We start from the raw sequence: 53,646 nt of genomic DNA, 5'->3' as shown, positions 1-53,646 counted from the left end.
GCAGCGGGGACGCGAAGAACATGACCGCGGCACCCGACGCGACAATGCCGGCGTTCGCCAGCATATCGTTCGTCGTAAAGATCCAGGACGCTTTGAGATGCACACCTCGATCCCGATGCGACCGCAGCAGTTTTAAGCAAACTACATTCAGCGCGGCATTGGCGAGAGCCGTGACGATCATGGCGAGGCCAATTGGCTCGGCACCCACGAAGAAACGGCGAAGCACCTCCACGAACAATGCAAGTCCAAAGGCGATCAGAAGCAAACCCGAAAGACGCGCCACTCGCACCTTTGCCACGATCGTCCGGCCGACGGCATAAAGGCTGACGGCATAAACGCCGGCATCTCCCAAATTATCCAGGGCGGCACCCAAGAGACCTGTCGAGTCTGCGATAACGCCGACGACACCGGCCACGATCACCTGCAAGAAGTTTATGGCGAGAACCCAGATAAGAGTCCTGCGTTCGGCGGCATTGCTCGCGTCAAGCTCGATTTCACCTTCTTCTTGTTGTTTTTCACTCATACACGTTTCCGATATTTTGCATCTCAAGTGAAATAGCCCAAAGCAACCGCCCAGATGAGTACGATACCGAGAACACCTCGGTAAATAACAAACGGCCAGGCGGAAAAACGCTCGAGAACGCGCATCAGCCCCCAAATCGCACAGAACGCGGAAATAGAAGCCACGACGAGCCCGACAAGAAGTAGTGACCAGCCGTCGGCGGAAAGCTGCACTTTGTGGAGTTCCCAGAGCTCCTTGAAGCCAGCCAGGGCGATTGCCGGCAGGCCAAGAAGGAATGAGAACCGCGCCGCCTCCTCTCGCTTCAGGCCGAGGGCGAGCGCCGCAGTCAAAGTCGAGCCTGAACGCGAAACGCCAGGAATCAGCGCTCCGATTTGAGCAATTCCCACGATCATTGCATCGATGGCCGATGTGTTCTCAAGCGTTCGTCGGTGCCGGGCAAAAATCTCCGCGAGCGCCAGGAGGACAGCCATGACGATGCACGCCCAGCCGATGACTTCGAGAGTACGAAGCGGCGAGCCGCACGCGTTCAACGCTCCAGACAAGGAAAGGCCGGCAATACCGATCGGGATCGTGGCAAGGAGAATTCCGACCGAGAAGCGGAAGTGTCGATCTCGGAAATCCCGATTTGCGACGGCACGCAGCGAATTGGTGGCTAGTTGGCTCACGTCGCTCCAGAAATAACTGACGACTGCAGTAAGCGCTGCAAGCTGCATGGCGGCTGAAAAGGCTGAGCCAGGATCCTGCCAACCGAGCAGCGCAGGCACGATCCGCATATGGGCGGTCGAAGAGATCGGTAGCAACTCGGTGATGCCTTGGACAAGTCCGAGCAGGGCGACCTTGCCATAGCCTAGCGCCACGAATCCGGTGTCGACGCCTTGAGTACACGCTCCCGTCATTCTGGCTCCCGGTTGTTGCGCGGCGCGGGCGCGCCCCGATGAATCACGCGCCAAAGTTCGGCGGGGGTTCTGAAGCCGACTGACGAGTCGCAGCAATTCGCGGCAGCCAGCGAGTCCCTCAACCGATCGCTCCCAGCATCGGAAACGTCATCAGCATCCAAATGGCGATCTCCTGCAACCTCCCGGTCATCATCAAAACGCCGACGCCGATCATGACCGCACCACCGCCGATGTTCAGCGCGGCACCGACGCGGCGCATGCGCTTCAATGCGGCTGCCGCGTTTCCCATGAAGAGGGCCGTGAGGAGAAACGGCACACCGAGGCCGAGGCCGTAAGTTCCGAGAAGAATCGCGCCGTTGCCTGATGACGTCGCGGTTACCGTGAGGATGGAGCCCAATACCGGGCCAATGCAGGGCGTCCAGCCGAAGGCAAAGGCGACACCCAGCAGGAAGGCGCCGACCGGTCCATTGACCTGGCGCGGTCCGTTCCATCGGCGGTCGGTCATGAGTATCGGGAGGCGAAGGAGCCCCGTCATCGCCAAACCGAAGACAATGACCAGAGCTCCGCCGATCAGGTTGGTTTCCATCTGGAAGCGTTGGAGAAGGCCGCCGAGGGCCATCGCGCTGACTCCAAGCAGCACGAATATGGTCGTGAACCCGAGCACGAACAGCAGCGCAGGGCGGAAGATGTGAAGCCGGGATACCGCATCACTGCTGCCGGTCGTGCCGGCGCCACCAGCGACATAGGACAGGTAGCCCGGCACGAGCGGCAGGACGCAGGGTGAAAGGAAGGAGATAGCGCCGGCAGCGGCCGCTGTCGCCAGCCCGAGCAACGATATTTCCAGCGCCGCCATGCTCAGCGCTTCCCGTTGCTAAGCGGCTCCTGCGTGCGAAGCACCGGTTGGGTCGAAAAAAGCGATCCAGCCAGGAGCAGCGCGACGCCAATGCTGATTGCAACATCCGCCATGTTGAAGGTCGGCCAATGCCAGTTGCCTATGTGAAAATCGAGAAAGTCTGTCACCGCGCCTTGATGCACGCGGTCAACGATGTTGCCGGCGGCGCCGCCGGCGATCAAACCGAGAGCCGTTGCTTCAATGGTCCTGCGGGTCCGCATTGCCCAAACGAGAAGACCGACCGTGATCGCCACTTTGATCCCGGCCAACAGCAACGGATGCTCGAGGAAGACATCTTGGAACATCCCGAAGCTGACTCCGGTGTTGAAGCCGAGCGTCAGGTTGAAAAAGGGCACAACCTCGATCACGCGTGGCGGGACCATGACGGCATTTATGATCAACCACTTCGTAGCAACGTCGAAAAGAAGCGCGGCCACAAATGCGCCGCCAACCCATATCGCGATATTTCTAGCGGAGCGTTCGGCCACGATGATTCCTTGTGTTCTTCGGGTTCTGATCGGCATTTCTGTCGTCAGCGGCCGCCCCAATACAGGGCGGCCGCTATTGGCTCAATGCGCAGTTGCAGGGCGAGCCACAGTGGAATGCTGGCGCTCCTGTGCTCGAACCTTTGCGCCGCCGACTGGGCCACCATCTCTCTGGCGCTGTTCCCGATTGAGGAGCCGCAAACCGTTGAGAACGACCAGCAGGGAGGCCCCAACATCGGCGGCGATCGCGCCCCAAAGGGATGCGAGACCGATCACCGTCAGCACTGTGAACAACAGCTTCACGGCGATCGAGAAGGCGATATTCTGCCGAATGACGGCGAGCGTGGCTCGTGAATGGCGCACGAGCCAGGGAAGTCTGGAGAGGTCGTCCGACATCAGGGCGACGTCTGCCGTTTCGATGGCTGCGTCGCTCCCCATTGCGCCCATGGCAATGCCGAGATTGGCGCGGCCCATGGCAGGGGCGTCATTGACCCCGTCACCCACCATGGCGACGACGCCATAGCGCCGAACCAGGTCCTCGACGGCCGTGACCTTGTCGCCGGGCAGAAGTTCCGCGCGAACTTCATCAATGCCGGTCTGCTTGGCAATCGCCTCGGCGGTGGCCCGATTGTCGCCTGTCAGCATCACCACTTTTTCCACGCCCGCCCGATGCAGCGCGGTGACGATATCCTTGGCTTCAGCCCTCACAGCATCGGCAACAGCGATCAGTCCCCAGACTTCCTGGCCGTCGCCAACGGCGACAATGGTCCGGCCAGCGCCGGAAAGTGTGTCGGCGCGTTCCAGGATGGCCGGTGAGCCGACCGCGCGTTCATCGAGGTAGCGGCGTGACCCAAGCCAGACTTCGCGACCGGAGACGCGGCCGGTCATGCCGCGACCCGTGATGGCCTGGACGGCCTCGGCCGGTTGTGCGGCAATGCCGTTTTCTGTTGCCCTCGCCAAAATAGCGCGGGCGATGGGGTGCTCGCTGCGCGCCTCGAGGGCTGCTGCTAACCGAAGAAGGTCATCCTCGTTTCGGCTGCCGAGCGCCAAGATCTCCACGACCTGAGGACGTCCTTCGGTGAGCGTCCCCGTCTTGTCCATGGCGATTGCTTTCAAGCGCGCCGGCGTCTCGAGATGGACGCCGCCTTTCACCAACACGCCCTGCTTCGCAGCTCCCGCAAGGGCAGCCACAATGGTCACGGGCGTCGAGATGACAAGGGCACAGGGGCAGGCGATCACGAGCAATACGAGGGCGCGATAGAACCAAACCTCCCAGCCACCACCGAGCAACAGCGGCGGCACCAAAAAAACGGCTATCGCGAGCGCCATAACGACGGGCGTATAGACGCGTGCAAATTTCTCGACCCACTGCTCGCTGGGAGCCCGCCGGCCCTGCGCGGAGCCGACCATGCGGATGATCTGCGCGAGCGTGGTATCGCTTGACGCCTTGGTGGTCACGACGTCCAGCGCGCCTTCGCCGTTGATGGTGCCTGCAAAAACGTCGTCTCCTTCCGATTTGAAGACCGGGACGCTTTCGCCGGTGATCGGTGCCTGGTTGACCTCACTCTCTCCGGCGGCCACACGGCCGTCGAGCGGTACTTTATCGCCAGGTCGAATAATGATGTGCGAACCGACACGGACTTCGGCTGCCGGCACGTCTCTCTCCGTGCCGTCTTCAAGCATGATGCGCGCGGTCGGCGGCGCGAGCTCCATCAGGGCCGCCACGGCCCGCCGCGCTCGGCCGAGGCTCCAGGCCTCGAGAGCAAGGGCGAGCGCGAAGAAGAACGAAACCGTTGCGGCTTCGAACCAAGCGCCAATTCCGATCGCACCCACGACGGCGATCACCATCAGGAGGTTCATGTCGGGACGCAGGCGCCTGGCCGCGAGCCAAGCCTTCGGGGCCACGTAACGCACAGCACAAAGCGCGGCGAGCGTATAGAGAATGACGCTTAGCAGCGGCGTTGCACCTGCACCATGTTCGCCTGCCTCGAAGGTCGCGATGATTCCACCTCCGACCCAGGCGTGAACCGCAAATCCGATCGCGACGAACAGGCCGCTCGCAGCAGTCAGCCATGATTGAATGCGTCTGCGCCGCTCTTCTGCCCGTGCCCCTTCGCTGGTGGCGCCCTCGGTCCAGGGCTCCGCCTGCAGGCCGGCGCGTACAACGGCCTTCTCGATCTTGGCCTCCAAGGCGGCGTCAGGCGCCATGTCGATCGACATGCGGCCGTTAAGAAGGTCGAAAGCGAGCTTGTCCTCACCAACGAGCGGGCCGACTTCGCGCTTCAGGGCGGCGATCTCGTCGGCACAATCCATGCCATGGATTCGATAGACAACGCCGCCAGGCAGATTGATCGGCGGCGGGCTGAGGGCTTCCTTCACGTTGGTCGCGCAACCGCACGCGGATCCTGCGGCATCGCAGGTTGCCTGCTCAGCAACCGCCGGCGCTGTCCACAGCTCAGCCCGCATCCCGGTTCGCGCGACCGCCTGTTCGATCTCTTGGAGGGTTGTCCCGCTCTGAGGTGCAATGGTCATCGCACCCTGCGAAGTGTCGAAGGCGAGCTTATCCTCGCCAACGAGCGGTCCCAGTTCCCTGGTCAGAGCAGCCACCTCATTCTTGCAGTCGAGGCCGCGCACACGCAGGAGCATGGTTTCGGCCGAACCATCCTGGATGAGAGAGCCTGACATCCCGGTTCTTGAGATGCCGCTCACGAGTTCGTCGATCGAGGCACGGTGCTGAGGCGCGACCGTCATCAACCCCTTTGCTGTGTCGAAGGCGAGCCAGTCCTCACCGCCAACCAGAGGGCCGATTTCGCGCTTGAGCATCGCGACCTCGTTTTTGCAATCGAGGCCCTCGACCTTGAACAGCCACGCCGACGCGGAGGACTTATCCGGCTCAGCCAGCAATTGTGCCCTCATTCCAGTGGTAGCGACCGCCTGCTCAATGGTATCGAGTGCCGGAGCGGTCAGGCCCGCGACCTCCATGACACCGCCCTTGGTGTCGAACGACAACTTGTCCTCGCCACCGACGACGGGACCGACCGCGGCACGAAGCATCCGAACTTCGTTCTGACAATCCAAGCCCTCAACCTTGAAGCGTAACGTGCCTAAGGTGCTTCTAGCCTCGGCTTCAATAGTCATTGCGGTCTCCTAAATTTGCTTATTCTCTCGAGCCCGGCTCGAATCCTTTCACGCACCATACGTTCTGTAGTGGCTACAGGAGCAAGAGGCCTTTCAATCGTTTTTTGCCGTCCAAGCGAGCGACAGACGTCAGCGTCCGGCGGCTATCAGCCCGACCACAATTCCATAGCTCGCGATTATTGAGGCGCCGGTGAGCGCCATGCCAAAAGCCCGGCCTGAGACTCGTTTGGCGTAGCCGAATGCAAAGGCGATGCGGCCAACCAGAAACAGAGCAACCAGCAGCGGTATGAGCACCAGTTCGGTTTCTCGCAGAAGCGCTGCTAGGGTCAGATGTGCGCCAAAAGCCAGTACTGTCTGCTCCAATGAATTCTGCAGCACCGCGGCACGCACGGCGATTGCCGGGCTGGGTTTGCCGAACGCCGAGCCCCGTATATCCGCCGGCGAATAGAACCTGCCTCTGCTCACCGCGCCGACGCAGCCGGCCAGCCAGAGAAACATGAGAATACTCGCCTTCAACGTGAACGCGATCCGCTCACCGAAGTCCATCTCTGGGCTGAGGCCGAACAATTCAGGAGGCAGCCAGGCATAGCCAACCACAAGGACGACCGCCGCGAAGGCGAGCGCGACGGCTGAGGCTCGGACAATGCCCACCTGGTCAGAACTGAGCCTCTTGAACACTGTCCTTGCTCCTTGTCGTCCTCCGCCGCCTGCCTGTGGTGATGAAAGACCGGGGGCGACCACTCATCGCGCGTGGGTTCACACGCCCCGATCATAGGTATATAAATCCTGTAGTAACTACAGAATCAACCCTTGCGAGGGGTCGAGGCCGTGACTGAACCCGGTCGCCGTAACAGCGGTCACGGCCACTTGGTGCCGAGATCGGGCACCGCAAGAACAGGAGATGAGACCGGCGGATGAGCTTCTATTCGATTTATCAGCAGGGTTTCGTTCGCGTGGCTGCCTGTACACCGAAATGCGAAGTCGCCGATCCCAGCTACAATGTCGCTGAGACGCTCGCGCTCGCCCGCGACGGTGCGCGCCAGGGTGTTGCGCTGATGGTGTTCCCGGAATTGGGCCTCTGCGGTTACGCGATTGACGATCTTCTCGGCCAAGCCGCGTTGCTGCAGCGGGTGGAACAAGCGATCGAGGAAGTCGCGGCCGCGAGCCGCGAGCTTTCGCCGGTTCTGCTCATCGGCGCGCCGCTGGTGCGGGAAGGACGACTCTACAATTGCGCTGTCGCCGTCCATCGTGGGCGCATTTTGGGTGTTGTTCCCAAAGGACATCTGCCGAATTATCGGGAATTCTACGAAAAGCGTTGGTTCGCTTCGGGCCGAAACCTGAAAGGCGCTACCATCGAGATCGCTGGTCAGTCCGTCCCCTTCGGAATGGATATGATTTTCGCGGCCGAGGATTTGCCAGGCTTCGTCTTCCACGTCGAGCTGTGCGAGGACGTATGGGGACCGGCTCCGCCCAGCGACTTTGCCGCGCTCGCTGGCGCTCTCATCCTTACCAACCTCTCGGCCAGCAACATCACTGTCGGCAAGGCCGAAACCCGCCGGCTGCTCTGCGCAACCCAATCGGCGCGGTGCTGGGCTGCATACATCTATTCCGCGGCCGGTCCGGGCGAGTCGACGACGGACCTCGCTTGGGACGGTCAAGCCTGCATTTATGAACTCGGGCAGCTGCTGGCAGAGACCGAACGGTTCCCGCAGGACTCGCAAATGGCCATCGCCGATGTCGACGTTGATAGGCTCAGACTGGAGCGCCTGCGCACCGGCACCTTCAACGAGGCGGCCATCGCACAAGCTATGCCTGAAGACAGGTTCCGGCGTATCGGCTTCCGGTTCGAGCCGTCGATGACGGACCTCGGGCTGCGCAGGGCCGTCGCGCGCTTCCCCTATGCTCCAGCCGATCCGGCACGCCTCGACCAGGACTGTTATGAGGCCTACAGCATCCAGGTCCAGGGGTTGATGAAGCGCCTTCAGGCGACGGGCATCCGCCGCGTCTGCATCGGGGTCTCCGGTGGTCTGGACTCCACTCACGCGCTGATCGTGGCGGCGAAAGCGTTCGACCGGCTAGGCTGGCCCCGGTCCGACATTCTCGGCTTCACGATGCCGGGCTTCGCGACGGGGGAGGCCACCAAGGCAAATGCCTGGACGCTGATGCGTAGTCTCGGCGTCACCGCCGAGGAGATCGACATCAAGCCGTTGGCGCAGCAGATGCTGGCGTCACTTCAGCATCCGTTCGCGCAAGGCGAGCCGGTTTACGACGTGACGTTCGAGAACGTGCAGGCGGGCCTGCGCACGGACATCTTGTTCCGTGCAGCCAACCAGCGAGGCGCCATGGTGCTTGGCACTGGCGATCTGTCCGAAATCGCGCTCGGCTGGTCGACCTACGGTGTCGGCGACCATATGAGCCACTACAACGTCAACGCGTCGGTGCCGAAAACACTCATCCAGCATTTGATCCGCTGGGTGGCACAGTCAGCCGCCTTCGATGAGGTAACGAACGGCACGTTGCTCTCCATTCTTGACACTGTGATTTCGCCAGAACTCGTGCCGGCCGGCGAAGGCGGCGCCTTACAAAGTACGGAGGAGAAGATTGGGCCTTATGAACTGCAGGATTTTACCCTGTTTTATTTGACGCGCTATGGCCTGAAGCCGTCGAAGATCGCTTTCCTGGCCTTCCATGCCTGGCGTGACGCCACCGCCGGAGCTTGGCCTCCACAGTATCCGGAAGAGCGCCGTCGCGCATATGATCTGCCCACAATCAGATCGTGGATGGAGGTGTTCCTCTATCGCTTCTTCACGATCAGCCAGTTCAAGCGCTCGGCGTCGCCGAACGGCCCCAAAGTCACTGCTGGCGGCTCGCTGTCGCCGCGCGGCGATTGGCGCGCTCCGTCGGATGGCAACGCCCGCCTCTGGTTGGAGGAGTTGCGCGCTCACACGCCGTCGGAATGAACGTGCCCTGAGGGTTGGCGCTCAGCGGCCAACGGCAATCGGCGCACGGATGCCGATGACGCTTCCGCCCAGTTGTTATCCCTACTCGAACCACCGTTACGGAATGAATTCGCCATGATCACCATCGGAGCCTTGTCACAACGGACAGGCGTCAATATCGAGACAATCCGCTACTACGAGCGGATCAATCTCATCCCGCCGCCGCCCCGCACAGAGAGCAGGCGGCGCCTCTATGAAGCAGAGGATGTTCGGCGACTGACGTTCATACGCCATTCCAGGGATCTCGGCTTCGACATCCCGGCTATTAAGACGATGCTCGCTCTGCAGGAAAGGCCAGAGTCCTCTTGTGAGCAGGTGAGCCGAATTGCCACCGATCAGCTCGAAGCCGTCGAGGTGCGGATCCGACGCCTTCTCGGACTTAAGAGCGAGCTCACTCGGATGATCAAATCGTGCGACAATGGGAAAGTCGCATCGTGCCGGATCATAGAAGTTTTAGCTGACTCACCCAACTCGCATGATGCCCCCTGAATCGCTGAGGAATTCAGGAACATCCACGACTTTGTTGGCTAGGGAGTGCCCGAATACCCCATCTATAATAGTCGTTCTTGTCGGCCAAATCCATCCATTATCGCCGTCCAAGCTGCGTCAAGTGGCGGGTGGCATTTTTCTGATTCGGGTTCGTGCGTCTCTGCCGACCGCGTCCGCTGATGCCGGGCCGGCGGCGGCCCGGCGGCGCCCTCACCGGGCGAAGGGGTCCAACTCGTGGACGATGGTGTCCTCGTCGCCGTCATATTCGGTGGCGGGCATCACGCCCATAGTGCCGTCGCCGGCGCGGAAGATGACGATCGAGACCATCAGGGTCGAGGCGAGGCTGAGGGCGAAGGCGTGGGCATCTACAAGCGACATATCCGGCTCCCGTTCTGGTGGCGGGGACCATCCCCGCTCGACAGGCGCCCGATGGGTTTGGTCGCGGCCGCGATCACCCTGGAGGCCAGAGCCGGAAGGGCCGCACGCACGCGTAGCGGACCCCCTTGCGGGGTTGATCGTGGAAGGCCGGGATTGAAACCAAGGTCAGCCTCCAAGAGCGGGGTGGCGCTGTCATCCAGCCGGAGCTGGATTCCTTGCTGCCGGAGATGCTCACGCCGCTGCGTCATCCTCCCGCATTGATGGGTGATCGGCACTGCCAGCGCCGACCGCGACGTCGCCTTGGCATGACCGCGATTCGACCGAATGGCGATGGTGGCGCCGAGCGGATGTTGGCACGACCGCATGGAGCGCGATGGCAAGGTTCCTCCTGGCGGACCATCCGGTGTGTGCGGAAATATCGGATGCGGCAGCGCGCCTTCTTGTCGAAGCTCGGCCGACCGCCAACATGGGGGAAGGCCCGGCGGCTGGTGCCGCCGGGCCTTCCGTCCTCCGGTCAGAACGGGATATCGTCGTCGAGGACATCGGGGGCCGGATCTTCGTCCTCGCGCTTCGGCCAGGCGAGGAACCTGATACTCTCGGCGACGACCTCGGTGGTGTAGCGGTCCTTCCCGTCGCGGTCCTGCCACTTGTTCGTCCTGTTGCGGCCGATGATGAGGACCATCATGCCCTTCACGCACTTCTCTGCGGACTTGGCCTGGCCGTTGAAGGCGACGACGCGGTGCCATTCGGTTTCCTGTTCGGCGTAGCCGCGTTCGTTGCGAACGATCTTCCCGTCGGAGTAGCGCGGGCGGGAGGTGGCTACGGAAAAGTTCGCGACCTTGCCGCCGCCGTTGGTGTTGCGGATTTCGGGGTCTGCGCCGAGGTTGCCGATGAGGGTGACTTGGTTGAACATCTTCTGTCTCCGTTTTCTCTCGCCGGAGGGACCGTCCCTCCGACGAGACCCGGATGAAGGCCGTCCGGAGGCACCTGCACTGACGCCCTTGGGCGGCAGCTCGACTCGCAAGGTCCGGGGTGGGGCGGGCAGACGCGCTCGCGCGGCAACACGGCCCGGAAAGCTTGCGGGTTGCCGGTGGAAACGGAACGGACTTAGGGGATCGTTCAAGGAGGAGGGATTGGTCTTTCCGCGAGAGCAAACCGGAGACCTATGCGTCAACCTGATCCTCGGCGGCTTCCCGGCGACACCGACACCGCAACGCCGACATGGCGACCGCTCCCTTGTCGCAACGCACGCCACCATCCTGTTCGTCGCCACGACGGAATGACCGCGCCGAACGTCTGCGGCGATGTTGGCAGGAACCGTCACCGCGTTGTCAGCCCGAACGGCTGGCCTCGAGACGCTGCCAAGCATGAGGGGCATGATGGTTCCCGTTATCGGTGCCAGGGCGACCCATGGCTTGCGCCGCAGGGTCAGCGACCGCCACTACGCAGTCGTTTCGCCGAGAGCGTCTGGGGCGTCGCCGCCGACGTCGAACGTCGAAGATCAGGACGGAACTGTCAGCCGACCGATCCTGGTCTGACCGGGGGACCGAAAGCTGGCGGCATCAGCCTCCGGTCCGGTTTTCCCGGCGGAAGCGGCCGGCCGAGCTTCAACCGGGAGGGGAGGATGGGTTTGGGAAGGAGATCGCGGTAGGGACGCTCATTGCTGAGCGCCCCCCGCACAGATCCGTACGTGCAGGATTCCCGCATACGGCTCCTACCTTGGGTGTTTGACGGCGAAGCGGACGCTAGGCCATGGATGCAGGATTACCGGTTTCGGAAGCCATTGTGCTGCGAGCTTCTCCACCCGGGATGTGGACGTCGTGTCCATCTGGCCACGACGCCGCAGAGCCAGCTTCCAGAGGAAGATGACGTGTTCCCGGAAGGCGCGAAGAGACCGCAGGTTGGCGGGCACCGCATGATACTCATAGTATCCGCGAATAACCTGCCGGAGCCATTTCGCCTGTTCGCGAACTGGCCTGTTTCTCAACCATAGCAGCCGCTCCTTGATCTCCCGCAGCTTCGCCCTCATGCGGTCTCGACGGGATTTCCGCAAAAGCTGGAACTCGCCCCGCCGGGATTTTCCGCAAATATGGGTGAAGCCAAGAAAGTCGAAGGTCTCCGGCTTTCCGAGGCCACGTTCCCGACGACGGCTGGCTGCATAGCGGCCAAACATCATCAGGCGCGTTTTCTCGGGATGCAGCGATAGAGAGAACTTCTCCAACCGTTCTCGCATCCTGATCTGGAAACGGTGCGCGTCTGCTTCTCGTTCGAAGCCGACCACGATATCGTCCGCATAGCGCACGATGATCATGTTCCCCGTGGCTGACCGCTGTCGCCAGCGATTGGCCCAAAGGTCGAAGACGTAGTGAAGGTAGAGGTTAGAGAGCAGCGGTGAAGCCACCGATCCCTGTCCCGTTCCCTGTTCACTCGTCGTCACGGTCCCTTCTTCCAGAACGCCCGCCTTCAACCATTTCTGGATGAGGCGGATAATGCGCTGGTCGCCGATCGGGTGATTCAGGAACCTGACCAGCCATTCCTGACTGACCCGGTCGAAGAACTGCTGGATATCGGCGTCCAGTATGAAGTTTACCTTCCGCTTTTCGATCCCGACCGCGAGCGCGTCCAGCGCATCGTGCTGGCCGCGTCCGGGTCGGAAACCGTACGAGAACCCGAGGAAGTCTTCCTCGTAGATCGCGTTCAGCACCGCGACCGTCGCCCGTTGGACGATCTTGTCGTCCAGGGCGGCGATTGCGAGAGGGCGTTGGCGTCCGTCCGGCTTCGGTATGTACTGTCGCCGTGCGGGGCTTGCCCGGTATGCCCCTCCATACAGCCTGCCGTGCAGATTCTCGATCAGGTGATCGAAGTCTGCTTCGTAGGCCCGCCATGTCAATCCATCCACGCTGGGGGCAGCATCACGCCGCAGGGCGTAAAATGCGGTCCTCAACGTTTCGAGACTGAGATGGTGAAAGAGGCTGGTGAACCTTTCCTGCTTCCTACGCCTTGCGGCTTGCCGTATGCGGTCCAGCGCATGTGACACGCTTTCCCGGTCCTGTGCCCGGCGCGTGGTTGGCTGATCCGCATTTCCCTTGGTCGCCGCCCTTGGCTCCACCGACTCCGCAGCCGGTTTCCCGACCTTGTTCGCCAGCTTCACAGCTACTATGGCGGCGTCTGACTTCTCACGATCGTTCATCATCGGCTCATGCTTTCGCTTTCCCGATGCGGGCCGAGGCGGCAGCACCGTCTCGGCCAATCGTGAGATCTCCCGGTTCCCGTGAAAGGAATTTCCGCACATGCCGGTGTCTACGACCACGCCGGGCCGGTCGAGTGCTCGCAATAACGCACTCTTCCGTGTTGCCTTCCGGGCTCCACACACCGTCGGCACCCGAGATCAGGTTCCTTACGCGGCTCAATGGCCGGCCTGTGCTTTCTCCTACCGACGCTTCACCGACGTCCTCACGGACGGCGGCGCACGGCTCGGAGCCAATGTGGATCGCTACTCCTTCATTGAAATGGACTTTCACCATTCTATTCCTTTCCGGTTTCTCCGGCGCTCGTGGAGGGAACCGTCCCTCCTTCCCATGGGTGGGGGTGTTTGAGGGGGCGGGGCAAGCCCTGCCCCTTCATGGGGAGAGTTGTGAGAGGGGGCGGCACGCCCCCTTTCGCATGTGATGGCGGCCGGTCGATCCGGCTGTCATTGCACTGACATCAAAGCAAAAGCGACAGGCGGCCGAAGCCGCCTGTCGCTGGCCTAACCTTATCAGTCCGGGCCGTGCAGCAGTTCGTAGTCGCCTTCCGGGTCGATCCCATCTATCCGGGCAAGCGCGTAGATCACCGCGCGGACCTTCCAGTCGCCGATGCAGGTGCGGCGCTGCGCGATGAGGATACTCACCGCCGTCTCATTGGCTTCGATCGCCGCGATCGCTTCATCCACCCTGTCGAAAGGTGCGAGATTCTCGACGGGTTCGTAGTCGCCGTATTCGTCGTCCCACCTGCCGGCGATATACATCCGCTCGTGCTTCAGGTTTTCGATGGCTTCCTCGGCCTCGCGGATGAGCCGGAAGCCTTCCTTTCGGTCCTGCCAATATTGCGCGCTGCCGCCGTCGATGGTGATGATCTTGCGATAGGTCATGGAGTTCTCCTTTCGTTTCTGACGAAAGGTGGGCCACGCTGTTGGCCAGAGGTGTCAAGGACCGCGCAAGCGGCCGCCTCGCGGGGATCGGAGGAACCGATTTTGTGGAGTCGGCCAAGGGCCGGCGGAGGAAAATTGGAGGTGCCGATCATCCTTTACACCGGATGGCCTGGCGTAAAATAGGACGTCAGGTGCGACCTGGAAAGTCGCATAAGTTTCTGTTTTACAGGAGGAATTCGAGAGATGAACTAACTGATAAAACCGGTTGTTCCATCAACCGTTCCCTACCCGGACATGCGGAGTTGGCAACGACTCGGTGTGAAGCTTCGGGAACAATGTAGCCACCGGGCATCCGGTACACTGAGCCGTGAGGCAACGTGGAATCTGCCAGCACGAGGGCGGTGAGGCGCTAGGGACGAGCGGCAACGATCAACATATGTGAACCTCTGATAAACGTCGTAACCATTGACAAGCCAAACGTGCTGACAGGCTTGACCAAAAGGTATGCAGCAAGGTGTGGTCTCTTCTGACGTGAGCCACCATGGACGATGTGCTGCCGGCGAATAGGAGGGATCCGACCCGCTCAGAGACTTATGTGGAACAGGGTAAGCCCGTAGCGCTGCCGGAAACGGCAGGCGAACCGTAAGGAACGCTGTTGGCGCTGCGGGTAAAGGAAAGCGGAGAAAGCGAAAGCCCGGCTGTAATTGTCGGGATACGGGCTGCAACATCGCCCGACACGAAAGTGGGCAGACTTCCGCTCGGTCATTCATGGCGAGAGAGCATGACAAATCGCTGGACGAGGAAAAGCAGATGACGGCTACCGATGCGAAAACATCGATGGCTGGTGCGTCCTCGCACGAGGCTCAGATGTGGGATCAGGCGAACTGGCTCCACATTGAGGCAACCGTGGAGCGACTTCAAGTACGTATCGCCAAGGCCACTCGCGAAGGCAGATGGGGCAAGGTGAAAGCCCTGCAACGTCTGCTGACCCGCTCGCACAGCGGCAAGATGCTTGCTGTGAAGCGGGTGACGGAAAATCGTGGTAAGAATACGCCGGGGGTGGATGGAGCAATCTGGTCAACCCCGGCGGCCAGATGGAAGGGAATGACGACGCTACAGCACCGTGGTTATCGAACGATGCCACTACGCCGCGTCTATATCCCGAAAAGCAACGGCAAGAAGCGCCCGCTCGGGATTCCCTGCATGCGGTGCAGGGCGATGCAGTCCTTATGGAAGCTCGCTCTGGAACCCGTGGCAGAGAGTCGGGCGGACCCGAACTCCTATGGATTTCGGCCCAGACGCTCGACAGCCGACGCCATCGGCAAGTGCTTCATCTCGTTGGCGAGACACGTTTCGCCAGCGTGGATTCTGGAGGGTGATATCCGTGGCTGTTTTGACGAAATTAGCCACGATTACATCCTCAAGCATATACCGATGGACAAGGGTGTCCTGCGAAAGTGGCTTCAAGCCGGATATATCGAAGAGGAAACCCTGTTCGAGACGACGGCGGGAACTCCCCAAGGCGGGGTAATCTCGCCGACGATCGCGAACATGGTGCTGGATGGGCTCGAAGCAGCGGCACACGCAAGTGCGGGTTCTACGAAACGCGCGCGCGAGAAAGCCTGCCTAAACGTCATCCGCTATGCGGATGATTTTGTCATCACCGGCATTTCCAAAGAAATACTGGAGGACAAGGTCATGCCTGCGGTCAGGAAGTTTCTGGCCGCTCGGGGTCTGGAACTCTCGGAAGAGAAGACCAAAATAACGCATATAGCGGAGGGTTTCGATTTTCTGGGCCAGAACGTACGCAAGTACAACGGCAAGCTCCTGATAAAGCCGTCCAAGAAGAGCGTTAAATCGCTTCTCGACAAGGTCCGGAAGGTCATAAAAGGCAACGCCACCGCTACGCAGGCGTCATTGATACACAAGCTCAACCCCATCATTCGAGGATGGGCCATGTATCATCGTCATGTCGTGGCAAAGGCAACCTTCTCTTTGGTGGATGACCGCATCTGGCGAATGCTTCGGAAATGGGCGTGCCGAAGGCACCCCAATAAGGGAGCACGATGGGTGCAGAGCAAGTACTACCGGATTTATGGAAACCGGAACGGGGAATTTGGCACGGAAGACACCAAATATCGGTTATTCCGCGCAGCGACGGTCTCAATTAGGAGACACATCAAAATCCGCGCTCCGGCCAGCCCATTCGATCCAGTGTGGCACGAGTACTTCGCCCATCGTCGAGCCACGAAATCAGCCGTCGAGTGACCGGGTGCCACGGCATGGTGCTGAAGAATGGCTTGAGCCGGGTACGGGGCGATCCGTACGCCCGGTTCTGAGGGGGCAGCGGGGCAGCAATGCCCCGCTGCTACCCGACAGAGAGAGGAGCAACCACGGCGTCGACCAGACGCCGTGTCCGCATTGGGATGGGGATGGTTTGGAAGGGGGTGATACCCCTTTCCATGGGTGGGGGTCGAAGGGGGCGGGGCTCTGCCCTGCACCCTTGGGGAGAGCTTGAGAGGGGCGGCCCTGCCACCCTTTCATCGCGGGAGCATCGGACCAAAAAGTGGATTCCGGTTTTTGGACCGATCCGATGCTCCGACAGGAATGTGGGATTGCCGCGCGCCCTAGCGCGGCGGTTCCGCCGATAATTCCTTACCGGCAGGGCGCCCGGCCGAAGACCCGCGCCGCCGCCTAGCGGGACAGCGCCGCCTCGCCGAGCGCGTTGAGGTTGACGATCGCCGCGATGGCGATCACGACACCGGCGAAGATCCCGAAGGAATTGAGCATGAGCGCGGAATCGGTGCCGTGCTTGAGGATCCCATAGACCAGGGCATAGCCCGCGATGAAGGCCGGCACGGCGAAGACGGCAAGCGCCACCAGGCGCAGCGCAAGGTTCTTCGCCAGCCCGACGACAGCGATGACCAGCACCACGGAGGCCAGCGCCGCACCGAGAGCGGCAAGGCCCGACCAGACGAAGCCGGCCTCGGCGGCATAGACCCACTGGAAGGCGGTCAGCCCGACCATGAACGGCAGGGCATAGATCGCCAGGTGCCACGCGATCACGCAGAAGGTGATGGTGCCGGAAATCGCAAGCAGGATAAGCGTCATGAAAGCCTCCTCGGATCGATGATGGTCGTATCTCGACAGGCCGTCTCTATGCTGCGCACCGCCTGGATTTGACTATTTCGCCGGGTTTACGGCTCCTATTTGAGCCGGAAGATGGCGCTGCAGTCAAGTCTTTGCAGCCGTTCTGCGCAGGGACGAGGCGGCCGATCATGCCGCCTCGCCGTGGTGAAGGTGGCGCTCACGCGCCACCTTCATACATCCTGGCAGGGATGCCGAGCTTGCGAGCCTTGTCGTAGAGGTTCGCCTGAATCCCGCCGGTGCCGAAGACGAGGACGCCGACCGGAAGGATTTCGAGCATCGCATCGTTGCGCTTGTAGGGCGCTTGCTTCGCCGGATACTTCTTGAAATCCGGCTTGAGCGGGAACTGCTTCACCTTGCGGCTATCTGCCCAGCGGGCGGCGATCCTCTCGGCGCCGCGCTCGGAGCCGCCGTGCAGCAGCACCATGTCCGGTCGCTTCCCAAGGGCCTGGTCGAGCTTCGCCCAGATGAGGGTGTGATCGTTGAAGTCGGTGCCGCCGGAGACTGCGACCACCGGACCGGAGGGCAGCATCAGCTCGGTTTCCGCCCGGCGTCTGGCCGCCAGGAAGTCCCGGCTGTCAATCACCGCCGCCGTCATGTTGTGATGGTTGACCAACGAGCCGGTGCGGGGCCGCCAGGGCGTGCCGGTCTGGCGCTCGAAGTGATCGCCGGCCTGGTCGCGCATCAGCTCGAAAGCGTTCCGCCGCTCGATCAGCGTCTGGCCCTCGGCCGTGAGGCGCTCCAGCTCGGTGGACTTCACCTCGGAGCCGTCCTGTTCCCGCTGGAGGCGGCGCTGGGCCTGCTCGTTGTCGTCAAGCTCGCGTTCGATCCGGCTGGCGGCGCGATGGAACAGATTGACCGTTCCCCAGAGCAACTCGTCGAGGTCGGGTTCGAGGCGGGTATCGCCAAGCGTGGCGACCAAGGCGTCGAAGATGTCGGCGATGGCGCCTGCGACCGCATTACCTTCGGGCAGCGGACGAGGATCGGGTTCATCCTCGAAGGGGCGGTAGCCGTAAAGCTGCAATTCGGTGAGGACGTGATCGGTGGGGGACGAGGTGTGGACCGGCTCGAAATCGTCGTCGTGATGGGTCATCCCGTTGCTCCTTGTTCGGGAAGCCGCGACCGTCGCGGCCTTCATGGCGACGAAAGCCCACGGGCGGGACGGCCTGGCAGCCCTCGCCTCTTGCGAGGGCCTCGATGGCCGGGTCCGGTTAATTTGTTTCGCGATGCAAAGGCGGGCTCGCCCCGCCGGCGGAAATTAGCCGGTCGCGGCCATTGCCTGGCTGGCCCGTTTGTGGGCCGCTCGCCCTCTCAGAAGGCCAAGGTCGCCGGCCTTTCCGGCACACGGAGACCGGGTCTCCATGACCCGACGACGATTTCGCGCCGGTCGCATCGCCCGGCCCCGATCACGCTCACTCAACGGCTCAGGAAACGGCCCGCATCGTCGGGGTGAAGCTGGTCCTTCAGCAACGCCATGAGGGCGTCGAGGCCGCCGTCACGCAGATCGTCGTTGAAGTCGCCGCCATGCGGGGCGAGGCCGATCGCCTCGATTCCGACCGCCGTTGCCCTGGCGATCAAGATGTCCCGCGCGCGGTTTCCAGCCGGATCTCGATCGCGGACGACATAGAGCCGGCGCAGCTCCGTCGGGAACAGGACGGCGGCGAGGTGAGCCGCCGAGAGCGCCGCGATCATCGGCATGCGGGGCAGACCCGAGCGGACCGACAGCACGGTCTCGATGCCTTCGCCGGCCGCCATCACGTCGCCCGACCGGCCGAACCGCACACCGTTGCCGAGGAGGCCGCCCATCGCCCGGCGCGGTGTTTCGACATTCGAGCTCCAGACACCGCCCGGCGGGAGCCAAGTGCGATGCGCCCCGGTCACGGCGTCGGCGAGGTCGGTGACGGCTGCGATCATCGCCGGAAGCGCCTGGGTGACGCTGGACCCTCTGGGACGATAGTAGCAGCCGGGATGGAAATGGAGGCTGCCGAGATCATGCAGCGCCGTGATGCCGCGACTGCGCAGATAGGTTTCCGCAATCGTGCCGCGGATCGTCTGCGAGATGGCAAGGAGCCGGCGCGCTGCCTCGCGCGATCCAGATGGCGTCGGTTTCCGGCCGTGAGCCGTCCCCTCCAGCGGTTCGGGATCGGGTTCCGACAGGAAGCGTCGTGCCTCGGCCGCAATGGAGCGGAAGTTGGAGCGCCCGATCGCCGCCGCGATCACGTCGAGCAGGTCGCCATGGGCGTCGGGGACCGCAGCATCGGTCCATTTACCCGCTGCGCCCTTGCCGGTCTCCGGGCCGGTCAGGCGCACATACATGGAGCGGCCCGGCGTGTTGTTGACATCACCGACCAGCCAATAATGGCCTTCGCGGCGACCATTGGAGAGATATTGGCGACAAACCGCCTCGGCCCTTCGGCCGAGACGGATAGCAAGTTCCGAGGCGTCGAGCCGAGACATCAAGCCGTCTCCCGTTCGCCGATGCGCTCGACCGGCCAGCGGTCGAGGATGCGGGTAAGCACGTCGACGGCCGACGCATCGGTTGGAACGAACATGCGCAGCTTCCACGAGATGATTTCATGGAAGAGACCGTAGGCCGTCAGGCGCTCGCGCATCGTGTCGGTGAAACCGGACAGCTCGATGCGATGCGCGCCCATGACGCGGACCCGCCGAAGCTGAAGGCCCTCGGCAAGATCAAGGACGGTGCGGCCGTCCATGAGCGCCGTGAAGGCATCCGAAGGCGCAAGCGCCGTGGTGCCGGTCTCGGTCGCCTGCGCGGCCCAGGCCGGGGAGACGCGGCGGCCGATCACGCGCTCACCGGCATCCGTCTGGAGCCGATAGACGCGGGTGGATTCGTTCGGCAGCCGTTTCCAGATCGGCAGCAGCAAGCCCGTCACCATATGCAGCGTGCCGGTCGAGAACTCCGGCACCTCCGCGACCTCGGCGCTCCAGGCCGAAGCGAAGGCGTCGCTGTCGGCCTCGACCCATTGGGTTCCGCCCATCAGCCGGATGGGGATGTTATGCGCCTCCATCGGCCGGATCAGCCGCACGCGGCGGTCGACCTCGCCATCGTCGAGCATGACGCTGGTGGTCGGAATCTGGACGGCGGCGCGGCCCGACCGCTCGTTGATCAGGAGCTTCGCGCGCGGATCGTCGAGTTCGGCAAGGGCGGCGGCGAGCGTGACCGGCCGGTTGCGCTTGCGCTCGTCGATGGTCAGCAGGCGGGTTTCAGCGCCGGTGCGCGGATGGGTATAGATCGTTTGCCGGTCGGTGACGACGAAGCTCTCCGCGTGCAGGGTTTCGAGTCCGGCGTCATAGGTGCCGGACGCGATCGCGCCCTCGATCTTGGCGGCAAGGAGCTGCTCGAAGGCCGTGAAGAGAACGCCCTGAAGCTCGATGGTGAGCGCCAGCAGCCGGTTCAGAAATGTCGTGATCGGTGGCAGATCGTCCTTGATGCCGTTGTCGTCCATGAGTTTCAGGCCGGTCGCGGCCTCGAACCGTTCGAGCGAGCAGCCCTCGACCTTGCCGCGAACGAGCAGGAGATAGAGCTGGCGCAGCGCGTCGCGGGCATAGTGCGATTCCAGATTGTCCTCGGGCCTGAACAAGCCCTGTCCGCCGGTCTGGCGCTGGCCGCGCGTGATCGCGCCCAGCGTGTCGAGGCGGCGCGCGATCGTGCTGAGAAACCGCTTCTCGGCCTTCACATTGGTCGAGATCGGCCGGAACAGCGGCGGTTGCTTCTGGTTGGTCCGGTGGGTGCGGCCGAGGCCCTGAATGGCGGTGTCGGCCTTCCAGCCGGCTTCGAGCAGATAGTGGACGCGCAGCCGCGTGTTCTTCGCCGACAGCTCGGCATGGTAGGAGCGGCCGGTTCCGCCGGCGTCACTGAACACCAGCGCGCGCTTGGCGTCGTCCATGAACGCCTGGGTCTCGGCGAGGTTGGCCGAGCCCGCGCGGGTCTCGACCATGAGCCGGTCAATGGTGACGCCGTTGCCGGGCCTGCGCACGATGCGGCGGGACCGGCCCGTCACCTCGGCCACGGTGTCGGCGCCGAAGTGCTGAATGAGCTGGTCGAGCGCCGGGGACCGGTGGCAGGCTGGCGAGCTTGGCGATGAGCGCGTCTCGGCGGGCGACCGCCTCGCGGCTTTCGACCGGCTGGCCGTCGCGTGTGACGGCCCGCGACGACAGGTTGCCTTCCGAGTCGGTGAACGGTTCGTAAAGCTGCACCGGGAAGGAATGGGCGAGGTAGTCGAGGACGTATTCTCGCGGCGTGATGTCGAGGCGGACATCGTTCCATTCCTCGGTCGGTAGCTCGGCCAGCCGGCGCTCCATCAGGGCCTCGCCGGTCGAGACGATCTGGATGACGGCTGAATGGCCCGCCTCCAGATCGGCGGCGATCGAGCGCAGCAGGGTTGGCGCTTTCATGCTGCACAACAAATGGCCAAAGAACCTCTGCTTGGCGGACTCGAAGGCGCTGCGCGCCGCCGACTTCGCCTGCCGGTTCAAGGTGCCGGAGGAGCCGGTGATGTTCGACGCCTCCATCGCCGCATCCAGATTGTTATGGATGACGGTGAAAGCGCCGGCATAGGCGTTGTAGATGCGCCTCTGCTCGGGCGTCAGCTCGTGCTCGACCAACTCGTATTCGACGCCGGCGAAGGAGAGCGAGCGAGCGGTGTATAGGCCGAGCGCGCGCAGGTCACGGGCGAGAACCTCCATGGCCGCGACGCCGCCGGCCTCAATCGCTTCGACGAATTCGGCGCGCGTCGAGAATGGGAAATCCTCGCCGCCCCAGAGGCCGAGCCGCTGCGCGTAGGCGAGATTATGCACTGTGGTCGCGCCGGTGGCCGAGACGTAAACGATGCGGGCATTGGGCAACGCGTGTTGCAGGCGAAGGCCGGCGCGACCCTGTTGGGACGGGCTGACGTCACCGCGTTCTCCCTTGCCGCCGGCAGCGTTCTGCATGGCGTGCGCCTCGTCGAAAATGACCACTCCATCGAAGTCTTTTCCCAACCATTGGACGATCTGCTCGACCCTGGAAACCCTCTCCCCGCGGGTGTCGGAGCGCAGCGTGGCATAGGTGGTAAATAGGATGCCCTCACCGAGCGTGATCGGCTTGCCCTGCGGAAATTGCGACAGCGACACGAGCAGAAAAGGCTCCATGCCGAGCGCGCGCCAATCGCGTTGCGCGTCCTCCAGGAGCTTGTCGGACTTCGAGATCCAGACGGCCTTCCGCCTCCCCTGCATCCAGTTGTCGAGAATGATCGCCGCCGACTCGCGACCCTTGCCGACGCCGGTGCCGTCGCCGATCATGAAGCCCTGGCGGAACAGCACCGCGTCCTTGGCGTCCTCGGGCGCGGCCGAGACGACATCGAGCGTTTCGTCCACCGTCCAGGCGCCGGGGATGTGGTCCGAATGGGCCTCGCCGGCATAGATGACGGTTTCGAGCTGCGCGTCCGACAGCAGGCTACAGATGGTCTTCGGCAGATGCGGCCGATAGCTGGGTTTGGGCGGCGCGACGCTGGCCATGGCCGCCGACTGCACAAGCTGCGTCGGATGGGCCTGAGCGCCGGGAATGCGGATGACCTGAAGGCGGTAGTCCTCGTAGATCGCATCGCTGATGTGACTGCCCTCGGCGGCCTGCCAGTCCTGGGTCTCGTAGTCGAGCGGCTCAGCCTCGGGCTCGGCGGGCGTGATGGGGCGTGCGAGTCGGGTGTTGCGGTTGACATAGCCGCGCACGGTCCGAGGCGCGGCCGAGGTCGGCGTGGCGGCAGGCAGGCCGGGCAGCTCGACGGGGAGCCGGGCCGGAACATGTTCCGTGACCCAACCCATCAGCGTGGCGACATCCGGCGCGACGCCCGGAGCGGCCGGGAAAATCGCGGGATCGTCGGCCGGCAGCTTGTCGATGACGGTCAGCCGCGTGGCGATCGTCGTGCCGTGCTTGGCATAGACGGAACCGTCGATCGCGGCCGAGAGGACGACGCGGCCGCGCTCCTGCATGCGGGTGAAGGCGTCGGTCCACGCCGGATTGTCGGACGCGAAGTTCGCGCCGGTGATCGCCACCAGCCGGCCGCCGGGCGCCAGGCGCGCAAGCGCTGAGGCGACATGGCGGTAAACTGCGTCGGCCATGCGGGTATCGACATTCGCCAGCGCCGAGAACGGCGGGTTCATCAGCACCACGGACGGGACGAGGGCCGGATCAAGATGATCGTCGATCTGGGCTGCGTCGAGGCGGGTGACGGATAGGGCCGGAAAGAGGGAGGAGAGAAGACTAGCCCGCATGTCGGCCAGCTCGTTGAGGACGAGTCCGCCGCCGGCGATCTCGGCGAGAATGGCGAGGAGGCCGGTGCCGGCCGAGGGTTCGAGCACGCGGTCGGTCGGCGTGATGGCGGCGGCGGTCGCGGCGACCAGGCCGAGCGGGATCGGGGTCGAGAACTGCTGGAAGGTCTGCGCTTCCTCCGAGCGGCGGGTATGCGTCGGCAGGAGCCCGGCAATCTTGGTCAGCATCGGCAGGCCATGCGCGGCCGACCCGGCTTTGCGGATAAGCGTCTTTCCGTATTTGCGCAGAAACAGGACTGTGGCGGCCTCGCACGCCTCGTAGGCGGTCTTCCAGTCCCAGGCGCCGGCCGCGTCGGAAGCGCCGAAGGCCGCTTCCATCGCACCGCGAAGTGTGGCGGCGTCGATCCGCTGGCCGCGTTCGACATGGGGAAGCAGCAGGCCCGCTGCGGCGAAGACGCGGGCGGCAGTATCGGTTTCGAGGGCAAGGGGAAGCGGCGCGGTGGCGGATGCCGCCGCGGATGCGGAAATCATGGACATGGTGGGAACCTCGGAAGAGCGGAAAGGGTGAGAGCCCGTACGGCGCTCTCTCTCGACCGCACGGACTCGACCCCTCCCGGCCTTCCTCTCCCTCTCCAGACGCAACCTTGATCGGCGGGTCGATGCGCGCTATCTTACGTTTGTCTTACATCGAGAAGGATCAGGCCAATGGCCGCCCCGGAAAAGTTCACGACCACCGTCTCCACCAAGGGGCAGATCATCCTGCCTACCGGGCTGCGGCAGCGGCGCGAATGGAGCGCCGGCACAAAACTGACGGTCGAGGAAGCGGACGGCGGCGTGCTGCTGAAGCCGGCGCCGGCCTTCGCCGAGACGCGGCCTGAAGATGTCTTCGGTGTGCTACCTCATAAGGGTAGGCCGAAGACGATCGCCGAGATGGATGCGGGTGTCCTGGCCGAAGCAAAGCGCCGACATGCTGGCGATTGATACCAACCTCGTTATCCGCTACCTGACCAACGATTACCCGAAGCAGTCGCCCCGCGCGCGGGCATTGATCGACGGCGAGGCCGTGTTCGTTGCCGTCACCGTGATGCTCGAAGTGGAATGGGTGCTGCGCAGCACCTATGAATATCGGCCGGCGGATGTGGCCCGCGCAATGCGTTCGTTCGCGGGTCTCCCGACCGTCACGGTCGAGGACGGCGCGGTTGTGGCGACCGCGCTCGACCTGGCCGAGCGCGGCATGGATTTCGCTGATGCGTTGCATCTGGGAAAGGCGGCGCATTGCTCGGGAATGGCGAGCTTCGACCGCAAATTCGTGAAGGCGGCGAAGGCAGCCGGCTACAACACCGTGCGGGAAGCCTGAAGGCCGGTCAACGGGGGCCGCGCCTGTCCGTCTCGGCCCGTCTGTCGAATTGGCCGCGCCAAGCATTGCCTGAACTGGCTGACTCGGCCTGGCGGGTCGAGGCTGGCTGGTCCGAGTCCGCAGGGTGGTCGTGCGGGAGTCTCCAGATCAAGCTGGGCATAACGCTTGACGTCGATGGCTGTAAGGCCCAGTGGCCCATGGAGTGGCGAATGTGCTGGGTGCGGTCTTGGTGAATCGATCGGGCAGTATCGATGCCTCCGTCAAACCTTGGCTAATCCCCTACAGGAGGATAGGATAGCGACATGGATCAGCTATCGCATCTTCATCAAACTCACTCTGCGATCGTCAAGCGCCTGAAGCGCGCCGATGGCCATCTGCGCGGCGTAATCGAGATGATCGAGGCAGGTAGGCCATGCCTCGACGTCGCTCAGCAGCTCCATGCCGTTGAGAAAGCTATAGCACAGGCCAAGAAGACGCTAATTCAGGATCACCTCGACCATTGCCTTGAGGAAGTGGTCGGTCCGCTCACCCGCGACAGGCGGCGGTCGATTGATGAGTTCAAGGAAATCGCGAAGTATCTGTGATGTTGACGATCCTCAAGAACCGAACCTATCGCCACCTCTTTCTCGCACAGGTTATCGCACTTGTTGGAACCGGCCTTGCCACGGTCGCGCTTGGCCTGCTCGCCTTCGATCTGGCCGGAGCCGATGCAGGGGCGGTGCTTGGGACCGCGTTGGCCATCAAGATGATCGCCTATGTCGGCGTTGCGCCGATCGCATCGGCCTTCGCGGAACGCGTGCCGCGCCGCGCCATGCTGGTAGCGCTCGATCTCGTGCGTGCTGCCGTGGCCGTGTTGCTGCCCTTCGTCACCGAAATCTGGCAGGTCTATGTGCTGATCTTCGCGCTGCAATCGGCTTCGGCCGCCTTCACGCCGACCTTCCAGGCGACGATCCCCGACATTCTGCCCGAAGAGAAGGAATACACGCGCGCCCTGTCGCTCTCGCGGCTGGCCTATGATCTGGAAAGCGTCGTCAGCCCGATGCTGGCGGCCGCACTTCTCGCCTTCATCTCCTTCCACAATTTGTTCGCCGGCACGGTGACCGGCTTCCTGATCTCTGCGGCGCTGGTCGTGTCGGTCGTGTTGCCGAGCCCCAAGCCGTCGCAGCCGCGTGGCATCTATGATCGCACGACGCGCGGCATCCGCATCTACATGGCGACGCCGCGCCTGCGCGGGCTGCTGGCGATTAACCTCGCCGTCGCCTCGGCCGGCGCGCTGGTGATCGTCAACACGGTGGTCTATGTGCAGGCAGCCTACGGCCTCGACCACCAGGCGACCGCATTGGCGCTCGCCTGCTTCGGCGGGGGATCGATGGTCGCGGCGCTCGTTCTGCCGAAGCTGCTTGAGTCCGTGCCCGACCGGACCGCCATGCTGGCGGGCGCGTCGCTGTTGGTGGCGGGAACGCTGACGGCAGCAGCGCTACCCGGTTACGGCTGGCTGCTGCCACTCTGGTTCGTGCTCGGCCTTGGTTATTCGACGGCGCAGACACCATCGGGCCGACTGCTCCGGCGCTCGGCCAACCCCGAGGACCGCCCAGCACTGTTTGCCGCGCAATTCGCGCTGTCCCATGCCTGCTGGCTGATCGCCTATCCGCTCGCCGGATGGGCAGGTGCCACACTGGGCTTGCCGACGACGGCCGCCATTCTCGCGGCCGTGGCCGCTGCAGCCATCGGCATCGGCTTTGCGGTCTGGCCGGCTGACGATCCCGAGGTCGTCGAACATAGCCATAACGACCTCCCGGCGAACCATCCGCATCTTGCGCTGGCCGGGCATGGGCATCGCCACGCCCATGCCTATGTGATCGACGATATGCACCTCGCATGGCCACGCGAGCGCTGACCGGAAACGTGGAAGACCTGTTCTCGCTCGCCGGGCTGTTCGCCGTCGCGTTCGTCGCCGCCACGATCCTGCCGGCTCAATCGGAAGCCGCCCTGGTCGGGCTGCTGGTCCTCGGCAAACAGTCGCCCGTCCTGCTGGTGGTGGTCGCGACCATCGGCAATGTGCTTGGTTCCGTCGTCAACTGGCTGCTCGGCGGCTGGATCGAGAACTACCGTCATCGACGCTGGTTCCCTGTCAGCGAACAGGCGCTCGACCGCGCGACGGGCTGGTATCGGCGGTGGGGCCGCTGGAGCTTGTTGCTCTCTTGGGCGCCGGTCGGCGGCGATGCGCTCACCGTGGCCGCCGGGGTGCTGCGCGAGCCGTTCTGGAGTTTCCTGCTGCTCGTAATCATCGCAAAGGCAGGCCGCTACATCTTGCTGGTGCTGGTGACGATGGAGTTCCTATGATGGAGGATATGGCCTCGATCCAGCGGCCGAACAGCGCATTGAGCCGATAAAAGGTGCTTTCGATGTTCTCAGGCGTCGGGATCACCTCCGTCGAGAATCCCGGCCAGCCAGCCGTCGGTATAGGTCCAGGCCACGGTCTCCCCTGTGGCGAGATCGAGGACATGCGCGCCCCCGCCGAAGCCATTGACGCGCGGCTGCGAGCAGGTGTTGGCATATTGGAAGGCCCATCGGCCGGTCAAGCCGAAGGTGGCGGCGCAGAGCTTGACGAAGTGGATCAGGCGCTCGGGATCGCCGGTCTCGTCGTCGCGCATCCACAACGTTGTGCCGCCATGCTCGGGCTGGATCGAGAGCAGGAAGCATTCCGAGGGTGGGTCTTCGGACGCGCCCTCCTCGGAAAGCCGGTTGTAGAGGTTGAGGGCCTTGGCAGCATTGTCGGGCGTCCCGACATCGAGCAGGCACGAAAAATGGGTGTAGTAGTTGGCCATGTCAGGCTCCTGAAACGAGAAGTCCCGGCGCGATGGCCAGGACGTCGGGGGGAAGAGGAGATCGGGGTCAGTGCAGGGTGGGGCTGATGCCACGCTGCGCTCGGGCATGGCAGCGCAGCATCTCACGGTAGAACCTCCGTCGAACCAGCCGGCGGCATGGGTCGCGCCGCACCCAGATGGGCAGCCGCTTCACCGCCGCGCGGAGAACTGCGCGATCGGTGTCGAGCGGGGTCACGTTGAGATCGGTATAGATCGAGTGCATCATTGACCGCCTCCCGCATTGTCGCCGGCGGGCGCCTGGGCTTCGGAGTCGACGGCGCGGGCAGAGTCGTCATATGCCGGTCGATCAGGATCGCGCGCCCCGGCCAGGATTGCCTCGCCGCGAGCGACTGCCCAGATGGCGTGTTCGATCCACTGATCTGACGATGGACGGACAGCCTGGATGTCCGCGAGGAGCATCTTCAGAAGGCCAAGGAGGATCTCGAAATGCCCGGCCTTGCGCTGAAGGGATTCCTCGAATTGCGAGGGGACTGGAACCGGCGTGCCGGAATAGGCGGCATTGGCGCCATGCCAGATGCCGGAGACATAGATCTCGATGGCGCCTTCGTGGTCGACCTTTTCCTTGCCTGACCAACTGTTCTCGATGGCGAGGCGGCAGGCGTCCGCAACGGTGTCAGCCTCATAGGTGCGCTGCCGATAGGCGGCCGGGTGATAAGTGGTTTCAATGGTGTATTCGGGCATGTCAGGCTCCTGAAACGAGAAAGCCCGGCGCGAGGCCGGGCAGGATTGGGGGATTGCGGTGCTGGCGGCATCAGCGGTGGAACAAGCCGGTCAGCCTCTTGAACTCGGAATGGTGGCGGAGCATCGCGCGGTAGTAGCTCCTGCGCGCCTCCCGCAAAGCAGGATCGCAGAGGTTCGATGGAACGAGCTTGCGGCGCGCGATACGGATGAGGGCGCGATCGCTGCCCCACGGCAGGATGCCGAGGCGCACATAGGCGGCCTTCATCGCCACGTCCCACACGTCGAATCGTTTACATATGGTCTTGAGCGCGATGAGGTCGAAGCCGCCATGCTCCTCTGCTTGGTTGAAGGTGGTCTGTTGGTCATCGTTCATTGGGCGAACTCCTCGACGGACGGCGGGAAACTCTCTCTCGCCTTGTAAGCCGTCACGGCCTGACGGGCTTCCTCTCCCTCTCGTCGCCGACGACGCAGGCATTGCCCGCATGAAAATACCCGGCGCTATGGCCGGGCCGGATCAATAAGGATGCGATGGCGCGCCGCCGCCCGAGGCGGCGGCTCGACTACATGCCGGCGTCCTATACGTTGAGGCGTTCGCAGAGGGCGTCGATCTGGGTGAGGTCGAGGCCGGCATGCGCGCCGTCATTCGTGACGATGCTCCCGAGCGCCGGGTCGATGTCAGCGCGCGCAAGGGTGAGCTGAAGGAGCCGCAGGCCCGCCAGCACGGCGTCGCGCTCCTGGGCGGTGACGGCGAGCGAGACGAACGCCTCGACGGTCTCGCCGTCTTCGAGCAGGCGGACGCCGCTATACTCGTCGATTTCGTAGTCGTCGAACTCCTGCACGTAGCCGGTGGCGAGCCATTCGCCATCGTAATAGACGCTTTCGGCGCGGCCTCGCGCCTGTTCGGGCGTGTCGGCCTCAACGACGGTTTCGTAATAGGCGAAGGCGTCGTGACCTTTGCTGACGACAAATTTCGGCATGGGAAACTCCATTGGGTAAGCGCCCGGAACGCCGCCGGGCCGATAGGTGGAAATCGGAGGTGAGATCACGCGGCCTGCGGCAGCCGCAGAAGTTCGGCGACGGTCTCCCGCCAGATGGGATCGACCAGCCTGGCCTCGAGCAACGCGGCGGATTCGCGAAACTCGCGGGCCGATGCGTGCTCGCCGCGATCGGCGGCGGCAAAGGCGCGGCCGCGCAGCCGGCTCGCGTCGGTGACGACGCGGCGCGCCTCGCGCATTGGAGGAAACCGGCTCTTGCCACACGATGATGCCGGCCCGGACCGCGCCGGCGAGGACCATGCCGTGTTCGCGGTCGATGATGACGGCGAAGCGGGGCTGGAAGCGCAGCGCCTCATCGGCGCTAATGCGAATATCGCAGCGCGAGACACGCTGGCTGGCGAGGCACATTGCGTCCTCCGGCGTCGGGGCTTCGCCGATGGCGACCGTACGGTCGAAGCTGTCGGCTTCGTTGCAGCCGTCGAAGCCGGCAACGCCGATGAAGGTCACGCGCAGCGGCGTTCGTGCGGCGCGATACAGGTCCGGCATGACCTGCCGCGCGAGAACGTCGCCGATCGACGTGAAGGTGGTCTGGGGGTCTCGGTTCATGGGGGAAACTCCGTGGAACGGGCGGCGGAAGCCTCTCTCCCGCCTTCAAACCCGTCACGGCCAAACCGGCCCGTCTCTCACTCTCGCCGCCGGCAACGGCGGCACGGCGTGCATGGAAAAAGCGCCCCGCCGTGAGGCAGGACGCTTTGTGTAGGTCAGTCGATTGCAGCGAAGATCGCGGACGATTCGGGATGCCCGTCCGAATAGGCGCGCAGGCGCTGGTAGCCTTCCGCAAAGTGGTCAGACTCGAAACTGAAGGAAAGATGCGACAGGGTGAACAGCGTGGCGATGATGCCGGCGGCCTCCGCGGACACCTCGCCACGAAAATCCGTGAGCCCGCTTTCGATCTGGAAGCACGGTTTCGAGGTCGGGGCGAGGAACAGAGGCCGGCCGCCGCGCTCGTAGAAATTCCAGAAGCCGCCACGATAGTCATAGGGGCTAAGGCCCTGCATGATCTTATAGACGGTGCTTTCGGCTACGATCATGTACCGAAGTCCGAACAGGGTCGGCAGGAATTTCTCGCGGCGATCCTCGGGAACGAGGGTGGCGGACCGGCGCGTGGTGAGGTCGATCGACATGGCTTTGGATCTCCAGAGAGATTGAAGGGCAAGCCCGAGCAGCGCTCTCTCGTCATCCGCCCGAGCCTGCCTCCGGCCCGTCAGCCCTCTTTCTCTCTCAGGCCCTCCAGACGCTGACGATCTCGCGGGCGAGCATGGCTCGCGCCTTCGACATCACGTCCTTTCCTGACGTTTCAGGATGGCGGAAGAAGCGCGCGTCGGGACCGTTTGCGGTCCAGTCCGCGTAGGTGCAATAAGCGCGATCGGTCAGCCGAAACGCTGTTATGTCTTCGGCCCAATGCGGTTTCGGCTCCACGACGACAGTGACGCCGCCGCGCGTTTCCTCCCATGGAAGCGATCGCTCGACGGGAGGGTAGCGGCGGTCGTCGGCAAAGATTTCGTCCACGCTCCTCATGGCGAGCCTCCGTCGTCGGAGTTCGGGATGAAGGCGTCCGGATCGCGGGGATCTGGCGGCAGATAGGCGTCGTAGGGGTTGCCGTCGGCCAGATGGCCGAACGGCGTCATGAGATAGTCGCCATTGTCCGCGCGGCCGATGGCGCAAAGGACATAGCGACGCTCGCCGGTGACGGCATCCTGGCACTCCATGAGCGCGAGATTGCCGTCGCCGGCGGCGCGCAGCAGCGTGTTGAAATTGGTGCGGGCATGATCGGGAATGGCCATGGTGGGCTCCTGAAAGAAAAGCCCGGCACAGGGCCGGGCTGGTTAGACGAGAGGAAAGAGGACAGCGCTAGGGGTCGCGGGGCGGCGTCGGCTCATTGGAAGCAGGAAGGCCGCCTTCGATTTCGCATACCTGCATCGAGAAAAACTCGTCGCGCTCAAGCATGCGCTCGAAATATTCCTCGCCGATCACATCGTCCGGCGGCGGGGGTTCGTCGAAGGCGTTGCGCCACCAGTCCTTGGCCAGGGCTGTGCGCCAGCGCGTGGCCCGTTCCGCGTCGGTGAAGACGCGAATATCCGCGCCATGCCGATGCTCGTAGATGGCGACACAGACCTGTTGCGGGGTTGGCGGGAGGCATGCGGATTCGGTCGTCATGATGATCTCCAGAACCGAGAAGGCCCGCCGCGCTGCGACGGCGGGCCGGATGGATCGGAAGGGATGTCAAGCTGCGGCGCGGCCTTCGACCGCATCCGCGCCGACCTCGTCAGCCGTGACCTCATCGAGCCGGGCACGCGCATAGCCGGCTTTCGCCAGCCAGAGTTCTGCGGCCTCGCGGTTGTTGGCAAGGTGCAACAGCTCGACGTTATCTCCGACATTTTGGAGCACGCGGACCTGACCCACCTTCGGCCGCTCGACCACGCGAAAGCGAAGATCGCTGTCGATGCCGTAGGTGCGCGTCACCATGACGAGTATGATGCCGCCCGAGCTGAAGTCGCCTTCATGCAGCGTGAAGCATGGCGGGGAGGAATAGGTCGGACGCTCGCGGCCCGGCTCCTTGCGCACGAGGCGGCCGACGCCGTTGTTGCGCTCCCAGGCGGCGAGCTTCTTGGTGAAGCGGGCGGGCGGCTTGGGAGTGCCATCCGAATAGGCGACGAGCGAGCCGAGCGGCGCACAGTCGAATATGAGGGATGCGGACATGGAAGGTATCTCCTGAAACGAAAGCGGCCCGGCGGGATGCCGGGCCGTGTGATGGAAGGGGAAGGATGGCGAGGCGGCCGGAGCCAGCCCGCCGGGGCGTGTCATTCGGCGGCGACGAGAACCGTCGGATCGTCATCGGCCTCGGCCGCGACCTCCTCCTCATCGCCGGCGAGGAAGTCCGGCAGCGCGACGTCCGGCTCGTCCTCCTCGGCCGCAGTCTCGACGGCCGGCTCCTCGACGTAGAGGCGCAGCGGTTCCGGCAGCCAGCCGGTGTTGGCCAGTCGCTCCTCCGCCACGGCCGCCATCTCCATCTTGTCCTTCTTCTGGAGGTCGAGGAGATTGGCGATGTTGTCGCCGACGCCTTCGGCGATGGCTTCGAGGATGCGCTTCTTGGTCACGCGACCGAAATAGTTCGCGACAGTGGGCCGGAACCCGGCTTCCGCCATGTCAAGATCGGTCACGCGGGCCAGGCGATCGGCTTCCGCCATGCGCGCCTGGAGCTGCTTTTCGGAGATGCCGCTGGCGCTGAAGGGATTGGGCCGCTCGTAGAGCGCGTTGATCCCGAGAGACATGCAATGGGCCAGCAGCGCCATGCGGCTTTCGTCGTCGAGGGCAACGAGCCAATCCCAGAGCTGGTCGTCGTCGGTTGGCACCTTGGCCTTCCAGTCGGCGTGCCGCTTGTCCACGGCCTTGGCGTAGGGCGTGGTCTTGAGGTCGGGTCCCTGACCGCTGCAATAGACCTCGTGAACCGAGACCTGAACGGTCGCGCCGCGCGTGGACCGCCTGAAAGCGTCACGGACCAACTTGTGCAGCAGCGCCGTCATGGCGATGTGCGGATTATCGCCGACCGCATTGCGCAGCGCGATGGTGCGATGCGCGGACAGCTCGATCACCAGCTTTTCGGGGAGAGGCTTGATGACCTCCATCTCCTCCTCGGGCTCGGCCGGCTGACCGTTGACGGTGACGACGGTGCGCAGCGCGTCAGGCGCGATGTCATCCTCGTCATCACCGTCGATACCGGCCCCCGGCTCGACGCCTTCGGTCTCCTCGCCCTCGACGGTCTCGACCGGCTCGTCCTCGGGACGCACCCAGCCGCGATCGACCACAAGCTCGCCGTCCTCGTCGACCGTGACGAAGGCGCCGCCGATGGCGATCTCGGCCGGATCGAAAACGATCGGGCGACGCTCGAAGGCTTCGAGCTGCTTTTCGATCTCGCCAAGGCGCCGATCGATTTCCTCGGGCAGCTCCTCATTGTTGGGATACTTGGCCTCGAGACGCTCCTGTTCCTTGCGCAGAGCCTCGCGCTGCCGGCGTTCCTTCTTGGACAGTTCGGCCGATGTGCCGACGATGCCGCGCAGGTCATGGTCGTAGCCATAGGGAAGTTCGAGGTCGGCCGCGATCCACTTCCAGCCCTCCGCCGCCACCTCGGCGGCGGCGGCCTTCAGCTTCTCGGCGACCATCCGGTCGAGAAGCCCCACGTCGTCCATCCAGCCCTCCTCGTCATCCTCGAAGAGGTAGCGCGGCAGGACCGGGCCGCCTGCCGCCAGATAGGCGTCGACGCCGACGAAACGCGCGCGCTTGTCCGAGAAGGGAACCGTGGTCTCGGTAAGCATGTCCCGGATCTGCCATGACTCCTTGCGGTGCGAGTGCTGGACGGCCTCCCAGACCTGCTCCTGCCGCGCGTGACTCGGGTGCGCGGTGAACGCCTCCAGCATGCGCAGCGTCATGCCGTTTTCGGCATAGACCTCATGCAGCTTCGGGGAGACGTCGGCGAGCGCAAGACGCTGCTCGACGTATTGCGTGGTGGTGAAGTAGGCGCTGGCGACCTCCTCGGTGCCCATGCCGCCATCGACCATGCGCTTGAACGCCTTGAACTGATCAAGCGGATGCAGCGCCAGCCGGAACGTGTTCTCGGCGAGCGAGTCGTCGACGGCCGAGGTCTTGGCGTTGGCCTTCTTGACGATGCAGGGGACCAGACCGTCCGCTGGGAAACGACCCGCTTCTACCAGGCGCGAGATCGCCCGGTATCGACGGCCGCCCGCAGGGGTCTCGTAGTCGCCGGACTCGTTGCCATCTGCGTCGAGGACGGCGCGGACATTGATGCCCTGGATCAGATCCTCACGCCGGTCGATGTCGAAGGCGAGTTCGTCGAGGCCGACTTCGACGTCGACCTCCCGCACATTGTCGTTGGACAGGCGGATGCGGTTGAAAGGAATATCGCGCGCCCGCGAAAACTCGATCAGTTCGAGGGCGGGCTTCTTCTTGGCGCGTGCCATGGCGGTTTCTCCGTGACGGGCGCCGAGAGCCTCTCTCTCGACCCTAAACCCGTCACGAAAAACAGCGCCGCCCTCTTACTCGAAGAGAGCAGCGCTGCAGGGGAATGATCAGGAGCGTCGAAATCCGGCATCTCCATCCCGGTCAGTCGGCGTCGACGACATCCCGCACGCGCGGGAAATCGCGGCGGTCGAAGACGGCGATCGGCCCGCGTTCCAAACGTTGGACCGCTCCCTCGATAAATGAGTGCTGCGGATTGAACCGATCCTGAAAGACGTTGACGGCGGCATCGTCATCTTCCGCTTCGACCTTCTGGACGAAGCAGACCCACATCGCGCGGCGCTGGCGGACAAGATAGCGGTTCGTCGGGGGGACGCACTCGAACACGTCGTTGATCTCACCGTCGATCCCGGCGCTCTCGAACTGCTCGACGGCATGGTCACGATCGTCGGCCTTGCAGAGCCAGAACCCGTTTTCGGAGCCGTAGCAGACGAGGTAGGTTTTCAGGCGCTCATGCGATAGGACGGTGCTCATCCGGTTATCTCCACGACGGGCGGCCGAGACCCTCTCTCGACCTTTCGACCCGTCACGAAAACCCCATCCCCTCTCTCGCTCTCGAACGCCGCCGCCCACGCCACGTCACCACGCGGGGAGCCGCGGCCGCGCCTCGTTCACCCCGTATTTCCGGCGGAGCGCCTTGATCGCCGCGTCCTGCCGGTCGATCCGGCGGCGCAGACGTTCGAGGTCAGGCCCGACCCTCTCCAGCAGCTCGCCCAGAACGCGGTGGTATTCCGCCTCGTCGGCGCCGGTCCATCGGCTCATATCGCCTCGGTCTCGGCGCGGCGGCGCAGGGCGTCCTCGGCTAAGCCGAGATTGCGCCGGGTTTCGGCGAGGGCTTGTTCCATGCGCGCAAGGGCCGCGCGTAGCGCGTCGCGGGTCATCATGGCAATCTCCATCATGGCTGGTCGCCGGGGCGGCTGGGCCGGCGGCGCGGTTAGGGGGAAGCGTTGCGGGAACGCTTTCAGCACTCGTCGGGATCGGCATCACGATCGCGGAAGCGCGGCGGTATCTCGTCCTCCGGCCCTTTCCAGAGGATGCGATCGCCTTCCCAGATCGTGACGAAGCCGCCGCCCTTCGATGGCGGCTTGGGCGGCGCGGGCTCGAAGTTGCGGCAACTGAAATTCGCGGCCGTGGCCGAGAAGGCCGGGATGTTGGAATTGCCGAGCAGCACGCGGTCGCATGTGCCGGTCGGGCGCTTGACGCGGCGGCGCGAGAGGCCGAGCCGGAAGAACTCGTGATCGCGTTCGAGATTTTCCGGCGGCGGCGTCCAGTGGCGGCAGTCGCGGCAGCGGCCCGGCCTGTCCGGCGCGGGATCGTCGAGCGGAGGCCCGCCATTGTGGCCGGGCGGAGGGGAACGGTCAGCCATAACGCAGCCTTCCCCGGCGCGGCGAGCACGGTGCGGAAGGTGTCCGGCAGGAACACGTTCGCGGGCAATCCGGCGAACATCGGCGCGATCTGCTCCGGGCGATAGCCGGCCAGGCCGCAGCCGATCGGCGTGACCTCGAAACGCAGGTCCGGCCGGCGTCGGGCGTAGCCGAGGAAGTCGGCGACATGGCCGTGGATCACCTCAAGCGGCAGGACGCGCAGATGACGATCCTTCGTCGGGATCGCATAGGCGTTGCCCTGGGGGCCGACGCCGCGGCCGTGGATCGCGCCACGGTGCTGGCGCGCCCACAGCGCCGCGCCCTTGCCGTGGCGGCCCGCGAGGTTGGACCCGAAGACGAAGACGGGTGGGGTGGAAGTCGGGACAGGCATGGGAAGCTCCTGGCTGTTGCCGCTCGCCGTGAGCGGTAGGGCTCCGAGGGACCGCCGGAATCCCGGACAGTCACCAGAGCGGGCGCCCGCGGGCGGCTGCGATGGGGAACGGCAAGGCCGTTCACTTTGCGGGGGCTGCGGCGGCACGCCGGGAGAACAACGCGCATGGCGCGCGACAGCGGCCGGCAGGCCGATCGGGAGCGTCATGCCGCCCTCCCGCTCGTCGTCCGTCCGGGCCGTGCCGCCCGCCGAACGACGACGGGCCGCGTGTCGGCCGCCTGGGCGATGCGCTCGATCGTGGCGAGATCCGCGTCCGAGCAGCCGCCCGTCACCTCGATCTCGACGAAGTGGCCGCCGCTGCCGACCTTGGAGTCGCGCAGGCGATGGTTCGACGAGGTGTAGAAGCTCTCGTGCCGCTCGACGAGACGGACGCGCGAGCGCAGGAAGAGGATGCCGGAGCCAAGATTGCCGCAGAACAGCAGCTCGTCGGCCTCCGTCGTCTTCGGGCCGCCGCCGACCTTGCGCTGGCCGATCTGGCGGAAAGCTGCGTCGAAGCTTGACGGGTCCGGCGTCGTCCGCGCCTTCAGCGCCGCATGGAACTTCCAGGGCGGCCGGTGCGGATCGACGCGGCCGACGTCGATCTGATGGAGCAGGTCCGCGAAACAGGCGGGATCGGCCGGATATGGGCAATCGCGCCAGATCTCGCGTACCGTGCGCCGCAGCGCGTCGGGCAGCGCGAAGAGGCGGGCGCGGGCCTTGCGCCAGGTCTCCGCCCACATGCGGCGGCGCTCCCGCTCGGCCTCGTCCCACCAGACGGCGCGGCGGGCCATTTCCTCGTCGACGCCGCGCTGGCCGGCGGCGATCTGATCGGCGAAGAGGGGCAGCGCCTCGCGTTCGAGGCGCTGCTTGCGGAGGAACGCCGCGCGCTTGCGCGACGTGTCATTGTAGGGTTCCGGCCTGTGCCAGCGGCGGAAGCGCATCACGAGCCCTCCCGCGCCGCGCGGCGGGCGCGATAGAGAATGCGTTCCGCCGCCCGGATGCTGCCGGCCTCGATGGCGGCCTCGGCCCAGACCGAAAGCGGATAGTCGCCGGTAAAGAGGATGTCGCGCTCGATCCCCATGCTCCACGGCAGGTCCAGCGAGGTCATCTCCGAGAGCGAGAACGATCCGATCTCGGGCTCCCCGAAGTCGGCGAGGCCGTAGAGAAGGTCGCCGTCTTCATCCAGCTCGGTCGCCAGCCAGACGCCTTCGCCGAGCGGGTTGAAGAGTTTGACCACCGGCACATGGTCGGCGCCGTGGTCGCGGCCATTGGCCAGGAGCTGCGCCCGCTGTTCGTCGGTCAGAAGAATCATGCCGCCCTCCTGTCGATCTCGGCCGCGCCGATGTCGGCGTCGTCGCCGTCCTCGACATCGCCGGGGTCCGGCAGGAAGCCGAGCAGCCAGTCGGCGGCCTTGCTCGCCTGCGAGGCGGCGCGCACGATGGCGCGGTTGTCCTCGCGCAGCACGTCCAGCCAGGAGCCGATATAATCGGCATGGCGAACCGTCGGCACGATGCCGAGCGTCGCGCAGCAGAACGCGGCGGTGATCTCGGCCACCAGTTCCTCGAAGGCGTATTTCTTGGTGCCGAAGGAGCCGGAGAAATCGCGGGCGAGGCGCGAGGGATGGCCCGTCGCGTGGCCCATCTCGTGCAGGGCCGTGCGATGCCAGTTGATCGGCTCGTGATAGGCTTGCGGCGGCGGGACCATCACGAAGTCCTGCGAGGGGACATAGAAGGCGCGGTTGCCGCCGATGCGGAAGTCGATGCCGGTCGCCCGGATCAGCGCCTCGACGGTCGGCTCGATCAGGCCGGGAGGGGGTGGCGGCGCGACGGCGGCGATCTCCTCGGGCAGACCCTCGCACTGGGCCGCGTTGAACACCGTGAACCTTTTCAGGAAGGGGATGGCGTGGGCTTCCTCGCCGGTTTCGCGGGCGCGCCGCTTTTCGTCCTCGGGGGTGAAGCGGTCGGCATAGACGACGGTGATGCCGCGTTCGCCCTTCATCACGTTGCCGCCGAGCGACAGCGCCTGGCGAAAGGTGAGCCAGCTTTGTCCTGGGAAGCCGCGCTCGATCACGGCGCCCCAGAGGATCAGGACATTGATGCCGGAATAGCGCCGGCCGGTGGCGGCGTTCTGCGGCATGGCGAGCGGTGCGCCGGCGGCGGGCGTTCCCCAGGGCTGGACCCAGGGAAAGCGGCCCGCCTCGAGATCGGCGATGATCTTGCCGGTGATGTCGTCGTAAAGGTTGGTCCGGTCCTTGGCCGGACGTGGGGAGCGGTCGTGTCTGGACATCGCGGTTCTCCGCGACGGGCGCCGGAGACCTCTTCTCCAGCCCTCAACCCGTCACGGCCAATCGGCCCGCACTCTCACTCTCAGGGGGCGTTGCGGGGCAGGCTGTGCAGAAACTCGGCGACAATTCAGTGCGGGCGCGATGACGCGAGCTGAATCGAGCGGGGCTCTTAGCCCCGCGACATCAGCGCCCCGGTCCCGAAGGCGTTCGAAGCGCGGATGATGTTGAATGCCAGGACCGAGAGGGCAGCTTCGGCTTTCACCCGCCGCAAACCGCGGGTCAGGAAGCGGCCTCCGCCAGACATTCGCTTGATGGTGCCGAAGGGATGCTCCACCGTGCAGCGCCGGATCGTCATGAGATCAGGGTTCTCGTGAAGCCGACGCTCCATCCGATCGAGCGCGCCCTGATCCACGAGCCTGTGAATGGTGCGCTGATTTCCTGGCGTACACTGCGGCTTGATGTGGCAAGTCTGGCACGCGGGCGTTCTGTAACGGATCGCCCGATTTCGGGTATGCTTGCCCTTGGGATACATGGTTTCACCAGCAGGGCAGCGGATCGTGTCGGTCTACTCGTCATGGACGAATTGCACGGGGCGGAAGTATTGCGCGCTCATGGCCCCGCGCTTGATCGGCGCTGCCACGCGGACACCGTCCTGTTCGCAACGCGCGACTTCCTGCGCGTTCGAGTAGCCCCCGTCCGCCAGCACTTCTAGCTGGTCAACGTCGAGCACTTCTTTTGCCGCTATCGCCATTGGATGCAGCAGCTGGCTGTCGTTGGCTTCGTTGGCGACATCGTTGTGAATGATCAGGCCGCTTTCGATATCGACGACACTCTGGAGATTATAGGCTGGGAACTTCGGAGCCCGGCCATATCCCATTGGTCGTGCATCCGGTTCTCCGAAGACCACGACGTTGGTATCATGCTCAGCAAGTTCGGCCTGCCGCTTTTCCAAGCGCTGCTTACGGCGTTCGAGTGACGCGATCGCGCTGGCAAACGCCGCGCGATTGACCGTCTGATCGCGCGCGCCCGCCGAGTGTTGATCTGCTATGTTGAGGCGGTCGAGTTAGTAGGCGATTTCTGTTTCGGTATGAGCAATGTCGCGTGCCAGACGATCCGCTCCTGCAATATTCTTCGCGCTGGCAACCGCCCGCATCTTTGTTCCGTCCAGCGCCACCTTGCCAGGAGTGATCAAGCCGTTCTCGCGACAGAAACTGATGAATGCGGCCCCCGTGCGGATGATCGCTTCGGGGTTATCGTGCCGGAACGCCGCAATGGTCCGATAGTCCGGGGTCATGCGCCGCATCAGCCAGATGGCCTCCAGATCGCGCTGGCAGGCGCGCTCCAATTGGCGCGATGAACGCAACTGGTTCAGGTAGCCCCAGATGTAGAGCCGCAGCATGTCGCCGGGGTGATAGCCGGGTCGCCCCGTCGCGGCGGAGACAGTGCGCTCAAAGCCGAGCGCCGTGAGATCGAGCGTTTCGACGAAGGCATCTACGACTCGGACGAGAGATTCCTGCGACACGTAATCTTCAACATAGGCGGGCAGCAGTAACGGCTGGCTGCGATCATATCCCTCAATAAAACGTCCCATTTTGCCCCCGTCCAGCAAGTAATGGAGTATAGCATCCGCGGGCGAATAACCCCAGTAAATGCTTGGCAATACATGCAATTTCTACTGTGGCAAGCTTCAGAACATATTGCTCGCATCAGTCTGGTGATAGACAAGGAGGCTTCGGGGAACGCGCGCGCTGCCGCACGCTCGGGATGCCGACCATGATGAGGTTCAGGCAAGGTGGAATTGGATGCGCTCTGGCTCGCGGTAGCCTTCTTCCTCATCGCGCTGATCTATGCATCGGTCGGTCAGGCCGGGGCATCCGGCTACATCGCGATCATGGCACTGCTCGGCTTTGCGCCGCTGGCCATGAAGACGACCGCGCTCGCTCTCAATTTTTTGGTTGCGGCAATCGGGACAGCCATGTTCCTGAAGTCTGGAAGGCTGCCATGGCGAAGCGTATGGCCTTTTGCGATCCTTGGCTTCCCATTCTCTCTGCTCGGCGGCGCTGTCCAGCTACCGGCGGATATCTATTACCCGGTCGTCGGGGTGGTTCTCGTCCTTTCGGCCGCTCAGATGGCGAGGACGGCCCTTCGTAGATCTGGAGTATCTGCGGACCTGCCAACCGATCCGCCGTTCATACCGGCGCTGGCCACGGGTGCGATCATCGGCTTCATATCCGGCACGACAGGGACCGGAGGGGGTGTATTTCTTGCGCCGGTGATCCTCGCGATGAACTGGGGAACAGCGCGCCAGACTGCCGCGACAACCGCCGTCTATAACCTGATGAACTCGGCGGCCGCACTGCTCGGAGCCTATGCCTGGTGGGATCAGATTCCGAGTGCGCTACCCGGCTGGCTGATCGCCGTCGCTGTTGGCGGCTCGCTCGGGGCCTTCATCGGCAGCCGTTACCTGCCCGAACTATGGCTGCGCATTATTCTGGCTGTAATCCTTTTTGCCTCAGGGGTAAGGCTGCTGTTCGGGTGACAGCCAGTTTGCCTGTCGCGACCGAGTTTCAGTGATGTCCCCGCCGTCGCGCAATTATCGCGGTTACCCGACGAGGCGGAAACTACGGACCATTGCCACCTAGACTTAAACCCATATGTCGATTAGTCTCGACATATGGAATCAGATAACGCCATCCTCGCTTTCGCCGCGCTCGCGCAACCGACCCGCCTCGACGTGTTCCGTCTGCTGATGGAGCATGAGCCGGATGGGTTGCCCGCAGGTGAGATCGCCCGCAGGTTGGATGTCCCCCACAATACCATGTCGACGCATCTGGCGACGCTGACGCGCGCCGGCCTGATCGAGCCGGAGCGGCACAGTCGGTCGATCATCTACCGGGCAAGGCTCGATGCCGTGCGCGCGCTCGCCAGCTTTCTAGTCAAGGATTGCTGCGGCGGCCGACCCGAGATCTGCGCGCCGCTGATCGCTGATTTTTCCCCTTGCTGCCCACCGCAAACCCTCGCCGCCAAGGAGGCTGCCCATGACTGACCGCATCTTCAACGTTCTGTTCCTCTGCACCGGCAACTCGGCGCGCTCGATCCTCGCAGAAAGCATCCTGAACAAGGATGGCGAAGGCCGCTTTCGCGCCTTCTCTGCCGGGTCGCAGCCGAAGGGCGCGGTCAATCCCTTCGCGCTGAAGGTATTGCGGAGCTTCGACTATCCTTCTGAAGATTTCCGCTCGAAGGGTTGGGAGGAGTTTGCCGGCCCTGGCGCGCCTGTCATGGATTTCGTTTTCACTGTCTGCGACAACGCCGCCGGCGAAGCCTGCCCGGTTTGGCCAGGTCAGCCGATGACCGCCCATTGGGGGATCGAAGACCCTGCTGCCGTCGATGGGCCAGATATCCAGAAGGAAGCCGCTTTCGTTGCAGCCTTCCGCTACATGAAGAACCGCCTCTCGGCGTTCACGTCCCTGCCGGTCGCCAGTCTCGACAAGGCGTCGCTGAGCACGAAGCTGACCGAGATCGGCCAGTCTGATGGCGCGTCGTCTCCACGCAACAGCGCAGCGTGAGGCCGGCCATGGACGTCATCATCTATCACAACCCGGATTGTGGCACCTCGCGCAACACGCTGGCGATGATCCGCAATGCGGGCGTCGAGCCGCATGTCATCGAATATCTGAAGACACCGCCGTCGCGCGAGATGCTGACCCGACTTATTGCGCGCATGGGCATATCGGTGCGGGAACTGCTGCGCGAGAAGGGCACTCCATATGCGGAACTGGGCCTTGGCGACCCGGCTTTGAGTGACGCGCAATTGCTCGACGCGATGATGGCGCATCCCATCCTGATCAACCGGCCCATCGTCGTTAGCCCGAAGGGCGTGAGGCTCTGCCGGCCGTCCGAGGAAGTGCTCGACCTGTTGCCCCCGCAGCGCGGCGAGTTCGTCAAGGAAGACGGCGAGCGAGTGATCGACGAACACGGCCAGCGTGTCGCAACGGCCTGAGGGAATTCCATGTCTACCTTCGAACGCTCCCTCACCCTCTGGGTCGCGCTGTGCATCGTGGTCGGCATCGCGCTCGGCCATTTTCTGCCGGGTGCATTTCATGCCATCGCGGCAATGGAAATTGCCAAGGTCAACATGCCGGTGGCGGTGCTGATCTGGCTGATGGTCATCCCCATGCTGCTCAAGATCGACTTCGCCGCACTGGGCGAGGTCGGCCGCCACTGGCGCGGCGTCGGCGTGACACTGTTCATCAACTGGGCAGTAAAACCGTTCTCGATGGCGCTGCTGGGATGGTTGTTCATCGGCTGGCTGTTCCGGCCCTATCTGCCGGCGGATCAGATCGACAGCTATATCGCCGGCCTCATCATCCTCGCCGCAGCACCTTGCACGGCCATGGTGTTCGTCTGGTCGAACCTGACCAAGGGCGAGCCGCATTTCACCTTGAGCCAGGTCGCCCTCAACGACGCCATCATGGTTGTCGCCTTCGCGCCTATTGTCGGGCTGTTGCTGGGCCTGTCGGCCATCACGGTGCCATGGGGCACGCTGGTTCTGTCGGTCGTGCTCTATATCGTCATTCCCGTCATTATCGCGCAGATCATCCGTCGCCGGATGCTGGCCAGTGGCGGGCAGGCAGCTCTTGACCGACTTCTTGCAAAGCTCGGCCCGGCCTCCCTCGTTGCCCTGCTGGCGACGCTGGTTCTGCTGTTCGGCTTTCAGGGCGAGCAGATCATCGCGCAGCCGGCAATCATTGGCCTGCTCGCTGTGCCGATCCTGATTCAGGTCTATTTCAACTCCGGGCTTGCCTATCTGCTCAACCGGATGGCCGGCGAGCAGCATTGCGTGGCCGGCCCCTCGGCGCTGATCGGTGCGTCGAATTTCTTCGAGCTGGCGGTTGCTGCGGCCATCAGCCTGTTCGGCTTCCACTCAGGCGCGGCCCTCGCCACGGTCGTCGGGGTGCTGATTGAAGTGCCGGTGATGCTCTCGGTCGTCTGGATCGTGAACCGCTCCAAAGGCTGGTATGAGCGCGGCGGCAAAGTTTCAAAGCTGGCGGAAGCACAGCGCTGATGCCGCACGATCTTCCCAATCTTTATGCCGGCTGCGTTGATACTCCCAGCCTTGGTCGGCTGCGCGTAGCAGCCCCGTCTACCCATCCGCCGCGTATCCTGCTGCTTTACGGCTCGCTCCGTGAGCGATCCTACAGCCGCTTGCTGACATTCGAGGCCGAGCGTCTGCTCAAACACTTCGGGGCAGAAACGCGCATCTTCGATCCGTCCGGCCTACCGCTGCCGGATGGGGCTGACGTCAATCATTCCAAGGTGCAGGAGCTTCGCGAACTCTCGCTCTGGTCGGAAGGTCAGGTCTGGACCAGCCCGGAGCGTCACGGTGCGATGAGTGCGGTGATGAAGGCGCAGATCGACTGGATTCCCCTTTCGGTCGGAGCGGTAAGGCCGACGCAGGGCCGGACACTCGCCGTCATGCAGGTCTCAGGCGGCTCGCAGAGCTTCAACGCCGTCAACCAGATGCGGGTGCTCGGCCGCTGGATGCGGATGGTGACGATCCCCAACCAGTCGTCCGTCGCCAAAGCATATCAGGAGTTCGATGAAGCAGGCCGGATGAGACCATCGTCATATTATGATCGAGTGGTCGACGTTATGGAAGAGTTGGTGAAGTTCACGCTGCTAACGCGCGATATCTCACCCTACCTGACCGACCGCTATTCCGAACGCAAGGAGAGTGGCGAGGCCCTTATGAAGCGGGTCAATCTGACGGCTGCAACCTGAGAATCTATCCTGCGCCAATCACACGTCACCGCTCGCAACAATGCCCGAACCAACGAGGTCTCATGAATGGATCAAAGCCACCAGCAGTCAAAGGCCAGCGTCGCCGAAGTTTTCCGCGTTTTCCTGAAGCTGGGGCTCACCTCATTCGGTGGACCGATCGCGCATCTGGGCTATTTCCGGGACGAGCTGGTGACGCGGCGAAAATGGCTGAGCGAAAGCGCCTATGCCGATCTGGTGGCGCTATGCCAGTTCCTGCCCGGTCCGGCCTCAAGCCAGGTTGGCTTTGCGCTTGGTTTGACGCGAGCGGGATGGCTCGGCGCGCTTGCGGCTTTCCTCGCCTTCACACTTCCATCGGCTCTGGTCCTTCTCGCGCTCGCCATGACGGCTACGCGGCTGGAAAGCCCGCTTGCGCTCGGCGTCCTGCATGGTCTGAAGATCGTGGCCGTCGCCATTGTGGCGCAAGCTGTGTGGGGCATGGCGAAGAACCTCTGCCCCGATAAGGAGCGCGCTACGATCGCGGTCGTTGCCGTGCTTCTGCTTGCCTGGGCGCCGGGCGCCATTGGAATGATGACCGCCATACTCCTTGGCGCAATCGCCGGGCTGGTTCTCATCAATGGACAGGTCGCGGTCGGCGACCATCTGCCGGTCCCGGTTTCACGGACAGCCGGACTGACGGCCTTTGCGCTGTTCGCTGCCTTGCTGATCGGTCTCCCGCTCGTCGCCGGACAGGCGCAGGGATGGGCGCTGGCCGATAGCTTCTACCGCGCCGGCTCGTTGGTTTTCGGCGGCGGGCATGTGGTGCTGCCGCTTTTGCAGGCCGAAACCGTCACGCCGGGATGGGTGTCGGATGACGCCTTTCTCGCGGGCTATGGCGCGGCGCAGGCAGTGCCGGGGCCACTGTTCACATTCGCGGCTTGGCTCGGGGCGGTCATGGGACCGCAGCCGAACGGCGTAGCCGGTGCCGCAATCACTCTTGCCGCACTTTTCCTGCCGGGCTTCCTGATCCTGATCGGGGCGCTGCCCTTCTGGGATCAGTTGCGCCGCACGACATGGGCGCAGTCGGCCATGCAGGGCGCCAATGCTGCGGTCGTCGGCATTCTCGGCGCGGCCCTCTATACGCCGGTCTTCACCAGCGCGATCGGAGGCATGCCGGATTTCGCACTGGCCTTGATTTGTTTCGTGGCGCTGATCGCCTGGAAAGCTCCGCCATGGGTTGTCGTATTGTTGGCGGCCGTGGGCGGAGTTGCCCTTGGCTTGGTGACGTAAGGCGGTTTCGAAAAACTATCGGGCTCACTCTGTCAAACCCGAGGTGGCACGATGCTGAATTGTGTCGCGCCGCGCCACCGCTAGCGGGCGAGATCCAAGCCCAGCGACATCAGAGCGAGTTTCTGCACAGCCTGGGGGTCTCTCCGCAGAAGGGGGTGTGCCGGCGACCCCGGCGCCGGCCAGGGGGAAGGCTTTCCCCCGCAAAATCGCAAACCCGCAAATACGGATATCAGGGTTTCAGAAGTTAGACCCGCTGCACGTTTCGAGCTTCCCGCGAAGCTACTTCGCGCTACAATTGGTGCCGATTCTGCGGGCAATACATGGGGCTACATGGTAACGCTGCAACAGGACATTGCGAAGAAGTTCATTTCAGCTCTTGAGGAGGGGAAAGAACTCGATTCCGACAAGGTTGAAGAGATCAGGAAGCTGCTGTCGGACGATAAGAAGATCAAGGCTGACGACTTCGTAAAAATCTTCTCGACGCCGGTTGGCGGTGATGTGAAGTGATCAAACTCGAAACCGCTCACGTCGAAGAGTTCCGCGGAATTCGCAAGCTCGACATCAACTTCGGAAAGGGAACCTTCGCGATCTCCGGCCCGAATGGAACCGGCAAGAGCGGTGTCATTGACGCGATAGAGTTCGGCCTTACCGGAGAGATCGGGCGTCTGACTGGGCGGGGTACGAAAAGCCTTTCGGTTTCAGAACACGGCCCGCATGTCGACAAGGTGAAGTTCCCGGACGCTGCCTTCGTGGAGTTGAGGGTTTTCATTTCCGCTCTCGGCAAGTCGGCGACGATCACGCGGAAGGTATCTGCTCCAGGCAAGCCGAAGATTGTGCCTCCCGACGCAGATGTGAAAGCGGCACTCGCCGAGATCGCGGATCATCCGGAAATCACGCTCGCACGGCGTGACATTCTTCGTTTCATTCTGGTGGAGCCGACAAAACGCTCGGAGGAAATCCAGGCGATTCTGAAGCTGGACGGCATCGGACAGACTCGCGCCGCGCTCAATACCGCGCAGAATAAGCTACAGACCGGATTCAAGGCTGCAACAAGCCAAGTGCAGTCAAGCCGCGATACGTTGCAGCGGCATCTACAGATCACTACGTTAGGCGCCGCGGAGTTGCTGGCCTCGGTCAACCCAAAGCGAGAATCGGTTGGCCTGCCAAAGATCGAAACGCTGACATCCGACACGCAGATCGATGCAGGTCTTTCCGACGCCGACAAGCTGTCTGAGTTCAACAAGCAATCCGCACTGCGTGATCTCCAGGCGTTGTCGGATATGCTCGGCTCCCTTGCGGACATGGGGAAGGAGGAAGCAGCGGCAATCCTTTCCGGCATCGCGACGCTGGAGGGCGATCCCGCCCTGCTCCAAGCTTTGCAGCGGCGTTCGCTGGTGGAAAAGGGGCTTGAACTTGTCGATGGACCCGAGTGCCCGCTATGCGATCACCCTTGGCCTGACGAGAACCATCTGCTCGCACACCTCAAGGCCAAGCTCTCAAAATCCGAGGACGCCGGCAAACTGCAGACGTCTCTTCTTTCGAACGGCGGCAACCTCGCCGCCCATGCGGAAAACTTGCTCGGCCTTCTCAGGCAGGCTCTGAGGATCGCAAAAGAGGAAGACGACGCGGTCGGAGCCGATATCATAACCGCATGGGGGACTGACCTTCAGGAATTGAAGGGGCAACTTGGGAATTTCGACGGGCTGATCGGTTTGAAAGAGCGGTTGGGCAGTGGATGGCCCAAAATGCCTGAAGCTACTCCTTCTAGGCTTGCCGCCCTCACGGCCAAGGTCCACGCGAAACCTGACCAGAGCGCGGCCATCGAAGCGCAGACGTTTCTCACGACAGCGCAGCTTCGCCTCAATGACTACCGCGACGCCATGCGGAGGAACGAGGCCGCGAAGGCCGCCAGCAATGCGGCTAGGGCAACCTACGAGGCCTATTGTCGCGTCATGGAACAGGAGCTGAATGCTCTCTATGACGACGTTCAGGACGATTTCAGCACTTTCTACCGTCTGATCAATGAGGACGATGAGGCGAAGTTCACGGCGAAGCTGACACCCAGCGAGGGGCGGCTCGATTTCGACGTGAATTTCTACGAGCGCGGTCTTTTCCCGCCCGGCGCTTATCACAGCGAGGGGCATCAAGACGGCATGGGGGTATGTCTTTACCTCGCCTTGATGAAGCGCCTTTTCGCGAAGAGCTTCACGATCGCACTGCTGGACGATGTGGTGATGTCCGTCGACTCGGGCCATCGCTACCAGTTTTGCAAGTTGCTGAAAACGCATTTCCCCGACACGCAGTTCATCATAACGACGCATGATCGCCTATGGGCGGAGCAAATGAAGTCAGCGGGGCTTGTTACCGCGAAGACGTCGCTGGCGTTCCATAGCTGGACTGTGGATACAGGTCCGCTTGTCGAGTCAAACGCGGATATCTGGGATGAGATCGCTACGGCTCTCGCCAAGGGTAAGGTCGAGACAGCCGCCCACGGGCTACGGCACCATCTGGAATACGCATCACGCCAGCTCGCGGACCAACTTGGCGCGCGGCCGATTTTTCGGGCGGATGGTAACTATGACCTCGGCGAATTGCTACCCAACGTCCTCTCGCGCGCGAAGGATGTCTATGGAAAGGCCGCTGATGCAGCTCAGTCGTGGGGCAATGCCGCCGCAAAGGAAGCCGCGCTTGAGCGCAAGGCAACACTCTCCAGCTCTAGCGGGGCGAGCAATGTCGAGCAGTGGGCTGTCAACAAGGCTGTGCATTACAATGAGTGGGCCAACTTCGGGAAGAAGGATTTCGAGCCTGTGGTGACGGCATTCAAGGAATTGCTGGAGTGTCTGCGGTGCAAGGACTGCCAATCGTGGTTATACGTGTCTCCGCGGGGTGGTTCTCCTGATTCTCTGCGTTGCCAATGCAGCACCGTGAGCCTGAATCTCAAGGCAAAACCAAAGTGACCCTGAACGCCGATGAAACGGCCAACTCTGATGCGTTTCACAAGGGCGGTAGCAACTCCGACAGGTATACTGAAGATTGATGTTTACCGTCTCGCGACAGACGCAATCCGGAGCTGGGTCAGTTCTTACCCTTTATTCCTTTCCGGTTCGAACTCGCACTTAGAAACATTGGAAAAAAGCTACGCTGGTTTTTCACTTTGATGATGTCGTCGGCCGCGATCGTATTCGCCTTTCGTCGTTCACCGCCGGCAGGCGTAATTACCTCAAGATCCGGATTCTCGATGATTGCGGCATGAACGTCATCAGCATGAGCCGGTGTGATGTTGTAGATGCTCTCATAGAACTCCATAACGGACATGGCGTCTCCCGCGTCGCTCACCAGGCGGGGAATGTCTCCCATGAGCTGCTCCTTGGCAGAGGCTCGTCCATTATTATCGAACAGGTATAGTCTGCCTTCGTCATCACGCGGATCGTAGGAGAGCATGTTGAGACCCGAGCGGCCAAAATGCGCTTGGAGGGTCGCGTTGTCATGGAGGATATTATTGTAAACCTGCCGTGCTCGGCAGGCATTGGCGAAATGAATAAACCAATAGCGCCAGCCATCAGGATTGTTGATCGAGAACGGGCTCACAAATGGCGCACATCGATGGAAGACCTCGAAGACCATCTTCTCCGCCGTTCCGAGCCAGTCGTTCTTGCTCATAAGGTCGTTCCGGGACGTGATGTCGGTGCCCTTGATACCAAGGTAATCAAGCCGCTTCGTTAGCTGGTCCGGCTGGTCCTTCTTGAGGAAGGCCAACAAAGAGCTGATCATGAAGGTGTAGAAAATCTCCGCCGATGCATACGAGCGCATGATGTCAATAATCGTTTCGCGATTGACGTGACTGTCACCGCACTGGTCGAGATTAAACAGGACATTTTTATATCGGCCCTGTTCAAGAAGGCCCTTGATCCGGGGATAGGCGACTTCAAAGAACTCGTTGAGGTATTCGACGCGCAGATGCAGCCTCGGGCACGTTGCGGCGATGTCAGCCTGCATCGGCGCGACATGCCCCTTCAGAAGCTCGACGGCATCAAGGCTGGCGTCGTTGAAGATCAGCAGGCATTCGACCTCAATCATGCCGAGGCCCTGCACCGTGCGATGAGTGTTTACTGCTTCCACTGCGCGCTTCAATTCTTCGATGAAGATCAACGGCGAGCCAGGGGAGCCGCATTGGTAGCGGCCACCGCCTGCGAAACCGTCGACGATAGCAAGCCGAAAGCGTTCGCGCTGGGGAAGCTTGCAGCGAACAGTCAGATAGTCGAAGACGTATTCACGCAGGATCTTATGCTTGCGTTTGGAGTGGTCTTCCAGTTTTGCGCCATCCGGCCATTCGTACTGTTTCCTCGTCATTTCGCCCCCAAGTCCCCTGTTCTTATGCGGCCGGCTGAGGCGCTATCGGCATCTCATCCCAAGTTCGGCCTCGATACTCGCGTCCGTTTGCCTTTTTTGACCGCTTTTTGTTGTCCTTGCCCCATGTACCCCACTGCTTGAAGAAGAACGCCGTCCCTGCCGTTTGGCAATTGGTGTAGATTTCATCGATCCATTCTTCACGGATGGGACGAGCGGATTTCCCACTTTCACCGCCCACGATTGCCCAATGGATTTCACTGAGGTCGATGGTGCCGACGGCGTCGATCAGAGGCTCGAATGATATGAAGCGGATCGCAGCAGGCGCTTTCCGCAGATGCTCGATCCGTTCGGCTACAGCAGCGTTTTCGATGCTGGTCCCAAGCCACACGTTGGGCAGAACCTCGCCTATCTTGCTGGCCACCAGATCGGCCATTCTCTCTGGCCGTTTCGTGAGTATCTGATAGTTGTGGTGCGGCGTCTCGCGCATGATTTGCCATACATCGAGAATGAAGTCGTCGCTGACCTGTTCGTGGAACAGATCGCTCATGGAATTGACGAAGATCTTGCGCGGCTTGCGCCACCGAAGTGGTATGGATAACGCCTCGCGGTCTTCGCGCACCACCCCGTTCCAAACGGTGCGTCGGCCAGTTTTGCGGGTCAGCCCCGCATATTTCTCGACGCCCATCGCCTCCAGGCGCTTGGCCATTTCCATTGCATAGCAGTGCGTGCAGCCGGCCGTTACAATCGAACACCCGGCGACAGGATTCCAGGTGGCGTCGGTCCACTCGATCTGGGTTTCAGCCACATTTTCCTCCCGAGCATTTTGCTCTCTGCCGCAGCATCAAACGAAGCCTCGCATGGGGTTGATGAACTGGATACCGGCGAAGTCCTTTTCGTTGTCCGTGATCACAACGCAATCGTTTGCGCCTGCCGTCGCCGCGATGATCATGTCGAGCCCGCTGCGAGGGCGTCCAGCGGCCTTGCCGTCCGCCATCAATCGCGACCAGATCAACCCGGCCTTGTCGTCGAATGGCAGTATGCGCCCCGCAAAAAGAGCCTGCGGTCCCTCCGGTCCTGTGAACCACGTATCGAGAACCTCTCGTTTCTTGCCACGTGGTTTTTCTAAAATGCCGCGGCGTATTTCAGCTATAGTCAGAGACGCGACGAACAGGTCTTGATCGCTCTGCTCGCTCCACCATGCCAGCAGCGATTCCGAGGGCTGCGGCTTGACGGTGTTACTGATGATGTTGGTGTCAAGGAGATAGCGCGTCACAGATCGACCCGTCGCCCTTCCTCGCGCGGGCGCGACAGATCGAGATCGGCGCCGACCAAAGGCGAGCGGCGCAGGGCCGACAGAATGCCGCTGGATTTCGAAGGCTCACCCGAAACAAGAGCCCTCACCGTCTGTCGGGCTTGCTCTGCCTCTGGTCCTTCTTCGGCCAGTTGACGGGCGAGCGATCGGATTAGATCGCGATCGGATTCCAGCGCAAGAACCTCAAAGCGCTTGAAGCCGCGCTGTGTCAGGCGCGCCCGGTAATTCTCGATCGCTCTCTTCTGCGCAGCATTGCTCATGGCTGGCCTCCGTGGTATATATCCTGACATATAGCCGATTTCTGCGTTGCAAACAAGGGATGTCAGCGATGGCCCTGGACGCTCACCACAGAGCAGTAATGCACGAGAATACTGCGCGTTCACGTCAGTATTTTCCATATGCTGTAGCACGAAGGATTGCGCCGCGCTTCGCCGATGCCGCCGGGGGCATACTTTCCGCCGCCAACTATACGCGTGTTATTTCAATTGCTTATGCTGATCTTCGGGTGAATGCTTGGATGTATGACTTTACGATCAACCCATTCACCGGCGAAGATGACAAGCAACGAGCGCGAAGAGTTGCTCGAATCCCTGCTCATCGACGAGCCGGACCTGACCTTTACGCCGAGGGGCGATCCCGATCCGCGGCTTTTGCTTCTGGTCGACTTTCTGGCGCGACAGGCAGCACGGGAATGCTACGCGGAAGAAGTCAGGATGACGAGGCGACGGGGGAAGCGCACCTCCTGATGCCGAAAGGAGAGGTGCATTGAAGGTCGCGATCTACGCCCGCTATTCCTCCGACAATCAACGCGACGCCTCGATCGCCGACCAGCTCCGCATGTGCCGGCTTCATGCCGAGAAGCAGGGCTGGCAGATCGTCGAGGAATATTCCGACCACGCGATCTCCGGCTCGTCGCTGCTCCGCCCCGGCATCCAGGCCCTGATTTCCGACGCGACACGCGGGTGCTTCAACCTGATCCTCGCCGAAGCCATGGATCGGCTTTCACGCGATCAGGAGGACATAGCGGGCCTCTTCAAGCGCATGTCCTATTCGGGCGTGAAGATGTTCACCCTCTCCGAGGGTGAAGTCTCGCATCTGCATGTCGGCCTGAAAGGCACGATGAACGCGCTGTTCCTGAAGGATCTGGCCGACAAGACCCGGCGCGGGCAACGCGGCCGGGTCGAGGCGGGCAAGTCGGGCGGCGGCAACTCCTACGGCTATGACGTGGTGAAGAAGCTGGACGCTAACGGCGAACCGATCCGCGGCGATCGCACGATCAACGAAGCTCAAGCCGAGGTCGTGCGCCGCATCTTCCGCGACTATGCCGCCGGCAAGTCGGCCAAGACCATCGCCTTCTCCCTGAACAGGGATGGCATTGCCGCCCCGTCTGGCGGCGATTGGGGCTTCAGCACGATCAACGGCAATCCGAAGCGTGGCAACGGCATCCTCAACAACGAGATGTATGTGGGCAAGATCGTCTGGAATCGTCAGCGCTTCGTCAAAGACCCGGATACCGGCAAGCGGCAGGCCCGGCCCAACCCGGAATCCGAATGGGTCATTCAGGAAGCGCCGGAACTGCGCATCCTCGATGACGATTTCTGGAACGCCGTGAAGGCGAGGCAGGGCGAGAACCGCACCGAACGCGACGAAAGCGGCATTGCGGATGTCCGGAAGATGAACCATCGGCGCCGGCCAAAATATCTGTTCTCTGGACTGACCAAATGCGCCTGCTGCGGTGGCGGTTATTCCGCGATCTCGGCGACGCTGATCGGCTGCTCGACAGCGCGCAACAAGGGCACCTGCGACAACCGGGTGAACATCCGCCGCGACGAGTTGGAGGCGCGCGTTCTGAACGCCTTGCGTACCAAACTTGTCGATCCCGAGATGTTCGCTCGCTTCTGCGAGGTATTCACACAGGAGATGAATCGCCTACGCATGGAAGGCCGTGCGGGCATTGCCTCGGCGGAAGCCGAGATCGAAAAGACCGAGCACGAACTGGCGAAGCTATTGACCGCCATTAAGGCTGGCGGGCCGATTGAAGCCATCGTAGAGGACATGAAGCGGCTGGAAGCTCGGAAATCGGAGCTGAGGACGTTCCTGGCCGAGGCCGAGGAACCCCCTCCCCTGCTGCACCCTTCAATGGCGCTCCAATACCGCAAGCGGGTCCAGCAGCTCTATGAAGCCCTGCAGGACGAAGAGGAAGAGAAGCGGATCGAGGCGGCGGACATCCTTCGCTCGCTGGTGAACCAGATCGTTCTGACCCCCGTGGACGGCAAGGTGGAGATCGACGTTCAGGGCGATCTCGCTGGAATCCTTATAATTTCCGCACAAACGAAAAACCCCGCCGGAGGGCGGGGTGGATCGCAAGTAAAGATGGTTGCGGGGGCAGGATTTGAACCTGCGGCCTTCAGGTTATGAGCCTGACGAGCTACCGGGCTGCTCCACCCCGCGTTATGGGTGCGATATTATGACCGGTTTTGGTATTTTTTTGGCGCTTTGGG

The 53,646-nt window shown here is 63.0% G+C and carries 62 protein-coding genes, 1 tRNA gene and 3 pseudogenes (1 of these 66 only partly in view); 22 read left to right on the top strand and 44 right to left on the bottom strand.

Annotated elements, in window-relative coordinates; all coding sequences use genetic code 11:
- From ABWW28_RS20845 to ABWW28_RS20820, 6 genes are all read right to left on the bottom strand, one after another.
- Positions 1-523, bottom strand: partial view of a cation efflux transmembrane domain-containing protein gene (locus ABWW28_RS20845; RefSeq protein ID WP_024343495.1) — the 5' portion only. It extends 134 nt beyond the left edge of the window; the window shows 523 of its 657 coding nt (coding positions 1-523); its start codon is at positions 521-523; the stop codon falls past the left edge of the window.
- A gap of 23 nt (positions 524-546) precedes the next feature.
- Complete coding sequence (gene uppP, locus ABWW28_RS20840; RefSeq protein WP_353392035.1) at positions 547-1,419, bottom strand: undecaprenyl-diphosphatase UppP; 873 nt, start codon at positions 1,417-1,419, stop codon at positions 547-549.
- A 118-nt stretch (positions 1,420-1,537) separates the two neighbouring features.
- Complete coding sequence (locus ABWW28_RS20835) at positions 1,538-2,272, bottom strand: cytochrome c biogenesis CcdA family protein (protein WP_024343497.1); 735 nt, start codon at positions 2,270-2,272, stop codon at positions 1,538-1,540.
- A gap of 2 nt (positions 2,273-2,274) precedes the next feature.
- Positions 2,275-2,799, bottom strand: coding sequence for a signal peptidase II (gene lspA / locus ABWW28_RS20830; protein WP_353391932.1), 525 nt, complete (start codon positions 2,797-2,799; stop codon positions 2,275-2,277).
- A gap of 81 nt (positions 2,800-2,880) precedes the next feature.
- A complete protein-coding gene (locus ABWW28_RS20825) occupies positions 2,881-5,934 on the bottom strand; it encodes a heavy metal translocating P-type ATPase (protein ID WP_353391930.1) in 3,054 nt (1,017 codons plus the stop codon).
- Between the two features lie 129 nt (positions 5,935-6,063).
- Positions 6,064-6,612 carry an MAPEG family protein gene (locus ABWW28_RS20820; protein WP_353391928.1) on the bottom strand — a complete coding sequence of 183 codons (549 nt, stop codon included), beginning with the start codon at positions 6,610-6,612 and terminating at the stop codon, positions 6,064-6,066.
- A 236-nt stretch (positions 6,613-6,848) separates the two neighbouring features.
- On the opposite strand from ABWW28_RS20820, the gene ABWW28_RS20815 reads away from it, so the two are divergent.
- Both ABWW28_RS20815 and ABWW28_RS20810 read left to right on the top strand, forming a co-directional pair.
- Complete coding sequence (locus tag ABWW28_RS20815) at positions 6,849-8,894, top strand: NAD(+) synthase (RefSeq protein ID WP_353391926.1); 2,046 nt, start codon at positions 6,849-6,851, stop codon at positions 8,892-8,894.
- 114 nt (positions 8,895-9,008) lie between these two features.
- Complete coding sequence (locus ABWW28_RS20810) at positions 9,009-9,422, top strand: MerR family transcriptional regulator (RefSeq protein ID WP_024338473.1); 414 nt, start codon at positions 9,009-9,011, stop codon at positions 9,420-9,422.
- A 210-nt stretch (positions 9,423-9,632) separates the two neighbouring features.
- Here ABWW28_RS20810 and ABWW28_RS20805 read toward each other — a convergent pair whose 3' ends face one another.
- Both ABWW28_RS20805 and ABWW28_RS20800 read right to left on the bottom strand, forming a co-directional pair.
- Positions 9,633-9,800, bottom strand: a complete 168-nt coding sequence (locus tag ABWW28_RS20805; protein WP_164477646.1) for a hypothetical protein — start codon at positions 9,798-9,800, stop codon at positions 9,633-9,635.
- A gap of 514 nt (positions 9,801-10,314) precedes the next feature.
- Complete coding sequence (locus tag ABWW28_RS20800) at positions 10,315-10,713, bottom strand: single-stranded DNA-binding protein (RefSeq protein WP_097142795.1); 399 nt, start codon at positions 10,711-10,713, stop codon at positions 10,315-10,317.
- 220 nt (positions 10,714-10,933) lie between these two features.
- On the opposite strand from ABWW28_RS20800, the gene ABWW28_RS20795 reads away from it, so the two are divergent.
- Entirely contained in the window at positions 10,934-11,083 is a 150-nt protein-coding gene (locus tag ABWW28_RS20795) for a hypothetical protein (RefSeq protein ID WP_353391923.1), read from the top strand.
- Positions 11,084-11,176: 93 nt separating this feature from the next.
- Entirely contained in the window at positions 11,177-11,338 is a 162-nt protein-coding gene (locus ABWW28_RS20790) for a hypothetical protein (protein WP_353391921.1), read from the top strand.
- 176 nt (positions 11,339-11,514) lie between these two features.
- On the opposite strand, the gene ltrA (ABWW28_RS20785) is transcribed toward ABWW28_RS20790, so the two are convergent.
- Positions 11,515-12,993, bottom strand: a complete 1,479-nt coding sequence (gene ltrA / locus ABWW28_RS20785) for a group II intron reverse transcriptase/maturase (RefSeq protein ID WP_502904589.1) — start codon at positions 12,991-12,993, stop codon at positions 11,515-11,517.
- Between the two features lie 564 nt (positions 12,994-13,557).
- Positions 13,558-13,929, bottom strand: a complete 372-nt coding sequence (locus tag ABWW28_RS20780) for a hypothetical protein (protein ID WP_151683133.1) — start codon at positions 13,927-13,929, stop codon at positions 13,558-13,560.
- Positions 13,930-14,739: 810 nt separating this feature from the next.
- Here ABWW28_RS20780 and ltrA (ABWW28_RS20775) point away from each other — a divergent pair.
- Positions 14,740-16,197 carry a group II intron reverse transcriptase/maturase gene (gene ltrA, locus ABWW28_RS20775; RefSeq protein WP_036589594.1) on the top strand — a complete coding sequence of 486 codons (1,458 nt, stop codon included), beginning with the start codon at positions 14,740-14,742 and terminating at the stop codon, positions 16,195-16,197.
- Between the two features lie 426 nt (positions 16,198-16,623).
- Here ltrA (ABWW28_RS20775) and ABWW28_RS20770 read toward each other — a convergent pair whose 3' ends face one another.
- The 4 genes and pseudogenes from ABWW28_RS20770 to ABWW28_RS20755 all read right to left on the bottom strand — a co-directional run bounded on the left by ABWW28_RS20770 (position 16,624) and on the right by ABWW28_RS20755 (position 23,880).
- Positions 16,624-17,040, bottom strand: a complete 417-nt coding sequence (locus ABWW28_RS20770; RefSeq protein ID WP_097142791.1) for a hypothetical protein — start codon at positions 17,038-17,040, stop codon at positions 16,624-16,626.
- Positions 17,041-17,236: 196 nt separating this feature from the next.
- On the bottom strand, positions 17,237-18,169 hold the full coding sequence (locus ABWW28_RS20765) for a DUF2493 domain-containing protein (protein WP_353391918.1): 933 nt from the start codon (positions 18,167-18,169) through the stop codon (positions 17,237-17,239).
- Positions 18,170-18,492: 323 nt separating this feature from the next.
- The gene (locus ABWW28_RS20760; protein WP_353391916.1) at positions 18,493-19,533 is read right to left on the bottom strand and encodes a DUF7146 domain-containing protein; all 1,041 of its coding nucleotides are present in this window, start codon (positions 19,531-19,533) and stop codon (positions 18,493-18,495) included.
- Positions 19,533-23,880 (bottom strand): annotated as a pseudogene (locus ABWW28_RS20755) (strawberry notch-like NTP hydrolase domain-containing protein). The gene ABWW28_RS20760 and the pseudogene ABWW28_RS20755 overlap by 1 nt, the downstream one beginning before the upstream one ends.
- 168 nt (positions 23,881-24,048) lie before the next feature.
- Here ABWW28_RS20755 and ABWW28_RS20750 point away from each other — a divergent pair.
- From ABWW28_RS20750 to ABWW28_RS20730, 5 genes are all read left to right on the top strand, one after another.
- On the top strand, positions 24,049-24,324 hold the full coding sequence (locus ABWW28_RS20750; protein ID WP_097142787.1) for an AbrB/MazE/SpoVT family DNA-binding domain-containing protein: 276 nt from the start codon (positions 24,049-24,051) through the stop codon (positions 24,322-24,324).
- The gene (locus tag ABWW28_RS20745) at positions 24,311-24,700 is read left to right on the top strand and encodes a type II toxin-antitoxin system VapC family toxin (protein WP_353391914.1); all 390 of its coding nucleotides are present in this window, start codon (positions 24,311-24,313) and stop codon (positions 24,698-24,700) included. Before ABWW28_RS20750 ends, ABWW28_RS20745 begins: the two co-directional genes overlap by 14 nt.
- Before the next feature lie 302 nt (positions 24,701-25,002).
- Positions 25,003-25,284: a metal-sensing transcriptional repressor gene (locus tag ABWW28_RS20740; RefSeq protein ID WP_097142785.1), complete on the top strand. Its 282-nt coding sequence runs from the start codon at positions 25,003-25,005 to the stop codon at positions 25,282-25,284.
- Positions 25,284-26,597 (top strand): MFS transporter, encoded by a 1,314-nt coding sequence (locus ABWW28_RS20735; RefSeq protein ID WP_353391912.1) that lies wholly within the window; start codon positions 25,284-25,286, stop codon positions 26,595-26,597. Before ABWW28_RS20740 ends, ABWW28_RS20735 begins: the two co-directional genes overlap by 1 nt.
- Complete coding sequence (locus ABWW28_RS20730; RefSeq protein WP_097142783.1) at positions 26,579-27,043, top strand: YqaA family protein; 465 nt, start codon at positions 26,579-26,581, stop codon at positions 27,041-27,043. Before ABWW28_RS20735 ends, ABWW28_RS20730 begins: the two co-directional genes overlap by 19 nt.
- Positions 27,044-27,111: 68 nt before the next feature.
- On the opposite strand, the gene ABWW28_RS20725 is transcribed toward ABWW28_RS20730, so the two are convergent.
- From ABWW28_RS20725 to ABWW28_RS20700, 6 genes are all read right to left on the bottom strand, one after another.
- Entirely contained in the window at positions 27,112-27,528 is a 417-nt protein-coding gene (locus ABWW28_RS20725) for a hypothetical protein (RefSeq protein ID WP_353391910.1), read from the bottom strand.
- Between the two features lie 67 nt (positions 27,529-27,595).
- Positions 27,596-27,793: a hypothetical protein gene (locus ABWW28_RS20720; protein ID WP_245423681.1), complete on the bottom strand. Its 198-nt coding sequence runs from the start codon at positions 27,791-27,793 to the stop codon at positions 27,596-27,598.
- Positions 27,790-28,269 carry a hypothetical protein gene (locus tag ABWW28_RS20715; RefSeq protein ID WP_245423680.1) on the bottom strand — a complete coding sequence of 160 codons (480 nt, stop codon included), beginning with the start codon at positions 28,267-28,269 and terminating at the stop codon, positions 27,790-27,792. The genes ABWW28_RS20720 and ABWW28_RS20715 overlap by 4 nt, the downstream gene beginning before the upstream one ends.
- 70 nt (positions 28,270-28,339) lie before the next feature.
- Positions 28,340-28,642, bottom strand: a complete 303-nt coding sequence (locus ABWW28_RS20710; RefSeq protein WP_245423679.1) for a hypothetical protein — start codon at positions 28,640-28,642, stop codon at positions 28,340-28,342.
- A gap of 202 nt (positions 28,643-28,844) precedes the next feature.
- Complete coding sequence (locus ABWW28_RS20705) at positions 28,845-29,246, bottom strand: hypothetical protein (protein WP_097142781.1); 402 nt, start codon at positions 29,244-29,246, stop codon at positions 28,845-28,847.
- Between the two features lie 65 nt (positions 29,247-29,311).
- Entirely contained in the window at positions 29,312-29,503 is a 192-nt protein-coding gene (locus ABWW28_RS20700) for a hypothetical protein (RefSeq protein ID WP_353391907.1), read from the bottom strand.
- A gap of 16 nt (positions 29,504-29,519) precedes the next feature.
- Between ABWW28_RS20700 and ABWW28_RS20695 the strand changes: the two genes are divergently transcribed.
- Positions 29,520-30,005 (top strand): hypothetical protein, encoded by a 486-nt coding sequence (locus ABWW28_RS20695; RefSeq protein ID WP_353391905.1) that lies wholly within the window; start codon positions 29,520-29,522, stop codon positions 30,003-30,005.
- A gap of 20 nt (positions 30,006-30,025) precedes the next feature.
- Here ABWW28_RS20695 and ABWW28_RS20690 read toward each other — a convergent pair whose 3' ends face one another.
- The 17 genes and pseudogenes from ABWW28_RS20690 to ABWW28_RS20610 all read right to left on the bottom strand — a co-directional run bounded on the left by ABWW28_RS20690 (position 30,026) and on the right by ABWW28_RS20610 (position 40,027).
- Complete coding sequence (locus ABWW28_RS20690; RefSeq protein WP_123195423.1) at positions 30,026-30,448, bottom strand: antirestriction protein; 423 nt, start codon at positions 30,446-30,448, stop codon at positions 30,026-30,028.
- A 97-nt stretch (positions 30,449-30,545) separates the two neighbouring features.
- On the bottom strand, positions 30,546-30,842 hold the full coding sequence (locus tag ABWW28_RS20685; RefSeq protein ID WP_097142778.1) for a hypothetical protein: 297 nt from the start codon (positions 30,840-30,842) through the stop codon (positions 30,546-30,548).
- Positions 30,839-31,108 carry a DUF6117 family protein gene (locus tag ABWW28_RS20680; RefSeq protein WP_151683109.1) on the bottom strand — a complete coding sequence of 90 codons (270 nt, stop codon included), beginning with the start codon at positions 31,106-31,108 and terminating at the stop codon, positions 30,839-30,841. The genes ABWW28_RS20685 and ABWW28_RS20680 overlap by 4 nt, the downstream gene beginning before the upstream one ends.
- 67 nt (positions 31,109-31,175) lie before the next feature.
- Positions 31,176-31,481 carry a hypothetical protein gene (locus tag ABWW28_RS20675; RefSeq protein ID WP_097142776.1) on the bottom strand — a complete coding sequence of 102 codons (306 nt, stop codon included), beginning with the start codon at positions 31,479-31,481 and terminating at the stop codon, positions 31,176-31,178.
- 66 nt (positions 31,482-31,547) lie between these two features.
- Positions 31,548-32,024 (bottom strand): UCP036055 family protein, encoded by a 477-nt coding sequence (locus ABWW28_RS20670; RefSeq protein WP_097142775.1) that lies wholly within the window; start codon positions 32,022-32,024, stop codon positions 31,548-31,550.
- Between the two features lie 101 nt (positions 32,025-32,125).
- Entirely contained in the window at positions 32,126-34,300 is a 2,175-nt protein-coding gene (locus ABWW28_RS20665; protein WP_353391902.1) for a ParB/RepB/Spo0J family partition protein, read from the bottom strand.
- A gap of 142 nt (positions 34,301-34,442) precedes the next feature.
- Positions 34,443-34,832 (bottom strand): hypothetical protein, encoded by a 390-nt coding sequence (locus ABWW28_RS20660; protein ID WP_097142773.1) that lies wholly within the window; start codon positions 34,830-34,832, stop codon positions 34,443-34,445.
- 105 nt (positions 34,833-34,937) lie between these two features.
- Positions 34,938-35,120, bottom strand: a complete 183-nt coding sequence (locus ABWW28_RS20655) for a hypothetical protein (protein WP_197717546.1) — start codon at positions 35,118-35,120, stop codon at positions 34,938-34,940.
- Entirely contained in the window at positions 35,117-35,257 is a 141-nt protein-coding gene (locus tag ABWW28_RS20650; protein ID WP_197717547.1) for a hypothetical protein, read from the bottom strand. Before ABWW28_RS20650 ends, ABWW28_RS20655 begins: the two co-directional genes overlap by 4 nt.
- Positions 35,258-35,319: 62 nt before the next feature.
- Positions 35,320-35,724: a hypothetical protein gene (locus ABWW28_RS20645; RefSeq protein WP_097142772.1), complete on the bottom strand. Its 405-nt coding sequence runs from the start codon at positions 35,722-35,724 to the stop codon at positions 35,320-35,322.
- 95 nt (positions 35,725-35,819) lie between these two features.
- Positions 35,820-36,113 (bottom strand): annotated as a pseudogene (locus ABWW28_RS27625) (A1S_2505 family phage non-structural protein); the annotation flags it as partial.
- 203 nt (positions 36,114-36,316) lie between these two features.
- Complete coding sequence (locus tag ABWW28_RS20635; protein ID WP_151683099.1) at positions 36,317-37,093, bottom strand: hypothetical protein; 777 nt, start codon at positions 37,091-37,093, stop codon at positions 36,317-36,319.
- Positions 37,093-37,464 carry a DUF2958 domain-containing protein gene (locus tag ABWW28_RS20630; RefSeq protein ID WP_151683098.1) on the bottom strand — a complete coding sequence of 124 codons (372 nt, stop codon included), beginning with the start codon at positions 37,462-37,464 and terminating at the stop codon, positions 37,093-37,095. Before ABWW28_RS20630 ends, ABWW28_RS20635 begins: the two co-directional genes overlap by 1 nt.
- Positions 37,461-38,438 carry an ArdC family protein gene (locus tag ABWW28_RS20625; protein WP_353391898.1) on the bottom strand — a complete coding sequence of 326 codons (978 nt, stop codon included), beginning with the start codon at positions 38,436-38,438 and terminating at the stop codon, positions 37,461-37,463. Before ABWW28_RS20625 ends, ABWW28_RS20630 begins: the two co-directional genes overlap by 4 nt.
- A 167-nt stretch (positions 38,439-38,605) precedes the next feature.
- On the bottom strand, positions 38,606-38,992 hold the full coding sequence (locus tag ABWW28_RS20620; protein ID WP_353392031.1) for a transposase: 387 nt from the start codon (positions 38,990-38,992) through the stop codon (positions 38,606-38,608).
- 9 nt (positions 38,993-39,001) lie between these two features.
- Positions 39,002-39,388, bottom strand: coding sequence for a transposase (locus ABWW28_RS20615; protein ID WP_353391896.1), 387 nt, complete (start codon positions 39,386-39,388; stop codon positions 39,002-39,004).
- Positions 39,389-39,499: 111 nt separating this feature from the next.
- Positions 39,500-40,027 (bottom strand): transposase, encoded by a 528-nt coding sequence (locus tag ABWW28_RS20610; protein WP_353391895.1) that lies wholly within the window; start codon positions 40,025-40,027, stop codon positions 39,500-39,502.
- Positions 40,028-40,228: 201 nt separating this feature from the next.
- On the opposite strand from ABWW28_RS20610, the gene ABWW28_RS20605 reads away from it, so the two are divergent.
- The 9 genes from ABWW28_RS20605 to ABWW28_RS20565 all read left to right on the top strand — a co-directional run bounded on the left by ABWW28_RS20605 (position 40,229) and on the right by ABWW28_RS20565 (position 48,440).
- A complete protein-coding gene (locus ABWW28_RS20605) occupies positions 40,229-40,975 on the top strand; it encodes a sulfite exporter TauE/SafE family protein (protein WP_353391892.1) in 747 nt (248 codons plus the stop codon).
- Positions 40,976-41,110: 135 nt separating this feature from the next.
- A complete protein-coding gene (locus ABWW28_RS20600; protein ID WP_097142764.1) occupies positions 41,111-41,482 on the top strand; it encodes an ArsR/SmtB family transcription factor in 372 nt (123 codons plus the stop codon).
- Positions 41,475-42,002, top strand: coding sequence for an arsenate reductase ArsC (locus ABWW28_RS20595; protein ID WP_097142763.1), 528 nt, complete (start codon positions 41,475-41,477; stop codon positions 42,000-42,002). The genes ABWW28_RS20600 and ABWW28_RS20595 overlap by 8 nt, the downstream gene beginning before the upstream one ends.
- A gap of 8 nt (positions 42,003-42,010) precedes the next feature.
- On the top strand, positions 42,011-42,436 hold the full coding sequence (arsC, locus tag ABWW28_RS20590) for an arsenate reductase (glutaredoxin) (protein ID WP_097142762.1): 426 nt from the start codon (positions 42,011-42,013) through the stop codon (positions 42,434-42,436).
- 9 nt (positions 42,437-42,445) lie between these two features.
- Positions 42,446-43,501, top strand: coding sequence for an ACR3 family arsenite efflux transporter (arsB, locus tag ABWW28_RS20585; RefSeq protein WP_097142761.1), 1,056 nt, complete (start codon positions 42,446-42,448; stop codon positions 43,499-43,501).
- On the top strand, positions 43,501-44,217 hold the full coding sequence (gene arsH, locus ABWW28_RS20580) for an arsenical resistance protein ArsH (RefSeq protein WP_097142760.1): 717 nt from the start codon (positions 43,501-43,503) through the stop codon (positions 44,215-44,217). Before arsB ends, arsH begins: the two co-directional genes overlap by 1 nt.
- Before the next feature lie 66 nt (positions 44,218-44,283).
- Positions 44,284-45,483: a chromate efflux transporter gene (gene chrA, locus ABWW28_RS20575; protein ID WP_149149237.1), complete on the top strand. Its 1,200-nt coding sequence runs from the start codon at positions 44,284-44,286 to the stop codon at positions 45,481-45,483.
- 330 nt (positions 45,484-45,813) lie between these two features.
- Positions 45,814-45,990, top strand: coding sequence for a hypothetical protein (locus tag ABWW28_RS20570; RefSeq protein ID WP_175496432.1), 177 nt, complete (start codon positions 45,814-45,816; stop codon positions 45,988-45,990).
- Positions 45,987-48,440 (top strand): AAA family ATPase, encoded by a 2,454-nt coding sequence (locus ABWW28_RS20565; RefSeq protein WP_353391888.1) that lies wholly within the window; start codon positions 45,987-45,989, stop codon positions 48,438-48,440. Before ABWW28_RS20570 ends, ABWW28_RS20565 begins: the two co-directional genes overlap by 4 nt.
- 118 nt (positions 48,441-48,558) lie before the next feature.
- Here the strand turns inward: ABWW28_RS20565 and ABWW28_RS20560 are convergent, their stop codons facing one another.
- Genes ABWW28_RS20560 through ABWW28_RS20545 form a run of 4 tightly spaced genes read right to left on the bottom strand, consistent with a single transcriptional unit; the run spans position 48,559 to position 51,405 of the window.
- The gene (locus ABWW28_RS20560; protein WP_097142757.1) at positions 48,559-49,833 is read right to left on the bottom strand and encodes a three-Cys-motif partner protein TcmP; all 1,275 of its coding nucleotides are present in this window, start codon (positions 49,831-49,833) and stop codon (positions 48,559-48,561) included.
- Positions 49,834-49,855: 22 nt separating this feature from the next.
- Complete coding sequence (locus ABWW28_RS20555) at positions 49,856-50,638, bottom strand: phage Gp37/Gp68 family protein (RefSeq protein WP_097142756.1); 783 nt, start codon at positions 50,636-50,638, stop codon at positions 49,856-49,858.
- A 36-nt stretch (positions 50,639-50,674) separates the two neighbouring features.
- Positions 50,675-51,106: a type II toxin-antitoxin system VapC family toxin gene (locus ABWW28_RS20550; RefSeq protein ID WP_097142755.1), complete on the bottom strand. Its 432-nt coding sequence runs from the start codon at positions 51,104-51,106 to the stop codon at positions 50,675-50,677.
- On the bottom strand, positions 51,103-51,405 hold the full coding sequence (locus ABWW28_RS20545; protein ID WP_036742432.1) for a hypothetical protein: 303 nt from the start codon (positions 51,403-51,405) through the stop codon (positions 51,103-51,105). Before ABWW28_RS20545 ends, ABWW28_RS20550 begins: the two co-directional genes overlap by 4 nt.
- Before the next feature lie 261 nt (positions 51,406-51,666).
- Between ABWW28_RS20545 and ABWW28_RS20540 the strand changes: the two genes are divergently transcribed.
- Both ABWW28_RS20540 and ABWW28_RS20535 read left to right on the top strand, forming a co-directional pair.
- Positions 51,667-51,891: a hypothetical protein gene (locus ABWW28_RS20540; RefSeq protein ID WP_097142754.1), complete on the top strand. Its 225-nt coding sequence runs from the start codon at positions 51,667-51,669 to the stop codon at positions 51,889-51,891.
- A 19-nt stretch (positions 51,892-51,910) separates the two neighbouring features.
- Positions 51,911-52,948 (top strand): annotated as a pseudogene (locus ABWW28_RS20535) (recombinase family protein); the annotation flags it as partial.
- Here the strand turns inward: ABWW28_RS20535 and ABWW28_RS20530 are convergent.
- The 3 genes from ABWW28_RS20530 to ABWW28_RS20520 all read right to left on the bottom strand — a co-directional run bounded on the left by ABWW28_RS20530 (position 52,888) and on the right by ABWW28_RS20520 (position 53,596).
- Positions 52,888-53,163: a hypothetical protein gene (locus tag ABWW28_RS20530; RefSeq protein ID WP_342588295.1), complete on the bottom strand. Its 276-nt coding sequence runs from the start codon at positions 53,161-53,163 to the stop codon at positions 52,888-52,890. The pseudogene ABWW28_RS20535 and the gene ABWW28_RS20530 sit on opposite strands and share 61 nt — an antisense overlap.
- A 118-nt stretch (positions 53,164-53,281) precedes the next feature.
- Positions 53,282-53,476, bottom strand: coding sequence for a hypothetical protein (locus ABWW28_RS20525; RefSeq protein WP_342588294.1), 195 nt, complete (start codon positions 53,474-53,476; stop codon positions 53,282-53,284).
- Positions 53,477-53,519: 43 nt separating this feature from the next.
- Positions 53,520-53,596, bottom strand: a tRNA-Met gene (locus ABWW28_RS20520).
- Between the last annotated feature and the right edge of the window lie 50 nt (positions 53,597-53,646).

It is taken from the genome of Brucella sp. NBRC 14130 (genome assembly GCF_040371715.1).
Classification (GTDB): Bacteria; Pseudomonadota; Alphaproteobacteria; order Rhizobiales; family Rhizobiaceae; genus Brucella; species Brucella intermedia.
This window is presented reverse-complemented; position numbering and strand designations above follow the sequence as displayed.

Excerpts from the sequence above, each read along its gene's own strand:
- uppP (WP_353392035.1), bottom strand. The coding sequence starts at position 1,419 with ATGACGGGAGCGTGTACTCAAGGCGTCGACACCGGATTCGTGGCGCTA.
- ABWW28_RS20835 (WP_024343497.1), bottom strand. The coding sequence starts at position 2,272 with ATGGCGGCGCTGGAAATATCGTTGCTCGGGCTGGCGACAGCGGCCGCT.
- ABWW28_RS20825 (WP_353391930.1), bottom strand. The coding sequence starts at position 5,934 with ATGACTATTGAAGCCGAGGCTAGAAGCACCTTAGGCACGTTACGCTTC.
- ABWW28_RS20815 (WP_353391926.1), top strand. The coding sequence starts at position 6,849 with ATGAGCTTCTATTCGATTTATCAGCAGGGTTTCGTTCGCGTGGCTGCC.
- ABWW28_RS20810 (WP_024338473.1), top strand. The coding sequence starts at position 9,009 with ATGATCACCATCGGAGCCTTGTCACAACGGACAGGCGTCAATATCGAG.
- ABWW28_RS20805 (WP_164477646.1), bottom strand. The coding sequence starts at position 9,800 with ATGTCGCTTGTAGATGCCCACGCCTTCGCCCTCAGCCTCGCCTCGACC.
- ABWW28_RS20800 (WP_097142795.1), bottom strand. The coding sequence starts at position 10,713 with ATGTTCAACCAAGTCACCCTCATCGGCAACCTCGGCGCAGACCCCGAA.
- ABWW28_RS20790 (WP_353391921.1), top strand. The coding sequence starts at position 11,177 with ATGATGGTTCCCGTTATCGGTGCCAGGGCGACCCATGGCTTGCGCCGC.
- ltrA (WP_502904589.1), bottom strand. The coding sequence starts at position 12,993 with ATGATGAACGATCGTGAGAAGTCAGACGCCGCCATAGTAGCTGTGAAG.
- ABWW28_RS20780 (WP_151683133.1), bottom strand. The coding sequence starts at position 13,929 with ATGACCTATCGCAAGATCATCACCATCGACGGCGGCAGCGCGCAATAT.
- ltrA (WP_036589594.1), top strand. The coding sequence starts at position 14,740 with ATGACGGCTACCGATGCGAAAACATCGATGGCTGGTGCGTCCTCGCAC.
- ABWW28_RS20770 (WP_097142791.1), bottom strand. The coding sequence starts at position 17,040 with ATGACGCTTATCCTGCTTGCGATTTCCGGCACCATCACCTTCTGCGTG.
- ABWW28_RS20765 (WP_353391918.1), bottom strand. The coding sequence starts at position 18,169 with ATGACCCATCACGACGACGATTTCGAGCCGGTCCACACCTCGTCCCCC.
- ABWW28_RS20760 (WP_353391916.1), bottom strand. The coding sequence starts at position 19,533 with ATGTCTCGGCTCGACGCCTCGGAACTTGCTATCCGTCTCGGCCGAAGG.
- ABWW28_RS20750 (WP_097142787.1), top strand. The coding sequence starts at position 24,049 with ATGGCCGCCCCGGAAAAGTTCACGACCACCGTCTCCACCAAGGGGCAG.
- ABWW28_RS20745 (WP_353391914.1), top strand. The coding sequence starts at position 24,311 with ATGCTGGCGATTGATACCAACCTCGTTATCCGCTACCTGACCAACGAT.
- ABWW28_RS20740 (WP_097142785.1), top strand. The coding sequence starts at position 25,003 with ATGGATCAGCTATCGCATCTTCATCAAACTCACTCTGCGATCGTCAAG.
- ABWW28_RS20735 (WP_353391912.1), top strand. The coding sequence starts at position 25,284 with ATGTTGACGATCCTCAAGAACCGAACCTATCGCCACCTCTTTCTCGCA.
- ABWW28_RS20730 (WP_097142783.1), top strand. The coding sequence starts at position 26,579 with ATGGCCACGCGAGCGCTGACCGGAAACGTGGAAGACCTGTTCTCGCTC.
- ABWW28_RS20725 (WP_353391910.1), bottom strand. The coding sequence starts at position 27,528 with ATGGCCAACTACTACACCCATTTTTCGTGCCTGCTCGATGTCGGGACG.
- ABWW28_RS20720 (WP_245423681.1), bottom strand. The coding sequence starts at position 27,793 with ATGATGCACTCGATCTATACCGATCTCAACGTGACCCCGCTCGACACC.
- ABWW28_RS20715 (WP_245423680.1), bottom strand. The coding sequence starts at position 28,269 with ATGCCCGAATACACCATTGAAACCACTTATCACCCGGCCGCCTATCGG.
- ABWW28_RS20710 (WP_245423679.1), bottom strand. The coding sequence starts at position 28,642 with ATGAACGATGACCAACAGACCACCTTCAACCAAGCAGAGGAGCATGGC.
- ABWW28_RS20705 (WP_097142781.1), bottom strand. The coding sequence starts at position 29,246 with ATGCCGAAATTTGTCGTCAGCAAAGGTCACGACGCCTTCGCCTATTAC.
- ABWW28_RS20700 (WP_353391907.1), bottom strand. The coding sequence starts at position 29,503 with ATGCGCGAGGCGCGCCGCGTCGTCACCGACGCGAGCCGGCTGCGCGGC.
- ABWW28_RS20690 (WP_123195423.1), bottom strand. The coding sequence starts at position 30,448 with ATGTCGATCGACCTCACCACGCGCCGGTCCGCCACCCTCGTTCCCGAG.
- ABWW28_RS20685 (WP_097142778.1), bottom strand. The coding sequence starts at position 30,842 with ATGAGGAGCGTGGACGAAATCTTTGCCGACGACCGCCGCTACCCTCCC.
- ABWW28_RS20680 (WP_151683109.1), bottom strand. The coding sequence starts at position 31,108 with ATGGCCATTCCCGATCATGCCCGCACCAATTTCAACACGCTGCTGCGC.
- ABWW28_RS20675 (WP_097142776.1), bottom strand. The coding sequence starts at position 31,481 with ATGACGACCGAATCCGCATGCCTCCCGCCAACCCCGCAACAGGTCTGT.
- ABWW28_RS20670 (WP_097142775.1), bottom strand. The coding sequence starts at position 32,024 with ATGTCCGCATCCCTCATATTCGACTGTGCGCCGCTCGGCTCGCTCGTC.
- ABWW28_RS20665 (WP_353391902.1), bottom strand. The coding sequence starts at position 34,300 with ATGGCACGCGCCAAGAAGAAGCCCGCCCTCGAACTGATCGAGTTTTCG.
- ABWW28_RS20660 (WP_097142773.1), bottom strand. The coding sequence starts at position 34,832 with ATGAGCACCGTCCTATCGCATGAGCGCCTGAAAACCTACCTCGTCTGC.
- ABWW28_RS20655 (WP_197717546.1), bottom strand. The coding sequence starts at position 35,120 with ATGAGCCGATGGACCGGCGCCGACGAGGCGGAATACCACCGCGTTCTG.
- ABWW28_RS20650 (WP_197717547.1), bottom strand. The coding sequence starts at position 35,257 with ATGATGGAGATTGCCATGATGACCCGCGACGCGCTACGCGCGGCCCTT.
- ABWW28_RS20645 (WP_097142772.1), bottom strand. The coding sequence starts at position 35,724 with ATGGCTGACCGTTCCCCTCCGCCCGGCCACAATGGCGGGCCTCCGCTC.
- ABWW28_RS20635 (WP_151683099.1), bottom strand. The coding sequence starts at position 37,093 with ATGCGCTTCCGCCGCTGGCACAGGCCGGAACCCTACAATGACACGTCG.
- ABWW28_RS20630 (WP_151683098.1), bottom strand. The coding sequence starts at position 37,464 with ATGATTCTTCTGACCGACGAACAGCGGGCGCAGCTCCTGGCCAATGGC.
- ABWW28_RS20625 (WP_353391898.1), bottom strand. The coding sequence starts at position 38,438 with ATGTCCAGACACGACCGCTCCCCACGTCCGGCCAAGGACCGGACCAAC.
- ABWW28_RS20610 (WP_353391895.1), bottom strand. The coding sequence starts at position 40,027 with ATGGGACGTTTTATTGAGGGATATGATCGCAGCCAGCCGTTACTGCTG.
- ABWW28_RS20600 (WP_097142764.1), top strand. The coding sequence starts at position 41,111 with ATGGAATCAGATAACGCCATCCTCGCTTTCGCCGCGCTCGCGCAACCG.
- ABWW28_RS20595 (WP_097142763.1), top strand. The coding sequence starts at position 41,475 with ATGACTGACCGCATCTTCAACGTTCTGTTCCTCTGCACCGGCAACTCG.
- arsC (WP_097142762.1), top strand. The coding sequence starts at position 42,011 with ATGGACGTCATCATCTATCACAACCCGGATTGTGGCACCTCGCGCAAC.
- arsB (WP_097142761.1), top strand. The coding sequence starts at position 42,446 with ATGTCTACCTTCGAACGCTCCCTCACCCTCTGGGTCGCGCTGTGCATC.
- arsH (WP_097142760.1), top strand. The coding sequence starts at position 43,501 with ATGCCGCACGATCTTCCCAATCTTTATGCCGGCTGCGTTGATACTCCC.
- chrA (WP_149149237.1), top strand. The coding sequence starts at position 44,284 with ATGGATCAAAGCCACCAGCAGTCAAAGGCCAGCGTCGCCGAAGTTTTC.
- ABWW28_RS20570 (WP_175496432.1), top strand. The coding sequence starts at position 45,814 with ATGGTAACGCTGCAACAGGACATTGCGAAGAAGTTCATTTCAGCTCTT.
- ABWW28_RS20560 (WP_097142757.1), bottom strand. The coding sequence starts at position 49,833 with ATGACGAGGAAACAGTACGAATGGCCGGATGGCGCAAAACTGGAAGAC.
- ABWW28_RS20545 (WP_036742432.1), bottom strand. The coding sequence starts at position 51,405 with ATGAGCAATGCTGCGCAGAAGAGAGCGATCGAGAATTACCGGGCGCGC.
- ABWW28_RS20540 (WP_097142754.1), top strand. The coding sequence starts at position 51,667 with ATGACTTTACGATCAACCCATTCACCGGCGAAGATGACAAGCAACGAG.
- ABWW28_RS20530 (WP_342588295.1), bottom strand. The coding sequence starts at position 53,163 with ATGGCGGTCAATAGCTTCGCCAGTTCGTGCTCGGTCTTTTCGATCTCG.